This window comes from Amycolatopsis sp. cmx-4-83, from assembly GCF_046548815.1.
GTDB lineage: Bacteria > Actinomycetota > Actinomycetes > Mycobacteriales > Pseudonocardiaceae > Amycolatopsis > Amycolatopsis pretoriensis_A.
In genome coordinates this window covers 111,269-166,495 of sequence record NZ_JAEBEF010000021.1, presented here as the reverse complement: position 1 = coordinate 166,495, position 55,227 = coordinate 111,269, and the positions used below count along the sequence as shown (strand labels likewise).

The window sequence follows — 55,227 nt, the reverse complement described above, 5'->3', positions numbered from 1 at the left end:
GGGCTCGCCGGTGACGGCGAACTCGATCGACGGCGTGGCGCTGCGGAAGGTGACCTGGGTGCGGGTGGTGTCGTCGACCAGCGCGCCGACGTTCTTGGCTTCGGCGCTGGTCACGGTGCCGGTGAGGTCGGTGACCGGGTCCGGTGGCTCGGCGGGGGGCGGCGGGGTGCCCCAGCCGGTGGGTTCGGTGGTGAGGTCGAAGACCAGTTCGGCGCCGCCGGCGAGGGTGGCGTGCGCGATCGAGGTGTCCTCGTGCGGCTCGCCGTTCACCGTGAGCCCGCGGACGTAGACGGTCTCGTCGGTGTTGCCCGGCGCGTGGACGACCAGCTTCTTGCCGTCGCCCAGGTGGACGGTCGCCTTCTCGAACAACGGCGACCCGATCGCGTAGCGCGGGCTGCCGACGGCGAGCGGGTAGAAGCCGAGCGCGCTGAACAGGTACCACGCGGACATCTCGCCGTTGTCCTCGTCGCCGGGGTAGCCCTGGCCGATTTCGCTGCCGAGGTAGAGCCGCCGCAGCACCTCCCGCACGACGCGCTGGGTCTTCGCGGGCGCGCCGGCGAGGTTGTAGACGTAAGGGATGTGGTGGGAGGGCTGGTTGGAGTGCCCGTACTGGCCCATGCGGACGTCGCGGGCCTCGGTCATCTCGTGGATCAGGCCGCCGTACGCGCCGGGCCGCCGTCCGGTCTCCGGGGTGGCGAAGAACTCGTCCAGCTTGGCCTCGAGCCCGGCGTTGCCGCCGTGGAGGGCGGCCAGGCCGGGGCCGTCGTGGGGTGCGGTGAAGGCGGTGTTCCAGGCGTTGGTCTCCACGAAGTCGCCGCCCCACGCCGCCGGGTCGTAGCCGGCGGGCCCGAACTTGCGGCGCCCGTCGCGGTGGCGGCCCTGGAAGAACCCGATCTCCGGGTCGAAGTGGTGGACGTAGTGCTTCGCGCGCTCGCGGAAGTAGGCCGCGTAGTCGGCGTAACGGCGGGCCCGCTCGCCTTCGCTTTCCCGCGCGAGGGCGTCGGCGAGGTTGGCGAGGCCGAAGTCGTTGATGCAGCCTTCCAGCGCCCACGACAGTCCTTCGTGGACCGACACCGGCGTCCAGCCCAGGAAGATCGACTCCTCGAGGCCCTTCCGCCCGACCGCGCGGTGCGGCGGGGTGACGGTGGCGTTCTTCAGCCCGGCGTCGAAGGCGGCCTCGACGTCGAAGTCGCGCACGCCCTTGAGGTAGGCGTCGGCGAACGCGACGTCGGAGCTGGTCCCGGTCATCAGGTCGGCGTAGCCGGGTGAGGACCAGCGGGAGATCCAGCCGCCCTCGCGGTACTGCTGGACGAAGCCGTCGATCATCCGCCCGCACTGCTCCGGGGTGAACAGCGCGTACGCCGGCCAGGTCGTGCGGTAGGTGTCCCAGAAGCCGTTGTTGACGTACAGCTCGCCGTCGACGACCTTCGCGCCGGTGCGCCGCCGGGTGCTCGGCCACCGCCGCCGCACGACGGGGCTCGCGTGCCGGATCCCCTTCGGCGTGTTCTCGTGCGCGGCGTTCGGGTACAGGAACAGCCGGTACAGGTTCGAGTAGAGCGTGGTGGCCTGGTCGTCGGTCGCGCCTTCGACCTCGACGCGGCCGAGCTGCTCCTGCCACAGCTGCCTGGCCCGCGCCCGCACCTCCTCGAACGTCGTCCCGGCCGGGATCTCCAGTTCGAGGTTGCGCTTGGCCTGGGCGAGGCTGATCAGCGACGTCGCGATCCGCAGCGTCGCGTCGGGCCCGTCGAACTCGAAGTACCCCGACACGCGCCGCCACGGCGGGCGGCGGACCTTCGCGCCCCGCGTGGCCGGGGCGTCGGTGACGCCGTAGACGAACATCCGGCGCGCCCCGGCCGAGAGCCGGCTGCGGACCCGGGTGTACCCGCTGATCACGCCGGTGTCGGCGTTGAGCCGCAGGCGGCCGCGGTTGCGGACGTTGTCGAACAGCAGCCAGCCGTGCTTGTCCGGGAAGGTGAACCGCAGGATCGCCGCGTGCGACGTCGGGGCGAGGTCGGCGGTCATCCCGTTGGCGAACCGGACGCCGTAGTGGTGCGGTGAGTCGGTCTCGTCGGCGTGGGAGAAGGCCAGCGCGCGCTTGCGGCGCTTCGGCTCGACCGGGCCGGTGCCGGGCATGACGTGGAAGGTGTGCCGGTCGCCCATCCACGGGCTCGGCTGGTGGCTCAGCGCGAGGGCCTGCAGCGCCGGCTGGTTCTCGGCGTTGTTGTGGCGGTGGTAGGAGTAGAGCCAGTTGGTGACCCCGGCGTCGGTGACCGGGGTCCAGAAGTTGAAGCCGTGCGGCACCGCGGTGGCCGGGAAGTTGTTGCCCCGGGAGAAGTCGCCGCTGGAGTGCGTGCCCCGCGTGGTGCGGACGAAGTCGACCGGATCCCGCGGCGGCCCGGGACGTTCGGCGACGCGGACGTCGTCGATCCACCCCGTGCTGTCGTCCGGTGCGTCGGTGCGCAGGACGATCCTTCGGATCCGGCGTCCGGCGAACGCGCCCAGCGGGCGGCGGACCGGGTTCCACTGGTCCACCCAGAGCGTCTTGTCGTCGACCGGCTCGAACCCGGCGCTCGTGCCGTCGGCGAATTCGACGTCGAGGCTGACCCGGGTGGCGTGGTAGGCGGGGACGTCCCCGTCGGCGGCCGGGAACACCACATAGGACAGCTCGGTGCGCCCGGTGACGGGGACGTCGAGCTCGAACAGCACCGCGCGCGCCGGTGAGCCGTAGCGGAGGGCGCGTGCCCCGGTGAAGCCGACGCCGGTCTTGGCCGTGGGGGAGCGGTCCGGCCCGGTGTCCACGACGAGGCCGGGATCCGCGGGCTGCGGATCACCCGTTTCGAAGGAGGAGAAGAACACGGCGTCGGACATGGGGACACCGTATCCGCCGAACGGCGCAGCCGCGGTCCCGACGCGGCCGGCCCCCGAACGCGGTGAAGGCCACCTTCAGGAACGTACAGTTCCTGAAGGTGGCCTTCACCGCACTTACCGGGCTAGATCTTCGCGCACTGACCCGCGGCCGGGCCGCGGACCGTGTTCGGCAGGTCGTGGTCCGTCGGGACCGGCGAGTTCGCCGCGCACGCCAGCGGGCCGCCCACCGTGCTCGACGTCAGGACCGGGCCGTGGTTGGCGGTCAGCGCGACCGGGCCGGCGATGTCGGTCAGCTCGATCGACACCGTCCCCGTCGCCCCGGTGATCGCCACCGGGCCACCCACCTTCGTGCGGTTCAGCACGACCTGCGCGGCGCCGGTCGCCGCGAGCGGGCCCTTGATCTGGCCGCCGCGGACGATCAGCGACGCGCCGCCGCCCACCGTGACCGGGCCCGAGATCGTCGCGTCCTGCAGGCACACCGTGCCCGAGGTGACCGACAGCGGCCCGTTCGAAACACCCGTCACCGTGCGGGTGCACGCCGCGTCCGGCTTGCCCAGCAGCTCGAACTCGGCCAGCTGCGCCGGGGCGCCGGTGCTGGTCGCGGTCACTTCGAGCTTGTAGTACGCGTAGTGCGCCGGGTTGGCGACCTTGAACGCGCGGGTCTGCTGCCGCCAGCTGAACGACTGGTTCGCCTGCTGGTCGGCCACTGCCCACGTCTTGCCGTCGTAGGAGCCCTTCAGCGTCCAGCTCTTCGGGTCGCCCGCACCGGTCTGGGACGTCAGCGTGTAGTTCGTGACAGCCTCGTCGGTGCTGTCGAGCTGGTACTGCACGGCCCCGGTGACGGCGGCCTGGGTGCGTGACGTGTTGTCCACCATCGCCTTGGCGTCGGAGCCGTCCGAAGTGGACAGCGTGCCCCGGCCAGGACCGGTCTCGTCGTGCAACGGCGCCGGGACGGCGTCACCCTGGGTGATCGACTTCGGCGCGTCGTTCGGGCCGGTGCCCCACTTCGACGGGTTCGGGCCCATGTCGAAGTCGATGACCCCGCCGCGCGCGATGACGTCCTGCGACAGCGACGTCGAGGAGTACGCCTTGCCGTTGACCTTCACGCCCTGGACGTAGACGTTCTTCGCGCTGTTCTTCGGCGCGTTGATCACCAGGTCCTTGCCGCCGGCCAGGTGGATCGTCGCCTTCTTGAACAGCGGGGACCCGATCGCGTAGTTCGGGCTGCCCATCTGCAGCGGGTAGAAGCCCAGCGCGCTGAAGGTCCACCACGCCGACTGCTCGCCGTTGTCCTCGTCACCCGCGTAGCCCTGGCCGATCTCGCTGCCGGTGTAGAGCCGCGAGAGCGCCTCGCGGACCTTCTCCTGCGTCTTCGACGGCTGGCCCGCGTAGTCGTACATGTAGAGCGTGTGGTGCGAGGCCTGGTTCGAGTGACCCAGCTGCCCCATCCGGACGTCGCGGGCCTCCCGCATCTCGTGGATCACGCCACCGTAGGAGCCGGGGAAGTTCGCGGTCTCCTGGTCGGCGAAGAACGCGTCCAGCTTCTTCGCCAGCCCCGCCTTGCCGCCGTAGAGGTTCGCCAGGCCCTGACCGTCCTGCGGCACGGAGAACGCCATGCCCCAGCCGTCGGTCTCGGTGTAGTCGATGCCCCACACCCGCGGGTCGTAGTCCTGCGGCGAGCGGCTGAACTTGCCCGCCGCGTCCCGGCCCTGGAAGAACCCGACGCTCGGGTCGAACAGGTTCACGTACTGCTGCGCGCGGCTGGTGAAGTACTCGTAGTTCGACAGGTACTCCTGCTTGCGCGGGTCGCTCGCCGGGGCCTCGTCGTAGAGCTTCTTCGACAGGTTCGCGATGCCGAAGTCGTTGACGTACCCCTCGATCGACCACGAGAACCCGTGGTCGGCGGTGTTGGGCGCGTAGCCGAGGAACATGCCCTCGTCGACACCCTTGCGGCCGACCGCGTTGTTCGGCGGCGTGACCGTCGCGTCCTTCAGCGCCGCGTCGTAGAACGACTTGACGTCGAAGTTCTTCACGCCCTTGAGGTAGGCGTCGGCGAAGGCGACGTCGGCGCTGGTGCCGGTCATCAGGTCGGCGTAGCCCGGGGACGACCAGCGCGAGATCCAGCCGCCGTCGCGGTACTGCTGCACGAACCCGTCGACCATCTTCCCGGCCATGTCCGGGGTGAGCAGCGAGTACGCCGGCCACGTCGTGCGGTAGGTGTCCCAGAACCCGTTGTTGACGTAGGTCTGGCCGTCGACGACCTTCGACCCGGTCTGCGTCGGGGTGTCGGCCCCGGCCTTCGGCGAGACGAAGCTCGCGTACTTGTAGGCCGGCTTCTCGGTCGTGCCGGTGTTCTCGAACGCCGAGTTCGGGTACAGGAACAGCCGGTACAGATTCGAGTAGAGCGTCGTGATCTGGTCCTTCGACGCGCCCTCGACCTCGATCACCTTCAGCTGGTCGTCCCACGTGCGCTGCGCGGCGTCGCGGACGGAGTCGAAGGTCGCGTTCGGGGCGATCTCCTGGGCCAGGTTCTTCTTGGCCTGTTCGACGCTGAGCAGCGACGTCGCGATGCGCATGGTCACGATCTTGTCGGCGCCGGCGGCGAACCGCAGGTAGCCGGTGACGTTGTCGCGGCCCTGCCCGGTGAGCTTGCCGCCCGCGGTGACCGGCTTGTCGAAGGTGGCGTAGACGAACATCCGCCCCGCACCGGCCGACAGGCCGCTCTTGGCGTCGGTGAAGCCGGACAGCGTGCCCGTCGCCGGGTCGAGCGTCAGCCCGCCGGAGTTGTTCACGTTGTCGAAGATCAGGCTCGAGTCGGCGCCCGGGAAGCCGAACCGCATGACCGCCGCGTGGTCGGTCGGGGCGATCTCGGTCTTGATCCCGTTCTGGAACTGCACCCCGTAGTAGTGCGCCCGCGCGGTCTCGTCGCTGTGCTTGAACGCCAGCGCGCGCTTGTCGCGGTTGGCGTCGGGCACCCCAGCGGCCGCGGACGGCATCACCTGGAAGCTCTGCCGGTCACCCATCCAGGGGCTCGGCTCGTGGCTCACGCTGAACGCCTGCAGCACCGGCAGGTTGTCCGCGTTGTTCTGGGTGCTGTAGTTGTACAGCCAGCTGTCGGACCCGGCGTCGGTCACCGGCGTCCAGAAGTTGAAGCCGTGCGGCACCGCGGTCGCCGGGAAGTTGTTGCCCCGGGAGAACGTGCTGTTGGCCATCGTGCCGCGCGTGGTGAGCACGTTGTCGCTCGGGCGGGTGCTGGCCGGCGGGGTCGGCGTCGCCGAGATCTTGACGTCGTCGAGCCAGCCCTGCAGCGAACCGGGGCCGTCGGGGTTGTCGTAGCCGACCAGGATCCGGTCGATCGTCTTGCCCTTGGCGACCGTGCCGATCGCCGAGCGCACCAGGTTCCACTGGTTGGTGTAGAGGACCTTGCTCTTGCCCTGGCCCTCCGGCGTCAGCGGGAAGCCGTACTGGTCGGTCGCGCCGAGGTCGCGCAGCCGGGTGCCGTCGGTGAAGACCAGGTCGATCGCCACGTTCGTGCTCTGGTACTTCAGGTCACCGGTGATGAACTGCGGCTGCACCTTGTAGGACAGCTCGGTCGAGGCGACGACCGGGACGTCGACGTCGAAGACCTTGTTGTAGGACCAGCCGTGGCCTTCCGCGGTCTGGCTGCCGGAGTAGCGGAACGCCTTGAGCCCGGTGTAGCCGACGCGGTTCTTGTTCGTGTACCCGCTGGTCGGGCCGGAGTCGGTGAAGCTGCGCATGTTCGGCAGCGGCGGCGGCGCCGGCTCGTCGTTGGCCAGCAGCAGCTCCGAGAGCTGCAGGATGGGCCCGCCGTTGTTGCGGGTGACGTTCAGCCGGAAGAACTTGAACGCGGCGCTCGGGGCGGCCAGCGTGTAGTCCTTCTGCTGGAAGCGGGCGGTGAACGCCTGGTCGGCCTGCTTGTCGAGGTCGGTCCAGGTGAGGGCGTCGTTCGAGCCCTGCAGCGTCCAGTCCTTGGGGTCGCGGTTGTCGAAGTCGTTGGCCGAGGACAGCGCGTAGTGCGTGATCGACGTCGGCTCCGACAGCGACAGCTGCGCCCACGCGGTCGGGTCCCAGGACAGCCACTTCGTGTCGGTGGTCCCGTCGAAGAGGTTCGACACGACCTCGCCGCCGCTGGTGTTCTCGCTGCTGGCGCTGCTTTCGGTGACCTTGCCGCGGATGTCGCCGGGGATGGCGGTGCCGTTCGCGCCGTTGATCCCGGACGCGCGCGGCTTGCCTGCGGCGTCGGTGTCCACGGTGTCGGTCCAGGTCGGCTGGACGTCACCGGCTTCGAACGAGGACGAGAAATCGGCGGGCAGAGCTTCGTCGGCGGCGGCCGGGACCGCGGGGACGGCGACCAGGCCGGCGGCGACCACGGCGGCGGTCACCAGGAAAGCGACCGGTGGTCTGGCGCTTCGGGGCATCATTGCTCCCAGTGCTGGAGGGCGGGTTCATCAAGCGCCGCGCAGGCGGGGACCGGCGGCGCCCAGGAAGACAAACGCGCGGGTGACATCGATGTCAAGGCTGCCGGTCAAACCTGGCCAGAAGTGGACAACTCGACGGCACCGGCCCCGTCGACGGGCACTCGACCGGGCCACCGGACTCCCCGGTCCGGCCGCGCGCGGTAACCGGATCCCGGTCGGTTCACCCGATCGGTAAGGTCACCGCCATGACCGACCCCGCCGACCGGGTCCTCTCCCGGGCGTCCCTCGCCGCAGGCAATCCGACCGGCTGGTTCGACCAGCTCTACACCGCCGCCGAGCGCGGCGAGGCGGAAGTCCCCTGGACCCGCGGCGAACCCAACGTCGACCTCGCCGACTGGGTCGAGCCGGGTGAAGGCCGCCGCGCGCTGGTCGTCGGCAGCGCCCTCGGCGACGACGCCGAGCTGCTGGCTTCGCACGGCTGGGCGGTGACGGCGTTCGACGTCGCCCCGACCGCGGTCAAGGCCGCCCGCGCCCGCTTTCCGGACTCCGCGGTGGACTACGTGGTGGCCGACCTGCTCGCCCCGCCGGGGGAGTGGCGGCACGCGTTCGACCTGGTCGTGGAGATCATCAACGTCCAGGCGATGCCCCGCGAGTACCGCCCGAAGGCACTGTCCGCGCTGGCCGGCTTCCTCGCCCCGGACGGCACGCTGCTGGTCTCCGAGGTCGCGGAGGAGAGCACGGACACCGAGACGTGGGTCGGCCCGCCGTGGCCGTTCAACCGCGCGGAGATCGCCTCGATCGCCCAGGACGGCGTCCACCTGGTGAGCCTGGAAACCATCCGCGACGGCGGCCGCTACTGGGCCGAGTTCACGCGCTAGCCAGGAACCGGGACAGCACCCGCGTCCCGAAGTGCAGGCCTTCGACCGGGACCCGCTCGTCCACGCCGTGCGCCATCGCCCGGTAAGGGAAGCCTTTCGGCAGCCACAGCGGCGCGAACCCGTAGTTGTCGATGCCCAGCTGCGCGAACGCCTTCGCGTCCGTCCCGCCGCCCAGGCAGTACGGCACCACCACGGCCTCGGGGTCTTCCGCGCGCAGCGCGTCGGCCATCGCCGAGAACCACGGCGAGTCCACCGGGGCCTGCACCGGCGGCTGGTGCGCGACGAACTCCCGCGTCACCCCTTCGCCGAGCAGTTCGTCCAGTTTCGCGAACAACGACTCCTCGGTGCCCGGCAGCACCCGGACGTCGACCTGCGCGGTCGCCGTCGACGGGATGACGTTCACCTTGTAGCCGGCGTCCAGCATCGTCGGGGTGGTGCTGGTGCGGACCGTCGGCAGCACCAGCGAACCCGCCGGACCCAGCGCGGCCACCGTCGCGTCCACATCGGACAGGTCCACCGGGACACCCAGCGCCGCGCCGGTGCGTTCCAGGAACGCCCGCACCGCCGGGGTCAGCGACACCGGCCACTCGTGCGCCGCGATCCGGTGCAACGCGCCCACCAGCCGGGTGACGGCGTTCTCGTCGTTCGGGCGCGAACCGTGCCCGGCGCGGCCGCGGGCGGTCAGGCGCAGGTGCGCCGTGCCGCGTTCGGCCGTCCCCACCGGGTACAGGCGCACGTCACGGCCGTCGGCCGCCGGGACGTGGTAGGTGTAGCCGCCGGACTCGCTGATCGCCGCCACGCAGCCTTCGAACAGCTCGGGGTGCTCGGCGACGAGCCAGTGCGCGCCCCACTCGCCGCGGTCCTCCTCGTCGGCGACGAACGCCAGCACCAGCTCACGCCGCGGCCGCACACCGCTCGCCAGCGCGGCGAGCACCATCGCCACGAAGTCCTTCATGTCGGTCGCGCCGCGGCCCCACAGGTACCCGTCGCGCACCTCGCCCGCGAACGGCGGCACCGACCAGTCCGCCGCGTCCGCCGGGACGACGTCCAGGTGACCCTGCACCAGCAGCGCCGGCAGCGACGGGTCCGTGCCGGGTACACGCGCGATCACGCTGGCCCGCCCGGGCGCCGCTTCGAGGAGCTGAGACGGGATCCCCAGGCCGGCCAGGAACGCGGCCACGTACTCCGCGGCCGGGCGCTCGGGCTCGGCGTCGTTGCCGCCGCGGTTGGTCGTGTCGAACCGGATCAGGTCCGCGCACAGTTCGACGACGTCAGCCATAGATGCCCTGCACCGCCCCCGCCGCGATCGCCGTGACGACCTTGAACGCCTTCATCGCTTCGGTCATGTCCGGCGCGTCGAACCCGACCCGCCGGGTGCCGATCTGCTCCACCGTCGGGATCACCGCCGTCGCCTGCGCCAGGTGGCTCGCGTCGAACTCCACCTCGATCCGGTGCGCCCGGACCCGCCGCTCCTCGCGCCCGGCCCGCGCCATCGCGTCGGCCGCCGCGCCGGTCAGCAGCTCCGCCGTGCGGGCCGGCGGCAGGCAGATCGCCGCGTACCGGCTCACGCACTCCTTCACCTGGACCAGCTCCGCCTCCGGAGCGTAGTCACGGGCGTCTTCACACGTTTCGTCGTCACCCGAAACGAGCAGGACGGGGACGCCGTACTCGGCGGCCACCGCCGCGTTCAGCCTGCCCTCGCTCGCCGGGACGTCGTCCAGCCACACCCCGGTGATCTGGTTCTCCAGGTAGGTGTGGGAAAGCACCCCGTCGAACCCGGCACCGGCGTGGTAGCCGAGGAAGATGACACCGTCCACACCGGAATCGATGCCCTGCATCATCGACATCGGCTTGTGGCGCCCGGTCAGCATCCGCGCCCGCGGGTCCAGGTCCTCCAGCAGGAGGTTCCGCTGCGACGAATGCGCCTCGTTGACCAGCACGTCCCCGGCCCCGGCGTCGAACAGCCCGGCCAGCACCGCGTTGACGTCGCCGGTGAACAACCGGCGGAAGCGGTCCCACTGCGGCGATCCGGGCACGACGTCGTCGGTCCAGGTGACGCCGGTGGCGCCTTCCATGTCCGCCGAGATCATGATGCGCATGCCCGGCACTCTAGCCAGCCCGTCCCGGCCCCGGACGCGGAATCCCCGATCACGCTGCGTCGTCGAAAGCGATCGATAACGATCGGACACCTGCCGGGGCGGGAACATATTGCGCGGTTGTCCCGGTATGTGGTTACTTCTCGTCCTTGGGGAGGCTCACAAGCGAACGATGGGGTGGTTTTTGGTGCATGTGCAACGCAGACTCGGCCGGGTGGCGGCGGTGCTCGCCGTGGCGGCGCTCGTGGCGGTCCCGCTCGCGGCGCCCGCCCAGGCCCAGCAGGGCAAGGTGCTGCGCGTCGCGCTGACCACCGGCATCGACCACCTGAACCCGTTCACCGCCGTGCTCGCCGCGTCCACGCAGATCGGCCGGTTCACCTACGAGTTCCTGACCGTCCCGAACGCCGAGAAGGCCGAGGCCTCGCCCGCGCTCGCCGAGTCGTGGACGCCGTCGCCGGACAAGCTGACCTGGACGTTCAAGATCCGCACCGGCGTCAAGTGGAGCGACGGGAAGCCGGTGACGGCCAAGGACGCGGCCTACACCTTCAACCGGATGCTCACCGACGAGAACGCCCGCACCGCCAACGGCAACTACGTGGCGAACTTCGAGACGGTCACCGCGCCCGACGACACCACGCTCGTCATCAAGACCAAGACCGTGCAGGTCAACATGAACCTGCTCGACGTCCCGATCGTGCCGCAGCACATCTGGGAGCCGGTCACCGACCTCAAGGACCCGAAGACCGACGACCTGGCCATCGCCGGCGTCTCCGACGGCCCGTACCAGGTCACCGAGTACAAGCCGAACGAGTACGTCAAGTTCAAGGCCAACAAGGACTACTGGCGCGGCGCCCCGAAGGTCGACGAACTGCAGCTGCTGCAGTTCAAGGACACCGAAGCCGCGGTCAACGCGCTCAAGCAGGGTGAAGTCGACGTCATCAACCGGCTCAACCCCAACCAGTTCGCCGCGCTGCAGGGCCAGGAGGGCATCACCACCAACGCCGCCCCGGGCCGCCGCTACGACGAGCTGTCGATCAACTTCGGCGTCCAGGACAACGCCAACCACCCCATCGGTGACGGCAACCCCGTCCTGAAGGACATCAACGTCCGCAAGGCGATCACCCAGGCCGTCGACACCCAGGCGATCGTGGACAAGGTGCTCAAGGGCCTCGGCCAGGTCGGCGGCGGCGTCGTGCCCGCCGTCTACGGCGCCTACCACTGGGACCCCAGCGACAGCGAGAAGGTCAAGTTCGACCTCGCCGCCGCCAACACCACCCTGGAGCAGGCCGGCTACCAGAAGGGCCCGGACGGCATCCGCACCGCCCCCGGCGGCGCCAAGCTGGAACTGCGCCTGACCGGCCACTCCAACCGCAGCTACGACCAGGGCGTCGCCCAGTACGTCTCCGGCTGGCTCAAGGAAATCGGCATCGCCGTCAAGCAGGACCTGGTCTCCGACGACGAGCTGTCCGACCGCACCGCCACCGGCAAGTACGACCTCGCCATCGGCGGCTACGGCACCAACCCCGACCCGGACTACGCGCTCTCGCTGCACACCTGCGCCGCCCGCCCCAGCGCCGACGCCAAGGGCGGCAGCACCGACACGTTCTTCTGCGACGCCCAGTACGACGAGCTCTACAAGAAGCAGCTGACCGAGACCGACGACGCCAAGCGCGCCGACTACGTCAAGCAGGCCCAGGCGCGGCTCTACAGCCAGTACCCGACGATCGTCCTGGACTACCAGAACGCGCTCGAGGCCTACCGCTCCGACAAGTTCTCCGGCTTCACCACCCAGCCGCAGCCCAAGGGCGCGATCCTCGAGCAGACCGGCTACTGGGGCGTCTACGGCGCCACCCCGGCCGGCACCGAGAACACCGCGGACTCCGGCTCCGGCAACACCGTGCTGTGGATCGTCATCGGCGCGGTCGTCGTGGTGGTCCTGGTCGGCGGCGGGATCGTCCTGAGCCGCCGCGGCAAGACGTCGGAAGACCGCGAGTAGGCATGACCGCCCCCGTACAAGCCGCGGTGCTCGTCGACCCCGACGAGCACCGCGGCGGGACCGGCACCGCCCGGTTCGTCCTCCAGAAGGTCCTCGAAGCGGTCGTCAGCGTCGTGCTGGTGGTCGTCCTGTTCTTCTTCCTCTTCCGGATGCTCCCCGGCGACCCCGTCGCCGCGATGACCCGCGACCGCGTCACCAGCCCCCAGCAGATCGCCGAGCTGCGCGAGAAGATGGGCGTCGACAAGCCCGTCTTCGTCCAGTTCGGCCAGTACTTCTGGGACCTGCTGCACGGCGACCTCGGCGAGTCCCGGCTGCTCAACAACGGCCGCCCGGTCGCCGACATGATCGGCGAACGGCTCTGGCCGACCATCCTGCTCGTCGGCAGCGCCACCGTCCTGGCCGTGCTCATCGGGCTGTGGCTGGGCATCCGCGCCGCCTGGCGCCGCGACAGCTTCTTCGACCGCGCCCAGACCGGGATCGCCCTGACCCTCTGGTCGGTCCCGCAGTTCTGGCTCGGCCTGATGCTGCTCGTGGTCACCAACGGCCTGTTCCCCAGCCGCGGCATGCACTCCCCGGACGCCGCGCCCGACGTCCTCTCCCAGACCCTCGACGTCCTGCACCACCTCGTGCTGCCGTGCGTGACGCTGCTGGCGGTGTTCTACGCCCAGTACATGCTGATCATGCGGTCGTCGCTGCTGGGGGAGATGAACGCCGACTACCTCACCACCGCCCGCGCCAAGGGCCTGCGCGACGACCTCGTCCGCAAGCGCCACGCCGTCCCCAACGCCCTGCTGCCGACCACCACGCTGGTGTTCATGCAGTTCGGCCAGGTCGTCGCCGGCGCGGTCACCGTCGAGGCCGTGTTCAGCTGGCCCGGCCTCGGGCAGCTGACCTACGACGCCCTGCACGGCCCCGACCTGCCGGTGCTCCAAGGCGTGTTCACCGTGCTGGCGAGCGCGGTGGTGCTGATGAACCTGCTCGCGGAGCTGCTCTACCGCGTGCTCGACCCGAGGGTGCGTACCTCATGACCACCGCGGAGACACCGCGCCGGATCGCGTGGAGCCGGCGGCGCGCGTCGATCGTCCGGACCTGGCGGGAGTTCGCCGGGCAACGGGCCGCGCTCGTCGGGCTGGTCCTGCTCGGCGCCACCGTGCTCGTCGCCCTGCTGCTGCCGCTGATCAGCGACCAGAGCGGCCTCGACGTCACCAAGGCGACCGGCGAGCCGCTTTCCCCGCCCAGCGGCGAGTTCTGGCTGGGTACCGACAACTTCGGCCGGTCCGTGCTGCTGATGACCGTCTGGGGCAGCCGGATCTCCCTGCTCGTCGGGTTCTCCGCCGCGCTGCTGTCGGTCATCATCGGCACGCTCATCGGCATCGCCGCCGCGCACTTCGGCGGCTGGGTCTCGGCCGCGCTGCTGCGGTTCACCGACTTCTTCCTGGTCCTGCCTTCGCTGATCCTCGCGATCGCGCTCTCGGCGGTGCTGCCCAAAGGCGTCGGCACGATCATCGTCGCCATCGGCCTCACCGCCTGGCCCAGCACCGCCCGGCTGGTCCGGGCGCAGACGCTGACCATCGAAAGCCGCCCCTACATCGAACGCGCCCACGCCCTCGGCGGCGGCCACCTGCACGTCATCGGCAAGCACGTCCTGCCCGGCGTCATGCCGCTCGTGCTGGCCAACACCACGCTCGTGGTCGGCAACTCCGTCATCGCCGACGCGACCCTGTCGTTCCTCGGCGTCGGAGACCCCAACTCCGTCACTTGGGGCCTGGTGCTCGAAAGCGCGCTCAACAACGGCGCCATCAGCCGCGGCGCCTGGTGGAACGTGCTCCCGCCGGGCATCGCGATCGTCCTCGTCGTCCTCTTCTTCACCCTGGTCGGCCGGGGCCTGGAGACCGTGCTCAACCCGAGGTTGAAGAAGTGACCACCCCGCTGCTGCAGCTCACCGGCCTCACCGTCACCTACGCGGTGGGCGATCAGGAGGTGCCCGCCGTCCGCGGCGTCGACCTCACCCTCGACCCCGGCGGCACCCTCGGCATCGCCGGGGAGTCCGGGTCGGGCAAGTCCACCGTCGCGATGAGCGTGCTGCGGCTCCTGCCGCGCTCGGCGAAGATCACCGGCGAGATCGCCCTCGACGGCGAAGACGTCACCGCCATGAAGTGGGGCCGCCTGCGCGCGGTCCGCTGGGCCGAGGCGTCGGTGGTGTTCCAGGGCGCCATGCACGCGCTCAACCCGGTCCGCAAGATCGGCGAGCAGATCGCCGAGCCGATCCGGCTGCACCCGCCCGAAGGCGGCGCGCTCACCGACGCCGCGGTCGACGCCCGCGTCGCCGAACTTCTCACCCAGGTCGACCTGCCCCCGGGCCGCGCCGGCGCCTACCCCCACGAGCTGTCGGGCGGGCAGAAGCAGCGCGTCATGATCGCGATGGCACTGGCCTGCTCGCCGCGGCTGATCATCGCCGACGAGCCGACCACCGCCCTCGACGTCATCGTCCAGGCCCAGGTCCTCGCCCTGCTCTCGCGGCTGGTCGCCGAACAGGACATCGGGCTGATCATGATCAGCCACGACCTGTCCGTCCTCGCCTCGACCTGCGAGCGCATCGCCGTGATGTACGACGGGCAGATCGTCGAGCAAGGGCCCAGCGCCGAGGTGATGGGCTCGCCGAAACACGAGCACACCCGGGCGCTCGCCGCGGCGTTCCCGACCGTCGGCGACCCCGTGTCCCGCTTCGCGCCGGCGACCAGCACCCCGCTGCCGCCCGAACCGGCCGACCGCGTCGCCGGCGGCGAGCCGCTGCTGGCCGCGGAGAACCTGCGCGTGTCCTTCCGCGACCGCACCGGCAAGCGGATCGACGCCGTCGCCGGGGTCGACCTCACGGTGTCGCGTGACGAGATCGTCGCACTCGTCGGCCAGTCCGGCTCCGGCAAGACGACGCTCGCCCGGACGCTGCTCGGCCTGCAGAAACCCGACTCCGGCGTGGTCCGCTACGACGGCAAGCCGGTCCCGGCCTCCGGCGTCGGCCTCAAGGCCTACCGCCGGCAGGTCCAGCTGGTGCTGCAGGACCCGACCAGCGCGCTGAACCCCGCCCACACGGTGTACGAGGCCGTCGCCGAAGGCCCGCGGATCCACAAGCTCGCCGACGAGCGCGCGGTCGTCCACCGGGCACTGGAGGCCGCGGAACTGCGGCCGGCGGAGAAGTACGCCGACCGGCTCCCGCACCAGCTCTCCGGCGGCCAGCGCCAGCGCGTCGTCATCGCCGGTGCCCTCGCGCTCGAGCCGTCGATGCTGGTGGCCGACGAACCGGTCGCCTCCCTCGACGCGTCGGTCCGCGGCGAGATCCTCGGGCTGCTGCTGCGGCTGCGCCGCGAACTCGGCCTGGCCGCGCTGGTGATCACCCACGACCTCGGGCTGGCCTGGAACATCGCCGACCGCGTCGCCGTGATGTACCGCGGCGAGCTGGTCGAAACCGGGACGGTGGAACAGGTCCTGCTCGACCCGCACCACGAGTACACGAAGTCCCTGCTGGCCGCCCTGCCCGGCGGCACGGCCCAGCGCCGCACCGTGGAAACCTGACACTGCGGGAACGCCGCCCGGGCGCGGTGTGTAATCTCCGAACGGAAATGGCGACCACCACCGACCCCGCACAGACGCCCTCGGCCGGACTGGCCGAGCGGCTCCGCGTGCCCTCGCGATTCCCGTACCGCACGATCGCGATGGGCACCGTCGGGAGCACCCTGCTCATGCTCGCCGCGTTCGGCGCCGGCGGCATCCTGATCAAGGACCCCGTGCTCGGCCACGGCCCGCTCTCGTGGATCCGCTACGGCCACGGGCGCATGCTCGCCAACGCCGTCCTCTACACCGGCTTCGGCCTCGTCGTGTGGGCCTGGGTCCGCCTCGGCCGCTACGTGCTGGCCGGGCGCATCGGCAGCCGCCCGATCCTGGTCGCCGCGGGCTGCTGGATGGCGCCGCTGCTCATCTCGCCGCCGCTGTTCACCCGCGACGTCTTCTCCTACCTCGGCCAGGGCGCCCAGCTGCTCTACGGGCTCGACCCGTACGCCAACGGCCCGGCCGAGCTCGACGTGCTGCCGAACGTGGTGCAGAACGTCCACCCGCTCTGGCAGACCACCCCGGCCCCGTACGGGCCGCTGTTCCTGCTGATCTCGAAGGGCGTGGTCGCCACCACCGGCGACAACATGATCCTCGGCGTCATCCTGATGCGCGTCGTCCTGCTGGCCGGGCTCGCGGGGACGCTGTGGGCGCTCCCGCGGCTGGTCAAGCACCTCGGCGGCAAGCTCCCGGTCGCGCTGTGGCTCGCGGTGGCCAGCCCGATGATGGTGATCCACCTCTTCGGCGGCCCGCACAACGACCTGATGATGCTCGCTTTCCTCACCATCGGCGTCCTCGCCGCCCTGGAGCGCAAGCACGTCGTCGCGGTGGTCCTGGTGACGATCGGCATGCTCATCAAGCCGACGGCGGCGATCGCGCTGCCGTTCATCGTCTGGATGTGGGCCAGCCACCTGCCCGGCGAGTCCAAGGTCCGCAACTTCCTGCGCGCCGGCGCGGCCTCGGTCGGCCTGTTCCTGCCGGTGTTCGTCGCGGGCACGTGGATCTCGCTGGGCTCGCTCAACATGGGCTGGTGGTCCGGGCTCAAGGCCCCGCAGCTCATCGCGAACTGGCTCAACATCCCCACCGGCATCGGCGAGGTGTTCTACAACCTGGTCCACATCGTCGTGGACGTCCAGGTGTCGCCGTTCGTGACGGTCGCGCGAGCGGCCGGGATGCTCCTGCTGATCGCCTTCGGCGTCCGCCAGTGGTGGCTCGCCCGCGGCGGCGGCACGGAGGCGGTCTACCGCGCGGGCATCTCCCTGCTGGCGGTGGCGATCCTCATGCCGCCGACCCTGCCGTGGTACCTGACCTGGGGTTTCGTGCTCCTGTCGGCGTTCAAGTGGCAGCCGCGCCACCTGGCGCTGGTGGTCGCGGTGTCGGTGTTCGTGACGCTCGTTTACTACCCCACGGGCGAGCAGGCCCTGTACGACTGGTGGTTCATCGCCCTGGTCGTGGTGGCCAGCCTGTACTCGGCGGCGTCCCTGCTGCGGCCGGACCCGCTGGGCATCATCGACGCGTGGCGCCGCCCGGAGAAGTTCCTCCGCGACTAGGAGCCGGTCCAGCCACGCCAGGTGTTGACCTCTGTCACCACCACCGCGTGCTCCGGCGGCCTCTCGACGTACTGCTCGTACTTCGCCACCAGCCACGAAACCGGCTCGGCACCCGGCGCCAGCACCCGCGCGGTGCCGTCCGCCCGGGCCCACCACAGCCGCGACCAGTCCTCGGCGTAGCCGTCGGCCAGGAAGCACACCGCCGGGTTCTCCTCGATGTTGCGCAGCCGCCGCAACGCCACCGTCGACTTCGGCTTGTGGTCCACCGCGAACACCACCTGGTCACCCCGCACCGCGAACGTCACCGGCACCAGGTGCGGCACCCCGGCCGCCGACACCGTCGCCAGCCGCGCCACCCGCGCTGCGGAGAACCGCTCACGGGCTTGTTCGGGCGTCATGTCAGCGCGGGGGAGTCGAACGTCAACGTCCCCAGGTCCGCGTCGAGCGTCACCGGCACGCCCAGCGGCAACGTCGGCGACGACGCCACGTGCCCGAACCCGAACTCCTCGACCACCGGCACCCCCAACGGCCCCAGCCGCTCCAGCAGCAACCCGCGCACCTCCGCCGGGTCGCCGCACGCCGCCCACGAACCCAGCACGATCCCCCGGACGCCGTCGAACCAGCCGGCGCGCAGCAGCTGCGTCAGCATCCGGTCCAGCCGGTACACGCTCTCCGTCACGTCCTCCAGCAGCACCACCGCGTCCCGCGCCGAACCCTCCTCCGGCGTGCCGAGACCGCCCGCCAGCAACGACAGGTTCCCGCCCGTCAACGTCCCCGAAGCCCGGCCCGGCACCAGCGGGGCACCGCCGCGGACCACCAGGTTCCGCTCGGGCTCGAACAGCGCCCGCCGCAGGTGCTCCACCGCGAAGTCGTCGAACAGCACGCTCGCCGGCATGGGGGAGAACAAACTGGACAGTCCCAAGTGGACGTCCACCGCCCGGTGCAGCGCCGTGATGTCCGACGACCCGGCCAGCACCTTCGGGCCCGCGTCCCGCAACGCCGCCCAGTCCACCAGGTCCAGCATCCGCTGCGCCCCGTAGCCGCCGCGCGCGGCCAGCACGCAACGCACGCCCGGATCGAGCCACGCCTCGGTGAACTCCGCCGCCCGCGCCGCGTCCGAACCGGACAGGTACGGCGGCGATCCGGGCGTCGAACGCACGCACGGCCCGACGCGCACCTCGACACCCCAGCCGCTCAGCACCGGCAGCGCTTTCTCCAGCAGGTCCGCCGGCACCGGCCCGGACGGCGCCACCAGCGCCACCGTGTCACCGGCCCGCACCCGGGGCGGCCTCACCGGGACAGCTCCAGCCGCGCCACGCCCGGCGTCTCGAAGCCCAGCACCTGGCCGTAGAACGACAGCTCCGCCTCCAGCGCCGCCACGATCGTCGCCGCCTGCCGGAAGCCGTGCTGCTCACCCGGGAACCGCTGGTAGGCGTAAGCGATGCCGCGTCCGGCCAGCCCGGCCACGAACCGGTCCGCCTGCTCCGGCGGGCAGATCCGGTCCTCCAGCCCCTGCTGGAACAGCACCGGCCCGGCCAGCGACGCGGCGTTCGCCAGCGGCGACCGCTCGACGTACCGCTGCTTCGCCGACGGCAACGGCCCGACCAGCCCGTCGAGGTAGCGCGACTCGAAGTCGTGCGTGTCGCCCTCGTCGCCGGTCCACCCGGCCAGGTCCAGCACCGGGTACATCACCGTGCCCGCCCGGTACGTCTTCGTCGTGGTCAGCGACGCCGCCGCGGTGAACCCGCCCGCGCTGCCGCCGCGGATCCCCAGCCGGCCGCCGTCGGCCAGCCCGGCCGCCACCAGCGCCTCGGCCACCGCCACGCAGTCGGCCACGTCCACCACGCCCCACTGCTCGCGCAGCCGCTCCCGGTAGGCCCGGCCGAACCCGGTCGACCCGCCGTAGTTCACCGCCGCCACGCCGATGCCGCGGCTGGTGAAGTACGCGATCTCCAGGTCCAGCACCGGGAAGTGCTGCCCGGTCGGCCCGCCGTGCACCTGCACCAGCAGCGGCGGCAGCTCACCACCGGGGGCCGCGAACTCCGGGTTCGCCGGCAGGTACAGCACCACCGGGACCTCGTCGCCGCCGGCGGTCGTGATCACCCGCTCCTGCGGCACCGGCAGGTACTCGGCCGGCAGCTCCGGCTGCGGCGTCAGCTCGGTCAGCACCGACCCGGCCAGGTGCACGACCGCGGCTTCCCGCACCGGCCCCGCCGCGACCCCGGCCACCCCGCCGTCGAACGCGGCGAACCCGGTCGAGGACCACGCCGTCAGCTCCTCGCCCAGCGGCGCCACCGAGCCGTCCGCCTCGTCGAGCACGGCGAGCCGTCCCGACGCCAGCACCGCGTGCCGGCCGCCGCCCAGCGGGGCGAACCAGCGCGAACCCGCTTTCCAGAGCGGCCCGCCCAGTTCCTGTTCCACCGGCGCGAGGTTGACCACCGACCCGTCCAGGCCGACCCGGTGCAGGTTCCACCAGCCGTCCGGGTCCAGCAACGCCAGCAACGTCGAAGACGTCTCCCACTCGACCTGGCACACCGAGACCTCGGCGCCGCCGGCGAGGACTTCGTGCGGCCCGAACGAACCGTCTTCGGCCACCGGCGCGACGCACAGCTCGGTCCCGTCCCACGGCATCGCCGGGTGGTCCCAGCCGAACCAGGCCGCGTGCCGCCCGTCCGGCGACAGCTTCGCCACGGTCAGGAACCGGTGGCTCGCGGCCAGCACCCGCTCGCCGCCGGACAGCGCGATCGCCACCAGCTCCCGCCCGACGTCGGTCGGCCGCGGCCCGGTGGCGCGTTCGCGCACCGCCCACACCTCACCCGGCGCCCCGGCCCGGAGGTCGCCGTAGCGGACGCCCTGGGGCTCGGCGGGCTCCGGTGTCAGCGGCACCACACCGGTTTCGCTCAGCGCGTAAACCCGCTGATCCGACCAGTGCGTGAACACGACGGCACCGCCGGTGACCGCCCACGGCCGCCCGCCGTACTCGTGCAGCCGGTTGCGGACGTTCCACGGGGCGGGCAGCACGTCCTCGGTCCCGCCCGGCACGGCCTTCACCAGCGCGACCCGGCCCTGCTCACCGGGCCGCGCCTCGGCCCACCACACCTCGTCCCCGACGACGTCGAGCCACTGCGGGCCGCCACCGGCGGCGGCCACCTCGGCGGCGGTGATGGGCGAAGACCAGGTTCCGTACGGGGAGATCCGAGACACCCCCAGAGGCTAGCGGCCCGCGAAGGTGGGGCGGCGGATGCCGATCATGCGGCCGTGGCCTAGGGTCGACAGTGCTATGTCTCGCGTAATCCACGTCTTCCGCCAGCCGGATCGTTTCGTCGCCGGCACCGTCGGCGAGCCCGGCGATCGCACGTTCTACCTCCAGGCATCCGAGGACGTGCGCACCATCAGCGTCACCATCGAGAAGCAGCAGGTCGTCGTCCTCGCGGAGCGGCTCAGCTCGCTCCTCGAAGAGGTCGCCAGCCGCTTCGGCGCCGACGTACCCGACGACGTCCCCGAGGACCTCGTCGACGTCGACCCCCTCACCGTGCCGGTCGAGGAGGAGTTCCGCGTCGGCACGATGGGCCTCGGCTGGGACGCCGACTCCAGCGCCGTCGTCATCGAGCTGCTCGCCATCACCGAGGGCGAGGTCGACGAAACGGTCGTGCTCGACGACACCGAGGAGGGCCCGGACGCCGTCCGCGTGTTCCTCAGCCCGGCCGCCGCCCGCGCCTTCGCCGAGCGAGCCGACCGCGTCGTCAACGCCGGCCGCAAGCCGTGCCCGCTGTGCGGCGAGCCGCTCGACCCGGCCGGCCACATCTGCCCCCGGCAGAACGGCTACCGGCGCGAGACCGACGCGGACGAAGACTGACCATGGCCCCCACCCCCGATCCGGCCGACCCGGCGTCGCGCGAGCTGGTCACCCACGGCCGCATCGACGTCGAAGGCCGGCTGGTGGACGCCTCCAACGTCACGCTCTTCTGCGCCATCGAGCTCGACGGCGTCACCGGCCGGGTCGTCTACAAGCCGGTGTCGGGGGAGCGGCCGCTGTGGGACTTCCCCGACGGCACGCTGGCCGGACGCGAAGTCGCCACCGCGATCATCGCCGACGCCGCCGGCGTCGGCGCCATCCCGCCGACCGTGCTGCGCGACGGGCCGTTCGGTCCCGGCATGGTCCAGCTGTGGGTCGAGACCACCGAGGACGACCTCGTCGAGGTCCTCCCGCCCGACGACGTCCCCGACGGCTGGCGCCCGGTGCTGCACGCCCACGACCGGCTCGGCGAACCCGCGGTGCTGGCCCACGCCGACCACCCCGGGCTGCGCGACCTCGCCGTGCTCGACATCGTCGTCAACAACACCGACCGCAAGGGCGGGCACCTGCTGCCCGGCGTCGACGGCCGCGTCTACGGCGTGGACCACGGCATCTGCCTGCACACCGACCCGAAGCTGCGCACCGTGCTGTGGGGCTGGATCGGCGAGCCGGTACCGCCGGACGTCGTCGAGAAGCTGCGCAAGCTGCGTTCGGAGCTCGACGGCGGCCTCGGCGAGACCCTGGCCGAGCACATCACCGGCTTCGAGATCCGCGCGCTCGCCGACCGCACCGACGTCCTGCTCGCCGAAGGCATCTTCCCCGAGCCGGGCGACGACTGGCGCGCCATCCCGTGGCCGCTGTTCTGATCGACGCCGCGACCCGGGCCCGGCTCGTCGGCCGCTTCGGCCCCGACCTGGCCGAACCCTGGTGCGACACCTTCCCCGGCCTGGTCGCCCGCCTGAGCGCGCGGTGGGGGCTGACCGTCCGCGAGGCCAGGCCCGGCAACACCGGCCGCACCCTGCTGTGCACCGGCCCCGGCGGCGACCTGCGCGTGCTCAAGCTGACCCCGGACCCCGAGGTCGCCCGGCTCGAGGCCACCGGCCTGCGCGCCTGGGCCGGGTGCACGCGGGCGGTGCAGGTCCTCGACACCGACCTCGACGCCGGCGCGATCCTGCTCGAAGGCCTGGTCCCCGGCACCGAACTGCGCGGCCGCGAGGTCCCGTGGCCGGACCTGGGCGAGATGCTGGCCGAGCTGCACGGCGTCAAGCCCCCTGAGGACCTGCCGCCGCTCACCGACCGGGTGACGTTCATGTACGACATCACCGAGCGCACCGTCGTGGGCTCGGGCTCCGCGGCCGAGCCGTACCTGACTCCGGCAGTCCTCGCGCGGGCCCGGCACCGGGCGATGGCACTGGCCCAGGACGGGCCGCTCGCGGTCGTGCACGGCGACCTGCACCCGGGCAACGTCCTCGACGCCGGCCCCGGCCGCGGCCTGGTCGCGATCGACCCGCGACCGAGCGTCGGCGACCCGGCCTTCGACCTCGCCGACTGGCTCTACCTGCCGCTGGCCGCGGGCGGCACGCTGGACGACGGCGTCGAGGCACTCCGGCCGCACCTGCCCGGCCTCGACGCGGACCGCGCCCTCGCGTGGTGCGCCGCGCTCGCCCCGCTGGCCGCCCACGCACCGCTGCGCCGCGGCGAGCGCACTCCGTTCACCGAAGCCCTGCTGGAACTGTCCCGCTGACCGGCGTGGCACGCCCCGCCGAGGGCGCCACGGCCGCTAAGTTCCCAGGTCGTGCGCTCCCACTCCTATGACGACGTGCTCGCCGGCAAGCGCCGCAAGAAGGTGCCGGAGGTCCCCGCCGAACCCGGGCTCGTGGTCGAGGACCCGGTCAGCGGCTTCTGCGGCGCGGTGGTGAAGATCGAGTACGGCAACGTCGTGCTCGAAGACGCCAAGGGCCGCCACCGCGTCTTCCCGTTCGCCCCCGCCGGCTTCCTGCTGGAGGGCAAGCCGGTGACGCTGGTGCCGTTCAAGGCCCCGGCCAAGGCACCCGAGCGGCAGATGTCGGCGTCCGGCTCGGTCAAGGTCCAGGGCCTGCGGGCCCGCGTCGCCCGCGACTCCCGCATCTGGGTCGAAGGCAAGCACGACGCGGAGCTCGTCGAACGCGTCTGGGGCCACGACCTGCGCGTCGAAGGCGTCGTCGTCGAACCGCTGGACGGCGTCGACGTGCTCGCCGACCGCATCGCCGAGTTCGGCACCGGCCCCGGCCGCCGCCTCGGCGTACTGGTCGACCACCTCGTCCCCGGCAGCAAGGAGTCGCGGCTGGTCACGGCCGTCCGCGACGAGAACGTGCTGGTCACCGGGCACCCGTACATCGACGTCTGGGAAGCCGTGCGGCCCGCGGCGGTCGGGATCGAGGCGTGGCCGAAGATCCCGCGCGGCACCGAGTGGAAGCAGGGGATCTGCGACGCCCTCGGCTGGGGGCAACCTTTCGAAGGCTGGCAACGTGTCCTGAGCGGGGTGAGCAGTTTCCGCGACCTCGAGACCCCGCTCATCGGGGCCGTGGAGCGGCTCATCGACTTCGTCACCGAACCCGCCGAGGAGGACTGAATGTCCGATTTGTCCAAGGTCACGCGAAGGTCACGTCCCGTCACTGCGCCGGTGCGATCCGGTGCGATCTGAGAGCATGAAGCCATGTCTTGGGCACTGGTCTGGTTGATCGTCGGCATCGCCCTGATGATCGCGGAAGTCGTCTCCGGCGACTTCGTGCTGATCATGCTGGGGGTCGCCGCGCTCTTCGGTGCCGGCGCCGAGGTGCTCACCGGGAACGTCTTCATCGACGTCGCCGTGTTCGCCGTCGCCTCCGTCGGCATGCTCGTGCTGGTGCGGCCCGCGCTCAAGCGGCGCTTCCTCGCCGGCCCGACCCACCACACCGGCATCGAGGCGCTGATCGGGGCGCGCGCCGTCGTCGTGTCCACAGTGGACTACGAGGCGGGCCGGGTGAAGCTGGCCGGGGACGTCTGGTCGGCGCGCAGCATGTCCGAGCACCTCCCGCCCATCCAGCCCGGCACATCGGTCACGGTCGTCGAGATCTCCGGGGCCACCGCCGTCGTGGCGACCGAGCCGTGAGCCTCGGTCTCGTCACCGTCGGCGAAGGCCGGGCCGCGGTGATCGAACGGCTCGGGAAGTTCCGCGTCGTCCTCGGTCCCGGCCGCCACTTCGTGCTGCCCTTCGTCGACAGCGTCCGGGTGCGCGTCGACCTGGGCGAGCAGATCCTGTCCGCGCCGCCGCGGCCGATCGCCACGGGGGACGGCAAGGAGGTCGACGCCGGCTTCGAAATCGTCTTCACGATCACCGACCCGCAGCTGGCCACCTACGCGATCAGCAACCCGGCCGTCGCGATCGAACAGCTGGTGCGCACCGCGCTGCGGCAGGAAGCCGGCCGGACCACCGCCGAGCGCGCCGTCGCCGCGCCGGGGGACCTCCACCGCACGGTGTGGACGGTCCTGCGCGACACCACCGGCCGCTGGGGCGTCGCCGTGCGGAAGCTCGAGCTTTCGGTGCGGCGCCCGGCGGCACCCGAGACACCGTCAACCGCGCAAGAATGGTACTAGGTAAGGGGAAATTCTCTTGACCGGATTTGTGATCGGGCTGGTCATAGCCTTGGCCTTGCTCGTGGTCATCACGATAGCCAAGGCGGTCATGGTGGTGCCGCAGGCCCAGTCCGCCGTGATCGAACGGCTCGGCCGGTTCCGCACGGTCGCCTCACCGGGCCTGAACATCCTCGTGCCGTTCCTGGACAAGGTGCGCGCCCGGATCGACCTGCGCGAGCAGGTCGTCTCGTTCCCGCCGCAGCCGGTGATCACCGAGGACAACCTGACGGTGTCGATCGACACCGTCGTGTACTTCCAGGTCACCGACTCGCGCGCCGCGGTGTACGAGATCTCCAACTACATCGTCGGTGTCGAGCAGCTGACCACCACCACGCTCCGCAACGTCGTCGGTGGCATGAGCCTCGAGCAGACCCTGACCTCCCGCGACTCCATCAACACCCAGCTGCGCGGGGTGCTGGACGAGGCGACCGGCCGGTGGGGCATCCGCGTGAGCCGGGTCGAGCTGAAGGCGATCGACCCGCCGCCCTCCATCCAGGACTCGATGGAGAAGCAGATGCGCGCCGACCGCGAGAAGCGCGCCATGATCCTCACCGCCGAAGGTCAGCGGGAATCCGCGATCAAGACGGCGGAAGGTCAGAAGCAGAGCCAGATCCTCTCCGCCGAAGGTGCCCGCCAGGCCACCATCCTCGCCGCCGAAGCCGAGCGGCAGTCCCGGATCCTGCGGGCGCAGGGTGAGCGGGCCGCGCGGTACCTGCAGGCGCAGGGCCAGGCGAAGGCGATCGAGAAGGTGTTCGCCGCGATCAAGGCCGGCCGCCCGACCCCGGAGGTGCTGGCCTACCAGTACCTGCAGACGCTGCCGCAGATGGCGCAGGGCGACGCGAACAAGGTCTGGATGATCCCCAGCGACTACGGCAAGGCCCTCGAAGGCTTCGCCCGCGCGCTCGGTGCCCCCGGTGACGACGGCGTCTTCCGCTACGAGCCGCCGAAGGAGGACGACGTCCCGGCCAAGCCCGACCTCGAGGACGAAGAGGTCTCCAGCTGGTTCGAGACCAAGAGCGACCCGAAGGTCGCCGAGGCCGTCGCGGCCGCGGAGGCCGTGGCCCGCAAGGAGGTCCCGGCGATCGGGGCCCCGTCGGCGCCGGCCGCGCGGCCGTCGATCCCGCGCCCGTCCCAGCCGCAGCCCGCGCCGGAGCCGGACGAGGACCGCGGCATGGAGGTCACGCCGGCCCCGAAGCAGCCGCCGACCCCGCAGAGCGGCCAGCCGGCGCTGCCCCAGCCGCAGTCCCCGGCCGGGCCGCCTCCGGGTGCCCAGCAGTACCAGGGCCAGCCGGTACCGCAGTCGCCGCCCCCGGGCCAGTTCGGCGGCCCGCAGCAGCAGAACCCGGGCAGCGGGCCGTTCCCGCAGCAGCCCCCGTTCGGCGGCCCCCAGGGCGGCCCGCGCCGCTGACGCACCGAACACCGTGAAGGCCACCTCGGCTCGAGGTGGCCTTCACGGCTTTTCAGCGCTGGTACACGGAAACGTCGTCGATGTCGGCTTTCGAACGGTCCTTCAACGCGATCACGCACGCCACCGTGACCACCGCCGAGAGCACGATGTAGCCCGAGATCGAGTACGGCGTCCCGGTCGTGTGCAGCAGCCACGTCGCCAGCAGCGGCGCCGGCCCGCCCGCGAAGACCGACGCCAGCTGGTAGCCCAGCCCGGCACCGCCGTAGCGCAGGTGCGTCGGGAAGCTCTCGCCGATCAGCGCCGCCTGCGGCCCGTACTGCAGCGCGTGCGGGACGAACGACACCACCACCGCGACGAACACCAGCGCGTGGCTGCCGTGCGCCAGGATCGTGAAGTACGGGAACGCGATCACCGCGGTGAACACCGCGCCGGTCAGGTACACCTTCTTGCGCCCGAAGCGGTCCGACAGCGACGAGAACAGCGGGATCAGCGCCAGTTCGCACGCGGCCCCGACGAGGACCGCGTTGAGCACGAACGTCTTGCTGAACTCGTGGCGCGCGACGACGTAGATCAGCACGTAGCTGGTGAACAGGTAGAACGGCATCTGCTCGCTGAACCGGACGCCGGCCGAGAGCAGGATTTCCCGCCAGTGGTGCTTGATCGCGTCGAGCACCGGCGTCTTCGCGGTTTGCCGGTTTTCGACGAGCTTGGCGAACATCGGCGTTTCGAGGATCTTCAGCCGGATCACCAGGCCGACCCCGACCAGGATCAGGCTCGCGAGGAACGGCAGCCGCCAGCCCCACGAGTCGAACGCCTCGGGCGAGAGCGTCGCCGACAGCAGCGTCATGCCCCCGGTGCCGAGCACCAGCCCGACCGGGACGCCGATCTGCGCGAAACTGCCGAGCAGGCCGCGTTTCTTCTGGTCGCCCCACTCCATCGCGAGCAGCACCGAGCCGCTCCACTCGCCGCCGATGGCGATGCCCTGCACCAGCCGCAGCAGCACCAGGATCAGCGGCGCGGCGAACCCGATCGCCGACGTCCCGGGCAGCATCCCGACCACGCCGGAGGAGATGCCCATCAGCAGCAGGGTGACGATCAGCGTCGCCTTCCGCCCGATCCGGTCACCCCAGTGCCCGAAGATCGCGGCCCCGACCGGGCGCGCGGCGAACCCGACCGCGTAGGTGGCGAAGGACTGCATGGCTCCCGCGTACGCGCTCGACGCGGGGAAGAACAGGTGCGGGAAGACCAGTGCCGCCGCGGTGTTGTAGAGGAAGAAGTCGTACCACTCGATCGTCGTGCCGATCGCGCTCGCCAGCGCGGCCCGCCGGACCTGCACCTTGCCGGACTTGCTGTCCGCCTCCACCTTGTGAGTGACGCCGTTGTCGCCCAGGACCATCTCGCAACACCTCCGGTGACCGATGTCGCACAACAGTGTGACGCTCGTCGACGCTTTCGGCGATCGATGACCGGATTCTCGTCCAGTCGGTGACCAACTAAGTGCAGATTCGGAAACTTTGCAGATTCGGCAAGTAGGGCTATGGTGGGTACATGGACACCCAGAGCCTGCGTGAGCGCAAGAAGCACGAGACGCGCATCGCGCTGAGCTGGGCGGCCATCCGGCTGACCGTCGAACGCGGCTTCGACAACGTCCGGATCGAAGACATCGCCGCCGAAGCCGGGGTCTCCACGCGGACCTTCAGCAACTACTTCGGCAGCAAGGGCGAAGCCATCGTCGCCCGGCACCACGACCGGGCGCGGGCGATCGCCGCCGCGCTGCGGGAGCGGCCCGCCGGCGAACCGATCTGGGAGGCCGTCACTCAGGCGGCGCTCGAAGGGTTCGCGCTCGGCCTGCCCGTCCCGGACGGGCAGGCCGCCGACCAGTCGTGGATCGAAGGACTGCGGCTGATGGTCGCGGAACCCGCACTGCAGGGCGAGTTCCAGAAGGCAGGCGCGGCGGCCGAGGCCGAGTTCGCCACCGCCGTCGGCGAACGCACCGGCACCGACCCGGCCCGGGACGTCTACCCGCGGCTGGTCGCGGGGGTCGTCGGGGCCGCGCTCACCGTCGTCACCCAGCAGTGGCTCGTCACCGAGCCCGCACCACCGCTCGAAACGCTCCTGCGCGACGTGTTCGGCCGGCTCGCCGCCGGCCTGCCCGAACCGCGCTGACCCGGCCCCATCCGAGAAATGCCCGCTCGACGGGCCATTTCGTGCTGCCTCAAGGAGTTTCGCCATGGAAGACGTCGTCATCGCCGGAGCCGGCCCCAACGGCCTCATGCTCGCCTGCGAGCTCGCCCTCGCCGGAGTCCGGCCGCTGGTCCTGGAACGGCTACCCGAGCCGACCACCGAGAACCGCGCCAACGGGCTCGTCGGCCAGGTCGTGCGCCTCCTCGACCGCCGCGGGCTGCACGAGCGGCTGGCCGGTCCGCTCGGCCCGCCCGCACCCGCGTTCGTCTTCGGCGCGATGCGCCTGGACCTCACCCTGGCCGAACCCAACCCCCTGACGATCCTCGGTGTGCCGCAACGGCGCATCGAGGCGATGCTCGGCGAACGCGCCGCGGAACTCGGCGTCGAAGTCCGCCGCGGCCACGAGCTCACCGGCCTCACCCAGGACGCCGACGCGGTCACCCTCGACGTCGCCGGTCCCGGCGGCCCGACCCGGATCAGCACCCGCTACCTCGTCGGCGCCGACGGCGGCCGCAGCGCCACCCGCAAGCTCGCCGGCATCGGCTTCCCCGGCGTCACCGAAGACCGCACCGTCTCCCACACCGCGAACGCGACCGTGCCGGCGGAATTCGCCGACCCGCGGTCCGGCGGCCTGCGCGTTCCCGGGCACGGCGTCATCCCGCCGTTCTTCCACTACCGCACCGAAACCGGGTTGTTCGTCTACGCGCCGTTCCCGGCCGGCACGCTCGTCACCACGATGGAGTGGACCGACGAGGAGGAAACCGGCGACGAGCCGCCGGCGACCCTCGAGGAGCAGCGCGCGAGCATCCGCCGGGTCCTCGGGTTCGACCTGCCGCTGGGCCCACCCGAAGGCGACGGCCCGCACCTGCTGCGGCGGCTGCGCGGGCGCAACACCCGGCTGGCCGACAAGTTCCGCGAGGGGCGCGTCCTGCTGGTCGGCGACGCGGCGCACATCCACTCCGCGATCGGCGGCCCCGGGCTCAACCTCGGTCTGCAGGACGCGGTCGGCCTCGGCTGGAAGCTCGCGGCGGTCGTGCGCGGCCGGGTCCCGGCGGGGCTGCTCGACACCTACGAGGGCGAACGCCGTCCGGTCGCCGAGCGCGTCGTCATGCACACCCAGGCCCAGTCCGCGCTGATCTCCCCGGGGCGCGACGTCACCGCGCTGCGCGAGCTGTTCGGCGAGCTGCTGCGGCTGCCGAGCACCGTGCAGCACATCGCCGACCTGATGTCCGGCGCCGACGTCCGGTACGAGCCGGCCACCGACCACCCGCTCGACGGCCGCTGGGCCCCGGACCTCGTGCTGGCCGACGGCACCCGGCTCGCCGAGCTGACCACCACGGCCCGGCCACTGCTGCTGGACTTCACCGGCTCGCTCGGCGACGAGCTGCGCGGCTGGACCGACCGGGTCGACCTCGTGCCCGGCCAGGCGCCGGGCGAGGTGACGGCGCTGCTCATCCGTCCCGACGGCTACGTCGCCTGGGCGTCCGGCTCCGCGGAACCCGGTGACACCGAACGGAAAGCACTGCGGACGGCGCTGGAGCGGTGGTTCGGCACCCCGGTTGACGTGTAGGAGATATCCTACGTATGGTCGGCGGCATGACGATCACGCACGTGCAGTTCCTGACCCTGCCCGTCGCCGACCACGCCTGCGCGCGGGACTTCTACGTCGGCAAGCTCGGCTTCGAGGCGCTCGTCGACCGCCGCACGCCCGAAGGGGGCCGGTTCGTGCTGGTCGCGCCGAAGGGGGCGAAGACCGGGGTCGTGCTGACCGACCAGCAGGTCACCGGGATCGAGCCGGGGCCGCGCCACTTCCAGCTGCAGACCACCGACCTCGACACCGACGTCGCCGCGCTGCGGGCCGCCGGGGTCGAGCCGGAAGAGCGGCCGTGGGGGCGGGCGACGTCGTTCAAGGACCTCGACGGCCACACCCTCGGCCTGCTGCAGCCGTCGGACTTCGGCACCGTGCCGAACTGATGCCGGTCAACGACGACGTCTTCGCCGCGCTGGCCAGCCCGGCCCGGCGTGAGGTCCTGCGGCTGCTGCTGGACGGGCCGATGGCGGCCGGCTCGATCGCGGAACGGTTCGAGATGGCCCGGCCGAGCCTCTCGGAACACCTCCGGGTGCTCCGGGAGGCCGGCCTGGTCGCCGAGCAGCGGCAGGGCCGCAACCGCGTCTACCGCCTCGACGCGGCGCCGCTGGAGGAAGTCGCGGACTGGCTCACGCCGTACGAACGCTTCTGGCGGAGCAAGCTCACCACCCTGCGAGACCTGCTCGACGAAGAGGACGACCTGTGACCGACGACGATCCGACCGCGATCCACGTCGACCAGTTCCTCGCCCACCCGGCCCGCAAGGTGTGGCGCGCGCTGACCGAGCCGGACCTGCTCGAGCGGTGGATGAACATGCCCAACGACATCAAACCCGTGGTGGGACACCGGTTCCAGCTGCTGGCCGAGCCGGTGCCCGCGGCCGGGTTCGCCGGTGGCCCGGTGGCGTGCGAGGTGCTGGAGGTCGAGCCCGAACGCAAGCTCAGCATCCGCTGGGGTCCGCAGTGGACGGTCACCTGGCGGCTGGTGCCCGAAGGCACCGGCACCCGGCTGTTCCTCAGCCACGAAGGCTTCGACCCGGACGACGTGTTCCAGCGCGTCTCCCGGCGGATCATGGGCGGCGGCTGGCGCTCCCACGTGCCGAAGGCGCTGGCCCGGTTGCTGGACGCGCTGCCGGACGCGGCCCGGTTACGATCGGGTGGTGAGCCCCGCGACCGCTGATCCCGCCGCGTCCAAACCGCTGCGCGCCGACGCCCGCCGCAACCGCGCGCGGGTGCTGGAGGCCGCCGAGAGCGTGTTCGCCGCCAAGGGGACCGGGGCGCCCACGGAAGAAGTCGCCCGCGCGGCCGGCGTCGGCATCGGCACGGTGTTCCGGCACTTCCCGACGAAGGAAGCGCTGCTCGAAGCGGTGCTCTTCGCTCGGTTGCGCCGCTTCGTGGACGAGGCCGAAGCCGCCGTCGCGGCGGACTCGGCGGATCCGGGCGGCGCGTTCTTCACGTTTCTGACCAGCTGGATCGAGATGTCGAGCGCGAAAAACACCTACTTCGAGGCGCTCACCGCGGCCGGGGTCACCGTGCCGGTGTCGAAGTCCGACATCGGTGCCCGCCTGATGGAGTCCCTCGGCGTGCTGCTTTCCCGCGCGCAGGGTGCGGGCGCGGTGCGCGAGGACCTCGTCGTCGGCGAGCTGATCACGGTGATCATCGGGGTCGCGCGCGCCGCCGAGTACGCCGGCCCGGACGCGCGCCTGCGCGACCGGGCCGTGACGATCCTCTTCGACGGCCTTCGCCCGTCAGCGGGGGAGCGGCGCTGAGGCGACCGGCTCGAGCGCCGGGCGCTTCGCGGTGAGCGTGTCCCCGGAGGACTCGCCCCGCAGCCGGCGACGCACCCACGGCAGCGCGTGCTCCTGCGCCCACCGCAGGTTCTCGCTGCGCCGGACAGCGGCGCTCGGCACCTCGCGCGGCCCCAGCTCCGCGGCGGTCAGCGGGTGTTCGGCGCCGAGAGCCGCCAGCACCGCGATGGCGACCTCGGTGTGGCCGTGGGCGTTGAGGTGCAGGCGGTCCGGGGCCCACCGCCGCCGGTCGCGCAGCTGCCGCATCGCCCACATGTCCACCAGCAGCGCACCGTGCTTCGTCGCGATGGCGCGCACGAACTCGTTGTAGATCGCGACCCGCCCGCGCATCTTGCGGAAAAGCGCGTCCTCGACCCCGTCGACCCCGGTGAACAGCACCAGCCGCGCCCCGGTCGCCCGGATCCGCGCGACGGCGGCCTCGTAGTCGACCATCAGCGCGTCGATGTCGACCTTGGGCCGCATGAGATCGTTGCCGCCGGCGTAGAGGGTGACGAGATCGGGCGCCATGGCCAGCGCGGGCTCGAGCTGCTCGCCGAGGATCTGCGGCATCAGCTTCCCCCGGATGGCGAGGTTGGCGTACCGGAACCCGGGCTCCCGCGCGGCGAGCTGTTCGGCGACCCGGTCGGCCCAGCCACGCACACCGTTCGGGTAGGCGGGATCGTCGTCACCGACACCTTCGGTGAACGAATCCCCCAGGGCCACTAAGCGCTTGCTCATGTCGTCAGTCTAAGCAAACCCGCCGCGGCCATCGCCGGGCACCCGAGCCGGCCCTCGTCAGGCGTTGACCTGCCGCGCCCGGTGGTCGGCCACGTGCACCCGCGTCGCGCACCGGGTCGAGCAGAACCGCCGGCGACCATTGCGGGACGTGTCGACGTACGCCACCTCGCAGCCTTCGCGGCCGCAGATACCCAGGCGGTCCGGGGCCTCGCACACCAGGTGCGCCAGCCCGCCCGCGGTGTACGCGCGGACCCGGCCGACCGGCCCGGCGTCCTCCGCCGAGTAGTGCAGGTGGGGCGGCTTGCCGTCGTGGCTGGTGATGTACGGGCGGCACGCCGCTTCCGCGAGCAGCGTGTTGACCAGCTCCGGGCGGTTTTCAGGGCGCGCGGCGAACACCGGCCTCAGGTGGTGGGCCCAGTCGGCGATGCGGGTGGCTTCGTCGTCGGTCAGCGCCTGGATCGCCATGCCGTTGCCGACCATGCCGTCCAGGAGCTCGCTCGCCGACCCGGCGTTCACCAGGTCCGCGGCCACGAGCGCCGCCGGGCCGCCGTAAGGGTTGAAGTGCACAAAGTCATTACAGCACGATCGGGGGTATGGACGTCAACCGTTGCCCCCGCTGCGGCTGGCCGCTCGCCGAACTGCCGGCGACCGCGGCCCAGCGCGCCTCCCACCGGCTCGACTACGTGCGCTGCGTCTGCGGCAGCTGGCTCGCCCGCCTCGACGGCGAAGTCGTCGGCGCCACCCGGCCGGCCCGGTGACTCAGAGGTCGAGCGCGCCCGCGGCGTTGTCGTTCCACTGGTCGACCCGGCGGATGTACTCGTAGAGCGCGCGGCTGCCGCGCACCCAGCGGCCCTGGTCGGCGATGGCGAGGTCGTCCGCGCCGGCCCGGCGCGCCTCGGTCGCGAACCCGGACCGCAGCGAGTGCCCCGTCACCGGGTACGGCAGGCCTGCCCGGCCCCCGGCCCGGGTCAGGATCTGGTTGACGCCGGTGGTGCTCAACGCGGGTTCGCCGACGTTGCCGTGCCGGTCCACCCGGCGGAACGCGGGGCCCTCGCTGATCCCGGCGCCGGAGCGCCACGCGTGCCACGCCCGCACCGGGTCCGTTTCCGGGCTTTCGCGGCGCGGCACGACCATGTCGCCGGTGCTCTTGCCGTGCCGCACGGTCACCGCCAGCCCCCGGTCGTCGACCGGCTCGACGTCGGTGACCAGCAGGTTCGCCAGGTCCGAGCAGCGCGCGGCGATCGGGAACCCGATCAGCAGCATCGCCCGGTCGCGGGCGCCGGCGAGGGTGTCCGGGCAGGCGCGCGACATCGCCCGCAGGTCGGCGAGGGTCACCATGGTGGCCTTGCCGCGCCCGCGCTGGACGCCCTCCCGGGCGAGCCGCTGCCGGTACCCCTTCAACGCGCGCCAGGCGGCGCGGCTCGCTTCGGGGTCGACGACGACCTTGTGGTGCCGCAGCCCGGCGAGCGCCCCGGTGAGCCGCCGCTCGATCGTCGACGGCGCCGCCGGCGCGGCCCGCTCGGGCACTTCGGGCACGGCGCGTTCGTCCGGGCGCAGCGTGCGCCCGCGTTCGAGCCACACGACGAACCCGGTCAGCGCCCCGATCGTCGCCGACAGCGGCGGGATCCCGGCCTCGGCGGTGTAGTCCTGCCACACCTGCCAGTCCTGGGCGTAGGCCTTGAGCGTGTTGGGCGGCCGCTGCCCGTCGACGTGCCGCGCAGCGGCTTCGTCCAGCAGCGCGAGCCGGTCCTGCGGGCCGGCGGCGGCGAGGGCGACGTCGGTCACCGGTTCCAGGTCGGGCACGCGCCGAGGTTACGGGATGTCGATCTCCGCGGGCAGGAACCGGTCCAGGGCGTCGGCCACCTCATCGGGGCGTTCGAGCGGCTGGATGTGCGGGGCGCCGGGAACGACTTCCAGCTTCGCGCCGCCGCCGATCCGCGAGGCGACGGCGGCCATGCCGTCGATGGTGATCGACGCGTCAGCCTCACCGGCGAGCGCCAGTGCCGGCGCCGGGAAGCCGCGCAACCGCCGGAAGACGTCGAGACCGCCGTAGCCGCGCCAGATCGATGCCCACGTGACCGGGTCGAACGAGGCGAGGCACTCGCGGGCGTAGCGCACGCCTTCGGTGTCCGCTGCGAGCCCGGCCGCGGTGAACCACCGTTCGAGCGTCGGCCCGACCAGTGCGGCCATGCCCTCGGTTTCGGCGATCCGCGCGCGGTCCTCGAACGCCGCCGGGACCGGCCGGTCCGGGGCGCCCAGCAAGGTCAGCGAGGCGAAGCGGCCGGGTGCGGCGACGGCGGCGGTCTGCGCGATCGCCCCGCCCAGCGACAACCCGGCGACGTGGGCGATGCCGAGCTCGAGCGCGTCCAGCACCGCGACGAGGTCGGCACCGGTGGCGGCCATGGTGAACGGCAGGGGCGCGCCGGCGGCGGAACCGTGCCCACGCACGTCGTAGGCGAACACCCGCCGGCCGGTGGCGAGCCGGTCGAGCACCGGGTCCCACATCCGGCGGTCCAGGCCGAGCGAATGGACGAGCACCACGGCGGGGCCGCGGGTGCCGCGGGCGGTCACGGTGGTCTCGTGGTCGGACGCACGGATCTGCACACCTTGATCTTGCCGGTCGTGTCCACGGAAAATGCGCCGGACGCTGTCGATCCGGCCGGTCTCCGTTCGTATCAGCGGTGAAGGCACCGAGGAGGACGACGTGAAGCAGTACCTGCTCAGCATCTACCAGCCCGACGGCCCCACCCCGCCCGCGGACGTGCTCGACGGGATCGTCAAGGAGCTCGACGCCCTGAACGCCGATCTCAAGGCGGCCGGGGCGTGGGTGTTCGCCGGGGGCCTGCACCCGCCCTCGACCGCCACCGTGCTGCGGGCCCGGGACGGCGACACCCTCGTCACCGACGGTCCCTACGCCGAGGGCAAGGAACACCTCGGCGGATTCACGATCATCACCGCGCCCGACCTCGACGCCGCCCTGGTCTGGGGCGGGCGGCTCGCCGACGCGGTGGCACCGCTGCCGGTCGAGGTGCGACCGTTCAGCGGATGAGGGTCGAGGACGTCTACGCCGCCGAGTACGGGCGTGCGGTGTCGGTGCTGGTCCGGGTCTTCGGGGACATCGACGTCGCCGAAGAGGCGGTGCAGGACGCGTTCGCCGAGGCCGTCCGCCGGTGGCCGGCCACCGGGTTCCCGCCGAGCCCGGCGGGCTGGATCATCACGACCGCCCGCAACCGCGCGGTCGACCGCCTGCGCAGGGAGGCCGCGCGGGCGGACAAGTACGCCCAGGCGGCCCTCGTGCACGCCGAAGCCGAGCCCGTGGAGGAGGGCGCCGTGCCCGACGACCGGCTCCGGCTGATCTTCACCTGCTGCCACCCCGCGCTGGCCCGCGCCACCCAGGTCGCGCTGACGCTCCGGCTGCTGGGCGGCCTCAGCACGACGGAGATCGCGGGCGCGTTCCTGATCCCCGAACCGACGATGGCCCAGCGGATCGTCCGCGCGAAGAACAAGATCCGCGACGCCGGCATCCCGTACCGCGTCCCCCAGGACGCCGACCTGCCCGCGCGGCTGTCCGGGGTGCTGAGCGTGCTGTACCTGATCTTCAACGAGGGCTACGCGGCGAGCACGGGGGAGCACCTGGTCCGCGACGACCTGTGCGAGGAAGCGATCCGGCTCGCCCGCGCCCTCGCCGGGTTGATGCCCGACGAGCCGGAGGTCTGGGGCCTGCTCGCGTTGCTGCTGCTCAGCCACTCACGACGAGCCGCCCGCACCACCCCGGACGGCGACCTGGTGCTCTTGGGCGACCAGGACCGGTCCCGATGGGACACGGCGTTGATCGCCGAGGGCCAGGACATCGTCCGCCGTTGCCTGCGGCGCAACCAGCCCGGCCCGTACCAGATCCAGGCGGCGATCCAGGCCGTCCACAGCGACGCGCCGACCGACTGGACGCAGGTCAAGGCGCTGTACGACCAGCTGCTGGCGGTCACGCCGACGCCGGTGGTGGCGGTGAACCGCGCGGTCGCGGTCGCCGAGGTCGACGGTCCGGCGGCGGGTCTGGCGTTGGTCGAGGGGCTCGATCTGCCGCGCTTCGGGCTGTACCACGCGATCCGGGCGGATCTGCTGGACCGGCTGGGTCGCGCGGGGGAGGCCGCCGAGGCGTACGCGGCGGCGATCGAGCTGACGGGCAACACCGCCGAGCGGGCGCTTCTGGAGCGCAAACTCGGCGTCTCCGGGCGTCGCGGGTAGCCCACCCAGTTTTCGAGGGGCCGATTCGGCCTCCAGAGGGTTCTGAGTTGGGATATGTAACCTTATCCAAACTCAGCCACGCGTTTAGATATCTTCTGATTTTGAACAGTTGCTTTTAGTTCTGATCAGAAGCTTTGGTAGGGTCCTGATCATGACGGAAGACGCTGGTCAGATCCGGGTTTGCGAGTACCGGCGGTGCGGGGCGCCGCTGCCGCCCGCGGTGGGGCGGGGAAGCCGGGCTCGGTTCTGCCAGGACGGGAAGACCTGGGGGCGGCGGAACCTCAACTGCCGGGACGCCGAAGCCGTGCTGGCCGACGCCGAGTCGCTGCGGGAGAGCGACACCGAACTCGACGACACCGCCGTCACCGCGCTCGCCGGGCAGGTCGACCGGGTGCTCGAACCCGCTCGCGGGCTCGTGGAGACACTCACGACGCTGCGCCACCAGCTCGAGGCGACGACCGCCGCCGCCCTCTCCGAACGGGATGCGGCGCTGGCCGAGGCCGACGAACACCGCCTGCAGCGCGGCCGCGCCGAAGCCGCCGCCGCTCAAGACCGGGACGAGGCCGAAGCGGCCGTCGAAGCGGCGGCCGCGGCCGAGAAGGAAAAGGCCGCCGCGCTGCGGGAGCGGGACGAGGAGCGGGCAGCCCGGCGCGCCGCCGTGCAGGAGCAGCAGCGGGCCGAAGGGCAGCTGGCCGCGGTCCGGGACGAACTCGCCCGGGTCGCCGATCGTGCCGACGCCTCCGCGGCACTGGCCGGCGAGCGTGCAGCCGCGATCGCCGCGCTGACCGCCGAACTGGCCGCCGCCCGGACCACCGTCGACGAGGAACGGGTTCGCAGCCAGGCCGCCGAGGCGCGGACCGAAGCAGCCGAAAGCCGCGCGGACGCCGTTCAGGCACGCCTCGACGCCGTGCGCGAAGACCACGTCAAGGCGGTCGCCGCGCAGGAGGAGCGGGCCCGCGTCGACGCCGAGCGCCTGCGGGCCGGGTTCGACCAGCGGCTCGCCGAGGCGCAGGCCGCGCACGAGCAGACCGTCCGGTCGATGCACGAGACCACCACGAACCTCGGCGCCGAACTGCGCACCGCGCTGACCCGGGGTGACGCGGCCGAGCGTGAACTGGCCCGGGTGCTCGCCGTCGTCCGAGAGACGCCAGAGCTCCCCGAAACACTTAAGCGGTTACTTGACCAATCGGCCGAGCGAGCCTAACTTAAGTAGATGCTTAACCATGAGGAGTCGCTGGACCTGGTGTTCCGCGCCCTGGGCGACCGGACGCGGCGGGCGCTGGTGGAGCGGCTCGTGCGCGGGCCGGCGTCGGTCAGCGAGCTGGCCGAGCCGCTGACCATGTCGCTGCCCGCGGTGGTGCAGCACCTCCAGGTGCTGGAAACCGCCGGGATCGTGCGGTCGGAGAAGGTCGGCCGCGTGCGCACCTGCCGGATCGAACCGGAGGTGCTGCGCGCCGGCGAGCACTGGCTGGGACGGCAGCGCACCACGTGGGAGGGCAGGCTCGACCGGCTCGGCGACTTCCTCGCCGGGCCGGGGACCTCGGAAGGGAGCACGTCATGACCGTCAAGCACGCCACCTTCACCCTCGAACGCAGCTACCCCGTGCCGCCGGAGCGGGTGTTCGCCGCGTGGGCGGACCCGGCCGCGAAGGCCCGCTGGTTCGTCCCCGCCGGCACGCACACCCTGGACTTCCGGGTCGGCGGTACGGAAACCGTCGGCGCGACGGGGCCGGACGACACCAAGCTGAGCGTCACCTCGACGTACCACGACATCGTGCCGGACCGGCGGATCGTCTACGCCACGACGCTGAGCGGCGACGAGGTGCTCGCCACGGTCTCGATCACCACGGTCGAGCTCGAAGCCGACGGCGGCGGCACCCGGCTGGTCCTGACCGAGCAAGGCACCTTCCTCGACGGCGCCGAGGAGCCGCAGTGGCGCGAGCAGGGCACGGGCGACTGGCTGGACCGCCTCGGCGAGGCGCTGAAGTGACCGCCGCGCTGATCGAAGCCCGGGTCGCGGCCGTGGCGGCGAAGGACGTCGAGGCCCTCGTCGCGCAGTACGCCGAGGACGTCACGCTGTTCGACGCGGTCGGTGCGTTGCGGGACCGGGGGCGCGACGCCGAGCGGGCCCGGCTGGCGCGGTGGTTCGGCGCCTACCGCACGGAAATCGGGATGAAGATCCGGGACCTCGAGGTGGTCACCGGCGGCGATGTCGGGTTCGCGCACTACCTCTACCAGGTGGAGGGCACCATGACCGACGGCACCGAGGTGTCGATGTGGGTGCGCTCCACCGTCGGCTTCCGGCGGGATGACGACGGCTGGAAGATCGTGCACGAGCACAGTTCGGTGCCGTTCGACGCCGCCACCGGAGCCGCGCTCACGACGCTGGTTCCCGCGTCCGGTACTGCTGCGGGCTGACCCCGAACTCGCGCTTGAAGGCCGTGCTGAGGGCGAACGCGCTGCCGTACCCCACCTGGCGGGCGACCGAGCCGATCGTGGTTTCCCGGTGCTGGCGCAGCAGGTCCGCGGCCAGCGCGAGGCGCCAGCCGGTCAAGTAGGCCATCGGGGTCTCGCCGACCGCCACGGCGAAGCGGCGGGCCAGTGCCGCGCGGGAAATGCCGGTGGCCGAGGCGAGTTCGGCGACCGTCCACGGCTCGGCGGGCTGGTGCTGCAGCAGCCGCAGCGCCTGGCCGACGACCGGGTCGTCCTGGGCGCGGTACCAGGCCGGTGCCGCGGTGTCCGGCCGGTCGAACCAGGCTCGCAGCGCCGCGATCAGCAGCAGGTCGAGCAGCCGGTCGAGGACGGCTTCCTGGCCCGGTACGTCCCGCCCGATCTCCGCGGCGAGCAGCGCCACCAGCGGGGTCGGCCAGTCGGCCGCGCGCAGCACGATCAGGGCGGGCAGTGCCGCCAGGAGCCGTTTGCTCAGCTCGCCTTCCATCGTGTACGTCCCGGTGAGCAGCACGACCGGGCCGTCGGTGCTGTGGCCCCAGGTGCGGACGCCGAGGCCGGTGAGCTCGGTGAGGTGCCCGCCGTCGGGGGTGCGGCACTCCTGGCCGGGCAGGATGATCGCCTGCGGCGGGGTGCCGAGGTGGTCGGCGACCAGGTACGGGTCGGGGCCACGGGCGATCGCGACGTCGCCTTCGCCCAGCGAGACCGCTTCGCCGGCGTCGGGCACGATCCACGCTTCGCCACGGACCACGGCCACGACGGTCAGCGGTGCCCGGTCTTCGATGCGCAGCGCCCACGGCGGGGTCATGACCGAGCGCAGCAGGAACGCGCCGTGGGCGCGGGGGCCGTCGAGGAGGGCGGCGAGCGGGTCCATGATCGTGAGTGTAGACGCTGGAACATGCGATCGAGGCTCTGAGCTATGGAGAGTCTCACCGCGGGCCGGTTGACTCACGGCCATGACAACGAACTACTTGGTGGTGGGCGGGACCGGCAAGACCGGGCGCCGCGTGGCGGACCGGCTGCGGGAGCGCGACCTGCCGGTGCGGATCACCTCGCGCCGCGGTGCGCCGCCGTTCGATTGGAGTGACCGCGAGACCTGGAAGCCGGTGCTGGACGGCGTCGACGCCGTCTACCTGACCTACTACCCGGACCTCGTGGTGCCGGAGGCGGCCGGTGACATCCACGCGTTCGCCGAGCTGGCCGTGGCGAGCGGCGTGCGGCACCTGGTGCTGCTCTCCGGCCGCGGCGAGGAAGAAGCCGAAGCGTGCGAGCAGATCGTGCGGGACGCCGGCACCGGCTGGACGGTTCTGCGGTGCAGCTGGTTCGCGCAGAACTTCAGCGAGCACTTCCTCCTGGACGCGGTGCGCGGCGGCGAGATCGCGCTGCCGGCGGGCTCGGTGACCGAGCCGTTCGTCGACGTCCGCGACATCGCCGACGTCGCCGTGCGGGTGCTCACCGAGTCCGGGCACACCGGGCGGCGGTACGAGCTGACCGGTCCGCGGCTGCTGAGCTTCGCCGACGCCGCCGCGGATATCTCGGCCGCCTCGGGGCGAGATGTCCGCTATGTTCCGGTTTCCACGGCGGAGTTCGCCGCTGGCGCGGCCGCCCAGGGGGTGCCGGAGGAGGAAGCCGGTGCGTTGGTCGAGCTGTTCGGCCGGGTGCTCGACGGCCGCAACTCGACGCTGACGACCGACGTCGAGCGGGTGCTGGGCCGCCCGGCGACCGACTTCGCGACCTACGCCGAAGATGCCGCGGCGACTGGGGTCTGGGTCCGGTGAAGGAGAAGGGGAAACCGATGTCCACTGTGGTGCTGGTGGCCGCGCTGGTCGCGGCCGGGCTGATCGCCGGGCTGTTCTACGCCTACGCCTGCTCGGTGCTGCCCGGTTTGGCGCGGGGCGACGACAAGACGTTCGTCGAGGGCATGCGGGGGATCAACGTCGCGATCGTGAACCCGGTGTTCCTGCTGACGTTCCTGGGCGCGCCCGTGCTGGCGGGCGTGGCGGTGTTCCTCGACACCGGCGCGCGGCCGTGGGTGATCGCCGGGTTCGTGTTCCTGGTGGCGATGCTGGTGATCACCGGGGTGGTGAACGTCCCGCTCAACAACGCGCTGGACGCCGGCGGTGACGACTACGCGGTGGTACGGGCGCAGTTCGAGGCGGTGTGGGTGCGCTGGAACGTGGTGCGCGCGGTGGTGAGCACGGCCGGCTTCGGCTGCCTGGTCGCGGCCGTGCTCACCCGGCGCTGATCAGTCCGCGACGCGGAAGAGCAGGTCGGTCACCCACTGCGCGGGGTCCGGCACTTCGAGGGGGTTGCTGCGCAGCACTTCCAGGCGGCAGCCCCACTCTTCGCCGCCGGCCGCTTCCCGGCGGTCCCATTCGATGCCCTCGGTGGCGCCCCACTCCAGGACCGACGCCGTCGCGGCGGCCAGGCCGTCCGGCGCGCCGACGTAGGTGTCGAGGACGTACCGGCCCGCCGGGAGCTCGTCGGGGAAGGCCGGGTCGTCCACCTCGACCTCGCCATCGACGGGCACGCCGGCTTCCACGGTGAACCGCATCCCGGGGTGCAGTACGCGGTAGCGGAAGAACGGCGCTCCCGCCAGGGCGACGCCGCGGGCGGCGAGGCCGCCGATCAGCGGCGGCAGCCGGTCGGCGATGCGCGGGAACTCCGGGATGGCGACGGTGGCGCGCTCGGCGACGTAGCGCTGGGCCGGACGCTGGACGATCGTGGGCATCAGGCGAAGTCCGCCGGTCCGAGCATCGGGCGGACCTCGATGCTGCCGTAGGTGGCGGCGGGGTGCTCGGCCGCGATTTCGAGGGCTTCGTCGAGGTCGTCGCACTCGATGACGACGAAGCCGCCGATCTGTTCCTTGGCCTCGGCGAACGGCCCGTCGGTGAGCAGGACTTCGCCGTCGCGGACCCGGATCGTCGTGGCTTCCGACGGCGGGCGCAGGCCACCGCCACCGTGGATCTTGCCGCGGCGTTCGAGGTCCTCACCCCAGCCGCCGCAGCCGTCGTCCTGGTGCTCCTCGGCGCTCTCGTCGCCGGCGATCATCAGCAGGTACCGCATGTCAGCATCCTTCCAGCACGGCGCGCAGGCGCGCGGCGAAGGCGGCCGGCTCGGCTTCGAAGCCGCCGTGGTCGCCGGGGAACGGTTCGGCGGTCAGCCCGAGGTCGGCGGCCAGGCCCAGGCCCGCTTCGTGGGCGGGCAGGCCGGCGGACTTCTCCCCGACGCCGACGACCAGCCGCGCGGACGTCGCCCGCAGCGCGTCGAGGTCGGGCTCGTAGGCGCCGATGGCGGCCATCAGGTGCCCGAAGAAGTAGGCGAAGTTGCCTTCCATCACCTTCATGCGGGCGAGTTCTCCGGGTGTGGGGTCGGTGGGCGGGGCGATGTCGAACCCGGCCATCTCCATGAACGCGGCGATGGCGGCGCCGATGCCGTGCTCGCGGTAGATCGCCGGGATGTCCGGGCCGTCGAGGACGTCGGGGCCGAGGTACCGCGTGACCGGCGGTTCGTGCAGCACGACGGTACGGACCTGGCCGGGGTGGCCCACGACGTGCTCGAGCAGCGTGATGGCGCCGCCGCTGCTGGCGAAGACGTCTGCCGGGCCGAGTTCGGTCAGCAGGCGGTGCACGTCGTCGGCGTGTTCGCGGATGGTGTCGGGCCCCGGCTCGCCGTGCAGCGGGCTGCGGGAGATGCCGCGGGGGTCGTAGGTGACGACGGTGTGGTCCTCGGCCAGGAGCGGCCGGATCGGGGCGAACATGGTGGAGTCGGCCGCGCCGCCGGGCACGAGCAGCAGGACGGGGCCGCTGCCGGTGACGTCGTAGGTGAGGGTGGCGCCAGGAACGTCGAGGGTGGTCATGGGGTCTCCTCCGGTCGGGGTTCGTCCTCCCGACGAACGGGATCGCCCCGGATGGACAGCGTCTCCGAAATTCTTCGCGTGAGGTACGCCCGCTCGGCGTCGGTGGGCGCCAGCTCGCGGGCGGCGGTGTAACTCCGCACGGCTTCTTCGCGGCGGCCGAGCCGGCGCAAGAAGTCGGCGCGGGTGGCGGGCAGCAGGTGGTAGCCGCTCAGGTCCAGTTCGTCGAGCAGGGCGAGGCCGGCCGCGGGGCCCTCGGCCATGCCGACCGCGATGGCCCGGTTGAGCTCGACGACGGCGCTGGGGACGAACTTGCGCAGCTCGCCGTAGAGGCCGGCGATCTGGGGCCAGTCGGTGTCGGCGGCGCGGGCGGCGGTGGCATGGCAGGCGGCGATGGCGGCCTGCACCTGGTACGGCCCGGGCCGGCGGCGGCGCAGCGCGGTCTCGAGGAGCTGCGTGCCTTCGGTGATCGCCTCGGTGTCCCAGCGGGTGCGGTCCTGCTCTTCGAGGGGGACGAGCTCGCCGCCGGTGCCGACGCGGGTGGCGCGGCGGGCGTGCTGGAGCAGCAGCAGTGCGAGCAGGCCGAGGGCTTCGGGTTCGTCGGGCATCAGCCCGGCGAGGACGCGGGCGAGCCGGACGGCTTCGGCGGCGAGGTCGGGGCGTTGCAGGTCGGGTCCGGCGCTGGCGGAGTAGCCCTCGTTGAACGTCAGGTACAGCACGCCGAGCACGGCGTTGGTGCGTTCGGGCAGCAGGTGCGCGGGCGGGACGCGGTAGGGGATGCGGGCGTGGCGGATCTTGCGCTTCACCCGCACGAGCCGTTGCGACATGGTCGCTTCCGGGACGAGGAAGGCGCGGGCGATCTCGGCGGTGGACAGGCCGGCGAGGGTGCGCAGCGCGAGCGCGACCTGCGCTTCGGTGGCCAGCGCGGGGTGGCAGCAGGTGAAGATGAGCCGCAGCCGGTCGTCGGTGACGCCGCTGTCGTCGTCGGGGGCTGCGGTGTTTTCGGGGACGTGCACGCGGCCGGCCTCCTCGAGCTTGGCGGCGCCCACGGCGTCGCGGCGGAGCCGGTCGGTGGCGCGGTTGCGGGCGGCGGTGGTCAGCCAGGCGCCGGGCCGCTTCGGGACGCCGTCGCGGGGCCAGGTGCGCAGGGCGAGGGCGAACGCCTCCTGGGCGCACTCCTCGGCCAGGTCCCAGTCGCCGGTGACGCGGATGAGCGTGGCCACGACCTGGCCCCACTCTTCGCGGAACGCTGCGGCGACCGCGGTCTCGACGTCCACTTCTGCTCCTCCCGCCGGTTCACCTGCCCGACGAACGGGCCGGCCCGGGACCGACAGCGGCCGCGTGGCAGGCGCCGAACCCTTCGGCGCGGGCGACGATCCGGCCGCCTTCGACGCGGACGGCCGCTTCGGTGGCGTCGCTGACCGCGGTGACGCCGGCGGCCGCCGCCAGGGCCCCGCTCGCGTCGCAGACGAGCCGCAGCCGGGGACGGGCGGGCGGGCTGATCGCCTGGTCGAGGCAGCCGCGCAGGTCGGCGACGGCGAGGCGGGCCAGTGCCGCGAGTTCGCCGGGGTCGCTGGTGACGAGCACGGCGGTGACGTCGGCGCCGGTGCGGACGGCTTCTTCGAAGGCCGCGGCGCGGTGCAGGCCGAGGACGGTGACGACGCCGTCGCCGGGCTGGCTCGCCTCCCCGGTGAGGAGGTCCACGGCCGGCGGCGGCTGCCAGGGGTCGTCGGCGGCGCGGGCCTGGGTGGTGATCGGCGGTTCCGCCGGCCAGTCGTCGCGCAGGCCGAGGTCGAGCAGCGCGGCGCAGGCGGTGACGATGTGGAACGGCTCGCCGAAGCCGGGTGCGGCGGCCGCGAGCTGGCTCGCGCCGTGCAACGTCGTGAGGGCGGCTTCGGCGACCCGGACGAGCCGCCGTCCCGGGCAGGCGCGTTCGAGGGCGAGCCCGAGCAGGATGGCGTTCACGCGCATGAGCTGCGCGAACGGCCGCCGGGTGTGCTCGTCGGCGAGGACTTCGGGCAGCAGGTCGCGGGCGAGGCGGGCGTCTTCGCCCTCGCTGTCGGTGGCCAGGGGCAGGCGGGCGACCCAGGCGCGGGCGAACGCGGCCAGGACGTCGGGTGCGCTCGGGTCCGCGGGCGGGGTGGCGGGGCGGGGTGCGCGTTCGGCGAGGTCGGCCAGGACGGCGAAGTACAGGGCGCGCTTGCCGGGGAAGTTGGAGTAGACCGCGCCGCGGGTGAGCTCGGCGCGGTCGGCGATGACGTCGATCTTGGCGTCGCGGAAGCCGCGGTGGGCGAACTCGTCCCGGGCGGCGGTCAGCACCCTGGCGCGGTTGCGTTCCTGGGTTTCCGCCCTGCTGAGCCTGACCATCGTCCTCCTTGCCGCGGCGTCGCGGATCAAGATACCGTGACCACTGAGATGATAATAACATCTGTTGTGAACATCTGGAGTGGTGGATGACCCCCGAAATCGATCTCACGGACCTCGCGGTCCTCACCGACCCGTTCACCGCCTACGACCAGGCGCGCGAGGTGAGCGCGGTGGCCAAGCTGGTCATCCCCGGGTTCGGCCCGTTCTGGGCGCTGACCCGCTACGCCGAAGCCCGCGCGATGCTGGCCGATCCGCGCTTCGAGGTCCGGGCCGAAAGCTTCCTGCGCCCGCCCGGCATCCCCGACCACTGCCTCGCGTACCTGAAGACCATGGCCGAGCAGGACGGGCCCGAGCACCTGCGGCTGCGGCGGCTGGTCGCCCCGGCGTTCACCCCGAAACGCGCCGCCCAGCTGCGGCCGCGCCTGGCCGCCGTCACCGAGGGGCTGCTCGACGTCCTGCCCGCGCACGCCGAGGACGGCGTCGTGGACCTGGTCGCGCACTTCGCGCGACCGCTGCCGATGGACGTCATCTGCGAGCTGACCGGCATCCCGGAGGCCGACCGCCCACGCTGGCGCGAGTACGGCGCCGCGGTCGCGAGCGGAGTCGGACCGGACTTCGCCGCGGCCATCCCGGCGATCATCGAAGGCGCGAAGGAAGCCGTGGCGCGCAGCCGGGCTCAGCCGGGCGACGACCTCATCGGCGATCTCGTGCGCGCCCAGGACGACGACCGGCTCACCGACACCGAGCTGGTCACCCTGGTCTGGCACCTGGTGCTGGCCGGGCAGACCCCGGTGAACCTGATCGCCAACGCCGTCGAGGCGCTGCTGCGGCACCAGGATCAGCTGGACCTGCTGCGCGCGGAGCCCGGACGGTGGCCGGGGGCGGTCGAGGAGCTGATGCGTTTCTGCAGCCCGCAGCTGCTGACCACGCCGAGGTTCGCGCGTGAGGACGTCGAGATCGACGGCGAGCTCATCCGCGCGGGTGAGCGGGTGACCGCGGCGATGGTGGCCGCCGACCGCGATCCGCGGGCCTTCGACGGCGCCGATCGCCTGGACGTCACCCGCACCGGGCCGGCCCAGCTGGGGTTCTCGCACGGCCCGCACTTCTGCCTGGGCGCGTCGATCGCGCGGGTGGAGACCGAGGTGGCGCTGTCGCTGCTCTTCGCGCGCTTCCCGGACCTGGCCCTGGCCGGTGACGTGCCGCGCGCGCCCGACGGCGGGACCTGGCGGCCCGCGCGGCTACTGCTGGCGCTTTGAGACGAGCACTTCGATGCCGTCCAGGAGGCGGGCGAGGCCGAAGCGGAAGGTGTAGCCCGGGTTCTCCGCGGCGTTGTGGGCCTCGCCCGCAGCCGTGCCGACCCGGGAGGAGATCGGGTGGTGCGCCGCGCCGGCGGCCGGGATGCCGGCCAGCACCGGCGCGGCGCGCTCCCACCACTGCGCGTCGGTCAGGCCGGTCGTGCGGACCAGCCGGGCGTTGTCGACCGAGCTGCGCGCGGTGGTCCGGACGAGCCCGGTGATCAGGCCGACCACGGCGTCCATCTCGACGTCGTCGAGGCCGATGCCCTCGACCGCGCGCAGCTCGTTTTCGTACTTGGCGAAGCTGTGCGGGCCGAGTGGCGAGCGGCTGGTGGTGACCTGGAGCAGCCACGGGTGGCGGTGGAAGAGGTGCCACTGCGCTTCGGCGACGGCGGTCAGCGCCGCACGCCAGTCCAGGCCCGGCTCGGGGGCGCGGAGCTCGCCGTGGACGTGGTCGATCATCAGGTCGACCAGCTCGGCGCGGCCGGGTACGTAGGTGTAGAGCGACATGGCGGAGACGCCCAGGAGCTCGGCGACGCGGCGGATGGTGACCGCCTCGATGTCGTCGGCGTCGGCCAGCGACACGGCCGCGCGGACGACATCGAGGGTCGTCAGCTTCGGTTTCGGGCCGCGGCGCGGGCGCTCCGAGACGCCCCAGAGCAGCTCGATCGCCCTGCGCGGGTCGCCTTCGTCGGTGTCCTCCGTGCTCATGCCGGTCATTGTGCCCACCCGTTCTTCGTACTTTGTACGGAGTTGTGCTAACCTCGATCTTCGTACAACGTACAGAGTAAGAGGGGGAGAATGACTTCGCAGATCCACGCCGAGGGGCTCCGCAAGCGCTACGGCGACGCGTACGCCCTCGACGGGTTCGATCTGTCCGTTCCGGCGGGCACCCTGTGCGGCCTGCTGGGGCCGAACGGCGCGGGCAAGACGACAGCGGTGCGCGTGCTGTCCACGCTGCTGCGCCACGACGGCGGCGTCGCCCGGATCGCCGGCTTCGACGTCGCCACCGAACCGGCGAAGGTGCGGTCGATGATCGGGCTGGTCGGCCAGCAGGCCGCGGTCGACGAGATCCTGTCCGGCCGGCAGAACCTCGTGCTGTTCGGCCGGCTGCACCACCTGGGCCGCCGCGAAGCCGCCCGCCGGGCCGACGACCTGCTGGAGCGCTTCGGTCTCGCCGAGACCGGGCCGAAGCCGGTGTCGGCCTACTCGGGCGGGATGCGCCGCCGTCTCGACCTGGCCGCTTCGCTGCTGGCGGCACCGCGGGTGCTGTTCCTCGACGAGCCGACGACCGGGCTGGACCCGCGCAGCCGCCTCGAGGTCTGGCGGGCGGTGCGCTCGCTGGTCGCCGACGGCACGACCGTGCTGCTCACGACCCAGTACCTGGAGGAGGCCGACCAGCTGGCCGACCGGATCTCGCTGGTCGAACACGGGCGCGTCGTCGCCGAAGGGACACCGGCGGAGCTGAAGGGCTCGCTGGGGGCGACGCGGATCGAGCTGGCGGTGACCGATCCGGCCGCGCTCGGCCCGGCGGCGGCGCTGCTGGCCCGGGTCACCGGCGCCGAGCCGGTCACCGAGGAGCTTCGGGTGAGCGCGCCGGCCGAGCCGTCGATGCTGACCGGCGTCGTGCGTGAGCTGGCGGCGTCGGAGCTGGCGTTCGCCGACGTGGCGCTGCGGCACCCGACGCTCGACGAGGTGTTCTTGGAGCTGACGGGGGTGGCGCGATGAGGTGGGCACTGGCCGACGGCTGGACGCTGACCCAGCGCTACCTGGCGCAGCTGGCGCGGCGCCCGGCCCGGCTGGCCACCGTGGTGGCGTTCCCGATCCTGATGGTGCTGATCTTCGCCTACCTGCTCGGCGGCGGGATGAGCGTGCCCGGCGGCGGCTCCTACCGGGAGTTCCTGATGCCGGGGATGTTCGCGATGACGATGGCCTTCGGGTTGTCCGGGACGATGATCGCGGTCCTGGACGACGCGGCCAAGGGGGTCACCGATCGGTTCCGGTCGTTGCCGATGTCGCCGTCGGCGGTGCTCACCGGGCGGGTGGCCGCGGACCTGGCGAACGCGGTGCTGGCGCTGGTGGTACTGCTGGGCTGCGGGTTCGCCGTGGGCTGGCGCCCGCACGGCTCGCTCGGCGAGACGCTGGCCGCGGTCGGATTGCTGCTCCTGCTGCGGACGGCGCTGGTGTGGGCGGGGATCTACCTGGGGCTGCTGACGTCGGACCCGTCGATGGTGACGCTCGCGCAGACCCTGGAGTTTCCGTTCGGGTTCCTCTCCAGCGCGTTCGTGGCGACGGCGACGATGCCGGCGTGGCTGGGAACCGTGGCGGAGTGGAACCCGTTGTCCTCGACGGTGACCGCCGCGCGGGTGCTGTTCGGCAACCCCGGCGCGGCCGGGACGTCCTGGGTGAGCGCGCACCCGGTGCTGATGGCGGTCGGCTGGCCGCTGGTGCTGCTCGCGGTCTTCGTGCCGCTGTCCGTGCGCCGATACGAGAGGCTGGGGAACTGAACGTCGACTTCACACCGGGGGAACCACCGCGGGCCGGACGGCTCGTCCTGGACGGCCGTGAGCTGTCGGTGGTGGACGGACTCGGGGAACTGCTGGGCGAGCCGGGCGGGTTCTGGGCGACCGCGGCGACGGCGGCGCTGCGGCTGGTCGCCGCGGGACGGCTGCTGCCGGGGGTGACCGCGGGCGGGTACGACGCCTGGCGCGTCGGCCCGCTGGAACCGGCCGAAGCCGCGTGGCTGCGCGACCTCGCGGCCGCGATGCCGCCGGACGAACGCGCTCCGGAGCCGCTGCTGCGGGCCTTCCTCGACGCCGTCGCCGACACGCTGCCCCGCACGCCCTCCGCGGCGAAGGCGGCCGGGACGAGGTTGTTCGCCGCGGTCACGCCGCAGCGGGCCGAGCCGCTGCGCGACTGGGCCGACGAGCTGGCCGCGGGCCTGGACTCCGGCATCCGCGTCTCGCTGCGGATCGAGGCGCCCGGCGGGTTCGACGCCGGGCGCTACCGCGCGGTGGTGCAGGTGCACAGCCTGGCCGAGCCGGGGCAGCTCGCCGACGCGGCGGAACTGTGGGAGACCGGCCGGTTCGGGCCGCGGGCGCGCATCGACGCCGTGCTGGCGTTGCGGCGGGGTGCGCAGGTCTGGCCGGCGCTGAGCCCGCTGCTGACCTCGGCGGTGCCGGACGAGCTGGCGCTGGGCGAAGACGAGGTGACCGAGCTGGTCGCGGCCGCGGCCCCGCGGCTGGCGGCCGCCGGCATCGAGGTGCACTGGCCGGCCGAGCTCGCCGGAGCGCTGACCGCGCGAGCCGTGGTCCGCTCCGGCGACGTACCGGGCGACCTGCCGTCGTTCTTCGGCGGCGGGCGCGCGCTGGAGTTCGACTGGCAGCTCGCGTTGGGCGGGGAGGTGCTGACCGAGGCGGAGCTGGACGAGCTCGCCGAGGCGCGCCGGGCGGTGGTGCGGCTGCGCGACCGGTGGGTGCTGGTCGACCCGGCGCTGGCGGCGAAGGCGCGGGAGCGGGTGCTGAAGCCGCTGACCCCGGTCGACGCGCTCGGTGCGGTGCTGACCGGGACCACCGAGTTGGACGGCGAAGCGGTCGAGGTCGTCACCGAAGGCTGGCTGGGGCAGCTGCGGGAACGGCTGTCCGCACCGCCGGAACCCGAGGTACCGCCGGCCGGGCTCGCTGCCCAGCTGCGGGACTACCAGCTGCGGGGGCTGCAGTGGCTGGCCACCGTCACGGGGCTGGGTCTCGGCGGGTGCCTGGCCGACGACATGGGCCTGGGCAAGACGGTCACGCTGATCGCGCTGCACCTGCACCGCGCTTCGGGGCCGACGCTGGTGGTGTGCCCGGCGTCGCTGCTGGGCAACTGGGAACGCGAAATCCGCCGGTTCGCGCCCGGGGTGCCGGTGCGGCGCTTCCACGGCAGCACCCGCTCGCTCGAGGAGCTCGACGGGTTCGTGCTGACGACCTACGGCACGCTGCGCACCGATCCGGCGCCGCTGGCCGGGGTGCGGTGGGGGCTGCTGGTCGCCGACGAGGCCCAGCACGTGAAGAACCACCGTTCGGGCACGGCGAAGGCGTTGCGGCTGGTGCCGGCGGCGGCGCGGGTGGCGCTGACCGGCACCCCGGTGGAGAACACGCTCTCGGAGCTGTGGGCGATCCTGGACTGGTCGGCACCGGGGCTGCTGGGGTCGCTGGCGGAGTTCCGGGAGCGCTGGGCGAAGCCGATCGAGGCCGGGGACCCGGCGGCGGCCGAGCGGCTTTCGCGGCTGCTGCGGCCGTTCCTGCTGCGGCGGCGCAAGTCCGATCCCGGGATCGCGCCGGAGCTGCCGCCGAAGACCGAGACCGACCGGCCGGTGGCGCTGAGCCCCGACCAGGTGGCGCTGTACGAGGCGGTCGTGCGGGAGCTGATGGCCGACATCGCCGCCAGCGACGGGATGGCGCGGCGCGGGCGGATCGTGAAGCTGCTGACCGCGCTCAAGCAGATCTGCAACCACCCGGCGCAGTACCTCAAGGAGCCGGGCGGCCGCTCGGGCAAGGTGGAGCTGCTCGACGAGCTGCTGGACACGATCCTCGCCGAAGGGGGCGCGGTGCTGGTGTTCACCCAGTACGTCGCCATGGCGCGGCTGCTGGAGAAGCACCTGGCCGGGCGCGGGATCGCGACGCAGCTGCTGCACGGCGGCACGCCGGTGCCCCGGCGCGAGGAGCTGGTGGCGCGGTTCCAGGAGGGTGCGGTGCCGGTGTTCCTGCTGTCGCTGAAGGCGGCCGGGACGGGGCTGAACCTGACCCGCGCCGACCACGTCGTGCACTTCGACCGCTGGTGGAACCCGGCGGTGGAGGACCAGGCGACCGACCGCGCGTACCGGATCGGGCAGACGAAACCGGTGCAGGTGCACCGGCTCGTCGCCGAGGGCACGGTCGAGGACCGGATCGCGGCGATGCTGCGGGAGAAGCGGGCACTGGCGGACGCGGTGCTGGCCGGTGGCGAGGCGGCGTTGACGGAACTGTCGGACACCGAGCTCGCGGAGCTCGTCGAACTGAGGAGCCGCGGATGACCGACGACCGGGTGCGCGGGTTCCCCGCGTTCGGGGCGGCCGGGCACCTCGCCCGTTCGTGGTGGGGACGGGCGTGGGTGCGCGCGATGGAGGACACCGCGCTGGACCTGCGGCAGCTGAAGAAGGGCCGCCGGTACGCCGCGGCCGGGCTGGTCGGGCCGATCACGGTGAGCCCGGGCCGGATCGCGGCGGTGGTCGACGACGCCGACGGCGGCCCGTACCGCACGGAGCTGCGGCTGGCCGAGCTGTCCGACGTCGACTGGACGCGGTTCTTCGACCGCGTCGCCTCGCGAGCGGGGCACCTGGCGGCGCTGCTGGACCGGGACATGCCGCACGACCTGGTCGAGGCGGCCGACGACGCCGGCGTGCACCTGCTGCCGGTGATCGGCGACCTCGACCCGGAGTGCGACTGCCCGGGCTGGGAACTGCCGTGCCGGCACGCGGCGGCGTTGTCGTTCCAGGCGTCGTGGCTGCTGGACGCGGACCCGTTCGTGCTGCTGCTGATGCGCGGGCGGGGTGAGCGGGAGATCCGGGAGGAGCTGGAGAGCCGGCTGGCGCCGGTGGTGTCCGCGGTCGCCGCGGCGGACCGGACACCGGGGCCGCTGCCGGAGCTGGACGCGTTCCGGCCCTCGGGGTCGCCGTCGATCCCGGCGGCGCCGGGGGTGCCCGCGGAGGTGTTCGCGCTGCTGGCGGCCAACGCTTCGGCGCAGGCCCGGGCGGTACTGGCGGGCGAGCCGTGGCCGGGACGGCGCCCCGACGCGGTGCGGCTGGCGGCGGAGTTCCCCGCCGTGGCGGAGCGGCTGGGCACGGGTGAAGAGTTCGACCGGGCGGTCGCGGCGTGGACCTTCGGCGGCCGGGACGGACTGGAGGTCCTGGACTCGGCGTGGACCCCGCCGAAGCCGGTGCTGGCGGCCGCGCGGGCCGCACTCGCCGACGAAGACCCGGTGTTCGAGCGCAACCACTGCACGATCGGCGCGCTCCAGCTGCGGCTGGACCGCCGCGGCCGGTGGCACCCGTACCGCCTCGACGGCGACACCTGGTGGCCCTCGGGCCCGCCGGAGCCGGATCCGGGATTGCTCACGGGCTGAAATCCACGAAATTCGCGGTATCCAGCGCACGGCCAGCTGCCTCCTGTCCGGCAACGGCGGCGTACCGCCGGGCCACTGGGGGTGCGGGCGCGCGGGCTCCTCCCCGCGCGCCCGCCCGTGCTTCCTCGGGTGCCGCGGCCGACGTCGAGCACCACCGTCAGCCCACCGGGGCGGCCTCGTAGTCCTTGACCGGCATCGAGTCGTGCATCCGCACACCGCCGGTGTTGAGCTTCGCGACCGCGCGGCTCACCCCGGCCGGCAGGGCCGAGATCAGCCGGCCGCCGGTGGTCAGCGCCCAGACCCCCGCCCGCGACGCCGGGATCAGGCTCCGGGCCGCCCCGACGGCGAAGGCGCGGCTCTTGCGGACCAGCTCGCCCATCTCCTGTTCGTAGGCGGCGAACGCGCGTTCGTGGTCGCCGCCCGCCGCGGCCAGCTCGCCGGCCAGGACGTACGCGCCGAGCACCGCCAGGCTCGTGCTGCCGCCGACCGCCGGGCCGGGGCAGTAGCCCGCGTCACCGACGAGGGTGACGCGGCCGCGTGACCAGGTGTCCAGCTGCAGCTGGGTGATCGAGTCGAAGTAGAACGGGCCCGGCCCGTCCAGTCCGGCGAGCCACTCGTCGACCTGCGGGTGCATCCCGGCGTACGCCTCGCGCAGCAGTTCTTTCTGCCGCGGGACGTCGCGGTGGTGGTAGTCGAGCTCCTCGTCGCGGCGGAACAGGAACACCGCGCGGGCGTCGTCGAGGTGGCGGGCGCTGTAGATGCCCGCGGTGCGGCCGGCGCCGAGGTGCATCACCGTCTCGCCGTCGAGGCCGAGGGTGTCCGGCAGGGACAGCACCGCCAGGTAGGCCCCGATGAACCGGGTCAGCCCGGCTTCCTCGCCGAAGACTAGGCGGCGGATGTTCGAGTGCAGTCCGTCGGCGCCGACGACGATGTCGAAGCGGCGGGGCGCGGCGTGCTCGAACGTGACGTCGCCGTCGGGGGAGAGGGCGGTGACGGAGTCGCCGAAGAGGTACTCGACGTCGTCGCGGCCGGCGTCGTAGTAGATCTCGCCGAGGTCGTCGCGCATGATCTCGACGTGCCGGTCGGAGGTGGCCTGGAAGATCTTCGACAGGTCCACCCGCGCCGGCCGGCGGACGCCTTCGCGGTGCAGGGTCATCCGGGTGGTGCCGGTCTTGAGCGCTTCCACGCGGGGCAGCACGCCCATCTTCTCGGTGATGTCCATGGCGGGCCGGAACAGGTCGACCGCGTGGCCGCCGGTCTTGCGCAGCGCCGGGGCGCGTTCGACGACGGTGACGTCGAAGCCGTGACGGCTGAGCCAATACGCCAGCACGGGGCCGGCGATGCTCGCGCCGGAGACGAGGATCCGCATGAGTACCTCCCTGACTTAACGGTAGGTAAGTTGTACCACGTTTCCTTACCTATCGTTAAGTCAGTTATGCTGGGCGGGTGCCGAAACCCTCCGACACCAAGCAGCGCATCCTGGACGTCGCCCGCGACCTGTTCACCAGCCAGGGCGTCCAGCGCACCAGCCTCCAGGACATCGCCGGCCGGCTCGGCATCACCAAACCCGCGCTCTACTACCACTTCCCGTCCCGCGACGACCTCGTGCTCAGCATCGTCCAGCCGATGCTCGACGACGGCGAAGCGTTCCTCCGCACCCAGGAAGCCCGCGGCGACGCGCCGGTGCGGGAGCTGATCGAGGGGTTCTTCGACTTCAACTACCGCCACCGCGCGGACGTGATCATGCTGCTGGCCGAGATGCCGACCCTGGCCGAGCTCGGCCTGATCGACAAGGTGCTGGGCTGGCGCACCCGGCTCACCGAACTGATCTGCGGCCCGTCCCCGACGCTCGCGCGCCAGGCCCGCGCGATCCTGGCCCTCGGCGGCCTCCAGGACGTCTGCATGCAGTTCCCCGACGCCCCCGTCGAGGAGCTCAAAGCCGCCGCGGTCGCCGGCGCCCTCGACGCGCTCGGCGGCTGATGTCGAAAACCCGGTGACGGCTCCGTCCCAGGGGCAGCAGCGGCCACCACCGGCCGCCCCGGAGACGGAGGACACCGTGGAGCAGAACGAGATCACCGAGGTGCTGAACCGGCCCTACAGCAAGGAACTGCTGGCCCGCGACATCACCCGCCTGGCCTACGTCGCCCAGGACGGCACCCCGCGGTCGGTCCCGATGGCGTTCACCTGGAACGGCGCGGAGATCGTCATGTGCACCGCGAAGAACATGCCGAAGCTGCGCTCCCTGCGGGCGAACCCGGCCGTCGCCATGACGATCGACACCGAGTCCCACCCGCC

The 55,227-nt window shown here is 72.5% G+C and carries 55 protein-coding genes (2 of these 55 only partly in view); 35 read left to right on the top strand and 20 right to left on the bottom strand.

Features of this window, described 5'->3' with window-relative positions:
- Window positions 1-2,868: the 5' portion of a GH92 family glycosyl hydrolase gene (locus tag ACLJQM_RS45620; protein WP_410636355.1), read on the bottom strand. 255 nt of this gene lie to the left of the window's left edge; only the first 2,868 of its 3,123 coding nucleotides appear in the window; it begins with the start codon at window positions 2,866-2,868; its stop codon lies beyond the left edge, outside the window.
- A gap of 122 nt (window positions 2,869-2,990) precedes the next feature.
- Window positions 2,991-7,307 carry a GH92 family glycosyl hydrolase gene (locus ACLJQM_RS45615; protein ID WP_410636354.1) on the bottom strand — a complete coding sequence of 1,439 codons (4,317 nt, stop codon included), beginning with the start codon at window positions 7,305-7,307 and terminating at the stop codon, window positions 2,991-2,993.
- Between the two features lie 245 nt (window positions 7,308-7,552).
- Between ACLJQM_RS45615 and ACLJQM_RS45610 the strand changes: the two genes are divergently transcribed.
- Complete coding sequence (locus ACLJQM_RS45610) at window positions 7,553-8,185, top strand: class I SAM-dependent methyltransferase (protein WP_410636353.1); 633 nt, start codon at window positions 7,553-7,555, stop codon at window positions 8,183-8,185.
- Here ACLJQM_RS45610 and ACLJQM_RS45605 read toward each other — a convergent pair.
- Together ACLJQM_RS45605 and ACLJQM_RS45600 are read right to left on the bottom strand one after the other, a co-directional pair.
- Entirely contained in the window at window positions 8,175-9,464 is a 1,290-nt protein-coding gene (locus tag ACLJQM_RS45605) for a M20/M25/M40 family metallo-hydrolase (RefSeq protein WP_410636352.1), read from the bottom strand. The two genes, ACLJQM_RS45610 and ACLJQM_RS45605, sit on opposite strands and share 11 nt — an antisense overlap.
- On the bottom strand, window positions 9,457-10,284 hold the full coding sequence (locus tag ACLJQM_RS45600; RefSeq protein WP_410636351.1) for a M55 family metallopeptidase: 828 nt from the start codon (window positions 10,282-10,284) through the stop codon (window positions 9,457-9,459). The genes ACLJQM_RS45605 and ACLJQM_RS45600 overlap by 8 nt, the downstream gene beginning before the upstream one ends.
- A 169-nt stretch (window positions 10,285-10,453) precedes the next feature.
- On the opposite strand from ACLJQM_RS45600, the gene ACLJQM_RS45595 reads away from it, so the two are divergent.
- The 5 genes from ACLJQM_RS45595 to mptB are packed head-to-tail and all read left to right on the top strand — an operon-like array spanning window position 10,454 to window position 17,430.
- Window positions 10,454-12,277: an ABC transporter substrate-binding protein gene (locus tag ACLJQM_RS45595; RefSeq protein WP_410636350.1), complete on the top strand. Its 1,824-nt coding sequence runs from the start codon at window positions 10,454-10,456 to the stop codon at window positions 12,275-12,277.
- A 2-nt stretch (window positions 12,278-12,279) separates the two neighbouring features.
- Entirely contained in the window at window positions 12,280-13,305 is a 1,026-nt protein-coding gene (locus ACLJQM_RS45590) for an ABC transporter permease (RefSeq protein WP_410636349.1), read from the top strand.
- On the top strand, window positions 13,302-14,198 hold the full coding sequence (locus tag ACLJQM_RS45585) for an ABC transporter permease (protein ID WP_247023376.1): 897 nt from the start codon (window positions 13,302-13,304) through the stop codon (window positions 14,196-14,198). The genes ACLJQM_RS45590 and ACLJQM_RS45585 overlap by 4 nt, the downstream gene beginning before the upstream one ends.
- Window positions 14,195-15,847, top strand: coding sequence for a nickel ABC transporter ATP-binding protein NikE (gene nikE / locus ACLJQM_RS45580; protein WP_410636348.1), 1,653 nt, complete (start codon window positions 14,195-14,197; stop codon window positions 15,845-15,847). Before ACLJQM_RS45585 ends, nikE begins: the two co-directional genes overlap by 4 nt.
- A gap of 47 nt (window positions 15,848-15,894) precedes the next feature.
- Window positions 15,895-17,430, top strand: coding sequence for a polyprenol phosphomannose-dependent alpha 1,6 mannosyltransferase MptB (mptB, locus tag ACLJQM_RS45575; RefSeq protein WP_360782448.1), 1,536 nt, complete (start codon window positions 15,895-15,897; stop codon window positions 17,428-17,430).
- Here the strand turns inward: mptB and ACLJQM_RS45570 are convergent.
- Genes ACLJQM_RS45570 through ACLJQM_RS45560 form a run of 3 tightly spaced genes read right to left on the bottom strand, consistent with a single transcriptional unit; the run spans window position 17,427 to window position 20,634 of the window.
- Window positions 17,427-17,828 (bottom strand): TIGR03668 family PPOX class F420-dependent oxidoreductase, encoded by a 402-nt coding sequence (locus ACLJQM_RS45570; protein ID WP_410636347.1) that lies wholly within the window; start codon window positions 17,826-17,828, stop codon window positions 17,427-17,429. The two genes, mptB and ACLJQM_RS45570, sit on opposite strands and share 4 nt — an antisense overlap.
- On the bottom strand, window positions 17,825-18,724 hold the full coding sequence (locus tag ACLJQM_RS45565) for an LD-carboxypeptidase (RefSeq protein WP_410636346.1): 900 nt from the start codon (window positions 18,722-18,724) through the stop codon (window positions 17,825-17,827). The genes ACLJQM_RS45570 and ACLJQM_RS45565 overlap by 4 nt, the downstream gene beginning before the upstream one ends.
- Complete coding sequence (locus tag ACLJQM_RS45560; protein ID WP_410636345.1) at window positions 18,721-20,634, bottom strand: prolyl oligopeptidase family serine peptidase; 1,914 nt, start codon at window positions 20,632-20,634, stop codon at window positions 18,721-18,723. The genes ACLJQM_RS45565 and ACLJQM_RS45560 overlap by 4 nt, the downstream gene beginning before the upstream one ends.
- A 76-nt stretch (window positions 20,635-20,710) precedes the next feature.
- Here ACLJQM_RS45560 and ACLJQM_RS45555 point away from each other — a divergent pair, with 76 nt between their 5' ends.
- From ACLJQM_RS45555 to ACLJQM_RS45525, 7 genes are all read left to right on the top strand, one after another.
- Entirely contained in the window at window positions 20,711-21,286 is a 576-nt protein-coding gene (locus tag ACLJQM_RS45555) for a DUF3090 domain-containing protein (RefSeq protein ID WP_247023370.1), read from the top strand.
- Window positions 21,287-21,288: 2 nt separating this feature from the next.
- The gene (locus ACLJQM_RS45550) at window positions 21,289-22,092 is read left to right on the top strand and encodes an SCO1664 family protein (protein WP_247023369.1); all 804 of its coding nucleotides are present in this window, start codon (window positions 21,289-21,291) and stop codon (window positions 22,090-22,092) included.
- On the top strand, window positions 22,077-22,970 hold the full coding sequence (locus ACLJQM_RS45545) for an aminoglycoside phosphotransferase family protein (protein ID WP_410636344.1): 894 nt from the start codon (window positions 22,077-22,079) through the stop codon (window positions 22,968-22,970). The genes ACLJQM_RS45550 and ACLJQM_RS45545 overlap by 16 nt, the downstream gene beginning before the upstream one ends.
- Window positions 22,971-23,021: 51 nt before the next feature.
- Window positions 23,022-23,837, top strand: a complete 816-nt coding sequence (locus ACLJQM_RS45540) for a DUF3097 domain-containing protein (RefSeq protein ID WP_410636343.1) — start codon at window positions 23,022-23,024, stop codon at window positions 23,835-23,837.
- Between the two features lie 84 nt (window positions 23,838-23,921).
- Window positions 23,922-24,356: an NfeD family protein gene (locus ACLJQM_RS45535; protein ID WP_360782467.1), complete on the top strand. Its 435-nt coding sequence runs from the start codon at window positions 23,922-23,924 to the stop codon at window positions 24,354-24,356.
- Window positions 24,353-24,841 carry an SPFH domain-containing protein gene (locus tag ACLJQM_RS45530; protein WP_410636342.1) on the top strand — a complete coding sequence of 163 codons (489 nt, stop codon included), beginning with the start codon at window positions 24,353-24,355 and terminating at the stop codon, window positions 24,839-24,841. Before ACLJQM_RS45535 ends, ACLJQM_RS45530 begins: the two co-directional genes overlap by 4 nt.
- A gap of 16 nt (window positions 24,842-24,857) precedes the next feature.
- On the top strand, window positions 24,858-26,288 hold the full coding sequence (locus ACLJQM_RS45525) for an SPFH domain-containing protein (protein WP_410636341.1): 1,431 nt from the start codon (window positions 24,858-24,860) through the stop codon (window positions 26,286-26,288).
- 52 nt (window positions 26,289-26,340) lie between these two features.
- Here the strand turns inward: ACLJQM_RS45525 and ACLJQM_RS45520 are convergent, their stop codons facing one another.
- Window positions 26,341-27,684: an MFS transporter gene (locus ACLJQM_RS45520; RefSeq protein ID WP_360782474.1), complete on the bottom strand. Its 1,344-nt coding sequence runs from the start codon at window positions 27,682-27,684 to the stop codon at window positions 26,341-26,343.
- Window positions 27,685-27,836: 152 nt separating this feature from the next.
- On the opposite strand from ACLJQM_RS45520, the gene ACLJQM_RS45515 reads away from it, so the two are divergent.
- The 6 genes from ACLJQM_RS45515 (at window position 27,837) to ACLJQM_RS45490 (ending at window position 31,828) form a co-directional block, all read left to right on the top strand.
- A complete protein-coding gene (locus ACLJQM_RS45515; protein ID WP_410636340.1) occupies window positions 27,837-28,454 on the top strand; it encodes a TetR family transcriptional regulator in 618 nt (205 codons plus the stop codon).
- Window positions 28,455-28,518: 64 nt separating this feature from the next.
- Window positions 28,519-30,042 carry an FAD-dependent monooxygenase gene (locus ACLJQM_RS45510; RefSeq protein ID WP_410636339.1) on the top strand — a complete coding sequence of 508 codons (1,524 nt, stop codon included), beginning with the start codon at window positions 28,519-28,521 and terminating at the stop codon, window positions 30,040-30,042.
- A gap of 26 nt (window positions 30,043-30,068) precedes the next feature.
- A complete protein-coding gene (locus ACLJQM_RS45505; RefSeq protein ID WP_410636338.1) occupies window positions 30,069-30,446 on the top strand; it encodes a VOC family protein in 378 nt (125 codons plus the stop codon).
- Window positions 30,446-30,766, top strand: a complete 321-nt coding sequence (locus ACLJQM_RS45500) for a metalloregulator ArsR/SmtB family transcription factor (protein WP_247023359.1) — start codon at window positions 30,446-30,448, stop codon at window positions 30,764-30,766. Before ACLJQM_RS45505 ends, ACLJQM_RS45500 begins: the two co-directional genes overlap by 1 nt.
- On the top strand, window positions 30,763-31,239 hold the full coding sequence (locus tag ACLJQM_RS45495) for an SRPBCC family protein (RefSeq protein WP_410636337.1): 477 nt from the start codon (window positions 30,763-30,765) through the stop codon (window positions 31,237-31,239). The genes ACLJQM_RS45500 and ACLJQM_RS45495 overlap by 4 nt, the downstream gene beginning before the upstream one ends.
- Entirely contained in the window at window positions 31,220-31,828 is a 609-nt protein-coding gene (locus ACLJQM_RS45490) for a TetR/AcrR family transcriptional regulator (RefSeq protein WP_410636336.1), read from the top strand. Before ACLJQM_RS45495 ends, ACLJQM_RS45490 begins: the two co-directional genes overlap by 20 nt.
- Here the strand turns inward: ACLJQM_RS45490 and ACLJQM_RS45485 are convergent.
- Window positions 31,808-32,584, bottom strand: coding sequence for an SGNH/GDSL hydrolase family protein (locus ACLJQM_RS45485; RefSeq protein ID WP_360782489.1), 777 nt, complete (start codon window positions 32,582-32,584; stop codon window positions 31,808-31,810). The genes ACLJQM_RS45490 and ACLJQM_RS45485 overlap by 21 nt on opposite strands.
- Before the next feature lie 57 nt (window positions 32,585-32,641).
- Window positions 32,642-33,151: a CGNR zinc finger domain-containing protein gene (locus ACLJQM_RS45480; RefSeq protein ID WP_410636335.1), complete on the bottom strand. Its 510-nt coding sequence runs from the start codon at window positions 33,149-33,151 to the stop codon at window positions 32,642-32,644.
- A 26-nt stretch (window positions 33,152-33,177) separates the two neighbouring features.
- Between ACLJQM_RS45480 and ACLJQM_RS45475 the strand changes: the two genes are divergently transcribed.
- Window positions 33,178-33,342 carry a hypothetical protein gene (locus tag ACLJQM_RS45475; protein ID WP_166640695.1) on the top strand — a complete coding sequence of 55 codons (165 nt, stop codon included), beginning with the start codon at window positions 33,178-33,180 and terminating at the stop codon, window positions 33,340-33,342.
- Window position 33,343: 1 nt separating this feature from the next.
- Here the strand turns inward: ACLJQM_RS45475 and ACLJQM_RS45470 are convergent, their stop codons facing one another.
- Both ACLJQM_RS45470 and ACLJQM_RS45465 read right to left on the bottom strand, forming a co-directional pair.
- The gene (locus ACLJQM_RS45470) at window positions 33,344-34,387 is read right to left on the bottom strand and encodes a site-specific integrase (protein WP_410636334.1); all 1,044 of its coding nucleotides are present in this window, start codon (window positions 34,385-34,387) and stop codon (window positions 33,344-33,346) included.
- A gap of 9 nt (window positions 34,388-34,396) precedes the next feature.
- Entirely contained in the window at window positions 34,397-35,188 is a 792-nt protein-coding gene (locus ACLJQM_RS45465; RefSeq protein WP_247023353.1) for an alpha/beta fold hydrolase, read from the bottom strand.
- A gap of 100 nt (window positions 35,189-35,288) precedes the next feature.
- On the opposite strand from ACLJQM_RS45465, the gene ACLJQM_RS45460 reads away from it, so the two are divergent.
- From ACLJQM_RS45460 to ACLJQM_RS45435, 6 genes are all read left to right on the top strand, one after another.
- Window positions 35,289-35,633, top strand: a complete 345-nt coding sequence (locus ACLJQM_RS45460) for a YciI family protein (protein ID WP_410636333.1) — start codon at window positions 35,289-35,291, stop codon at window positions 35,631-35,633.
- Complete coding sequence (locus tag ACLJQM_RS45455) at window positions 35,630-36,826, top strand: RNA polymerase sigma factor (RefSeq protein ID WP_410636332.1); 1,197 nt, start codon at window positions 35,630-35,632, stop codon at window positions 36,824-36,826. The genes ACLJQM_RS45460 and ACLJQM_RS45455 overlap by 4 nt, the downstream gene beginning before the upstream one ends.
- A 151-nt stretch (window positions 36,827-36,977) precedes the next feature.
- Entirely contained in the window at window positions 36,978-38,030 is a 1,053-nt protein-coding gene (locus ACLJQM_RS45450) for a hypothetical protein (protein WP_410636331.1), read from the top strand.
- 9 nt (window positions 38,031-38,039) lie between these two features.
- Complete coding sequence (locus tag ACLJQM_RS45445; RefSeq protein ID WP_360782511.1) at window positions 38,040-38,387, top strand: ArsR/SmtB family transcription factor; 348 nt, start codon at window positions 38,040-38,042, stop codon at window positions 38,385-38,387.
- The gene (locus tag ACLJQM_RS45440; protein ID WP_410636330.1) at window positions 38,384-38,815 is read left to right on the top strand and encodes an SRPBCC domain-containing protein; all 432 of its coding nucleotides are present in this window, start codon (window positions 38,384-38,386) and stop codon (window positions 38,813-38,815) included. The genes ACLJQM_RS45445 and ACLJQM_RS45440 overlap by 4 nt, the downstream gene beginning before the upstream one ends.
- The gene (locus tag ACLJQM_RS45435; RefSeq protein WP_410636329.1) at window positions 38,812-39,243 is read left to right on the top strand and encodes a YybH family protein; all 432 of its coding nucleotides are present in this window, start codon (window positions 38,812-38,814) and stop codon (window positions 39,241-39,243) included. The genes ACLJQM_RS45440 and ACLJQM_RS45435 overlap by 4 nt, the downstream gene beginning before the upstream one ends.
- Here ACLJQM_RS45435 and ACLJQM_RS45430 read toward each other — a convergent pair.
- Window positions 39,203-40,147 carry an AraC family transcriptional regulator gene (locus ACLJQM_RS45430; protein ID WP_410636328.1) on the bottom strand — a complete coding sequence of 315 codons (945 nt, stop codon included), beginning with the start codon at window positions 40,145-40,147 and terminating at the stop codon, window positions 39,203-39,205. The genes ACLJQM_RS45435 and ACLJQM_RS45430 overlap by 41 nt on opposite strands.
- Before the next feature lie 82 nt (window positions 40,148-40,229).
- On the opposite strand from ACLJQM_RS45430, the gene ACLJQM_RS45425 reads away from it, so the two are divergent.
- Both ACLJQM_RS45425 and ACLJQM_RS45420 read left to right on the top strand, forming a co-directional pair.
- Entirely contained in the window at window positions 40,230-41,051 is an 822-nt protein-coding gene (locus ACLJQM_RS45425) for an NmrA family transcriptional regulator (RefSeq protein ID WP_410636327.1), read from the top strand.
- A 17-nt stretch (window positions 41,052-41,068) separates the two neighbouring features.
- Window positions 41,069-41,518, top strand: coding sequence for a DUF1772 domain-containing protein (locus ACLJQM_RS45420; RefSeq protein ID WP_410636326.1), 450 nt, complete (start codon window positions 41,069-41,071; stop codon window positions 41,516-41,518).
- Here ACLJQM_RS45420 and ACLJQM_RS45415 read toward each other — a convergent pair whose 3' ends face one another.
- From ACLJQM_RS45415 to ACLJQM_RS45395, 5 genes are read right to left on the bottom strand one after another with little or no spacing between them, the layout of a single operon-like run.
- On the bottom strand, window positions 41,519-42,004 hold the full coding sequence (locus tag ACLJQM_RS45415; protein ID WP_410636325.1) for an AraC family transcriptional regulator: 486 nt from the start codon (window positions 42,002-42,004) through the stop codon (window positions 41,519-41,521).
- Window positions 42,004-42,339, bottom strand: coding sequence for a YciI family protein (locus tag ACLJQM_RS45410; protein ID WP_410636324.1), 336 nt, complete (start codon window positions 42,337-42,339; stop codon window positions 42,004-42,006). Before ACLJQM_RS45410 ends, ACLJQM_RS45415 begins: the two co-directional genes overlap by 1 nt.
- Window position 42,340: 1 nt before the next feature.
- Entirely contained in the window at window positions 42,341-43,132 is a 792-nt protein-coding gene (locus tag ACLJQM_RS45405) for an alpha/beta fold hydrolase (RefSeq protein WP_410636323.1), read from the bottom strand.
- Window positions 43,129-44,406: an RNA polymerase sigma factor gene (locus ACLJQM_RS45400; protein WP_410636322.1), complete on the bottom strand. Its 1,278-nt coding sequence runs from the start codon at window positions 44,404-44,406 to the stop codon at window positions 43,129-43,131. The genes ACLJQM_RS45405 and ACLJQM_RS45400 overlap by 4 nt, the downstream gene beginning before the upstream one ends.
- Window positions 44,407-44,425: 19 nt before the next feature.
- Window positions 44,426-45,496: a TetR/AcrR family transcriptional regulator gene (locus ACLJQM_RS45395; RefSeq protein ID WP_410636321.1), complete on the bottom strand. Its 1,071-nt coding sequence runs from the start codon at window positions 45,494-45,496 to the stop codon at window positions 44,426-44,428.
- Window positions 45,497-45,582: 86 nt separating this feature from the next.
- On the opposite strand from ACLJQM_RS45395, the gene ACLJQM_RS45390 reads away from it, so the two are divergent.
- Window positions 45,583-46,752 carry a cytochrome P450 family protein gene (locus ACLJQM_RS45390; RefSeq protein ID WP_410636320.1) on the top strand — a complete coding sequence of 390 codons (1,170 nt, stop codon included), beginning with the start codon at window positions 45,583-45,585 and terminating at the stop codon, window positions 46,750-46,752.
- Here the strand turns inward: ACLJQM_RS45390 and ACLJQM_RS45385 are convergent.
- The gene (locus tag ACLJQM_RS45385) at window positions 46,735-47,502 is read right to left on the bottom strand and encodes a TetR/AcrR family transcriptional regulator (RefSeq protein ID WP_410636319.1); all 768 of its coding nucleotides are present in this window, start codon (window positions 47,500-47,502) and stop codon (window positions 46,735-46,737) included. The two genes, ACLJQM_RS45390 and ACLJQM_RS45385, sit on opposite strands and share 18 nt — an antisense overlap.
- Before the next feature lie 90 nt (window positions 47,503-47,592).
- Between ACLJQM_RS45385 and ACLJQM_RS45380 the strand changes: the two genes are divergently transcribed.
- The 4 genes from ACLJQM_RS45380 (at window position 47,593) to ACLJQM_RS45365 (ending at window position 52,932) form a co-directional block, all read left to right on the top strand.
- Window positions 47,593-48,519, top strand: a complete 927-nt coding sequence (locus ACLJQM_RS45380) for an ATP-binding cassette domain-containing protein (protein WP_247023336.1) — start codon at window positions 47,593-47,595, stop codon at window positions 48,517-48,519.
- Window positions 48,516-49,298, top strand: coding sequence for an ABC transporter permease (locus tag ACLJQM_RS45375; RefSeq protein ID WP_410636318.1), 783 nt, complete (start codon window positions 48,516-48,518; stop codon window positions 49,296-49,298). The genes ACLJQM_RS45380 and ACLJQM_RS45375 overlap by 4 nt, the downstream gene beginning before the upstream one ends.
- A 71-nt stretch (window positions 49,299-49,369) precedes the next feature.
- Entirely contained in the window at window positions 49,370-51,844 is a 2,475-nt protein-coding gene (locus ACLJQM_RS45370) for a DEAD/DEAH box helicase (RefSeq protein WP_410636317.1), read from the top strand.
- Window positions 51,841-52,932: an SWIM zinc finger family protein gene (locus tag ACLJQM_RS45365; protein WP_410636316.1), complete on the top strand. Its 1,092-nt coding sequence runs from the start codon at window positions 51,841-51,843 to the stop codon at window positions 52,930-52,932. Before ACLJQM_RS45370 ends, ACLJQM_RS45365 begins: the two co-directional genes overlap by 4 nt.
- 157 nt (window positions 52,933-53,089) lie before the next feature.
- Here ACLJQM_RS45365 and ACLJQM_RS45360 read toward each other — a convergent pair whose 3' ends face one another.
- Window positions 53,090-54,301, bottom strand: coding sequence for an FAD-dependent monooxygenase (locus tag ACLJQM_RS45360; protein ID WP_360782016.1), 1,212 nt, complete (start codon window positions 54,299-54,301; stop codon window positions 53,090-53,092).
- Window positions 54,302-54,378: 77 nt separating this feature from the next.
- On the opposite strand from ACLJQM_RS45360, the gene ACLJQM_RS45355 reads away from it, so the two are divergent.
- Both ACLJQM_RS45355 and ACLJQM_RS45350 read left to right on the top strand, forming a co-directional pair.
- The gene (locus ACLJQM_RS45355) at window positions 54,379-54,912 is read left to right on the top strand and encodes a TetR/AcrR family transcriptional regulator (protein WP_247023331.1); all 534 of its coding nucleotides are present in this window, start codon (window positions 54,379-54,381) and stop codon (window positions 54,910-54,912) included.
- Between the two features lie 76 nt (window positions 54,913-54,988).
- Window positions 54,989-55,227, top strand: the start of a protein-coding gene (locus ACLJQM_RS45350) for a pyridoxamine 5'-phosphate oxidase family protein (protein WP_410636362.1). It continues 253 nt past the right edge of the window; only the first 239 of its 492 coding nucleotides appear in the window; its start codon is at window positions 54,989-54,991; its stop codon lies off the right edge, out of view.

Bases quoted from the DNA above. Each gene is read 5' to 3' on its own strand.
- ACLJQM_RS45615 (WP_410636354.1), bottom strand. From the start codon at position 7,307: ATGCCCCGAAGCGCCAGACCACCGGTCGCTTTCCTGGTGACCGCCGCC.
- ACLJQM_RS45610 (WP_410636353.1), top strand. From the start codon at position 7,553: ATGACCGACCCCGCCGACCGGGTCCTCTCCCGGGCGTCCCTCGCCGCA.
- ACLJQM_RS45605 (WP_410636352.1), bottom strand. From the start codon at position 9,464: ATGGCTGACGTCGTCGAACTGTGCGCGGACCTGATCCGGTTCGACACG.
- ACLJQM_RS45600 (WP_410636351.1), bottom strand. From the start codon at position 10,284: ATGCGCATCATGATCTCGGCGGACATGGAAGGCGCCACCGGCGTCACC.
- ACLJQM_RS45595 (WP_410636350.1), top strand. From the start codon at position 10,454: ATGGGGTGGTTTTTGGTGCATGTGCAACGCAGACTCGGCCGGGTGGCG.
- ACLJQM_RS45590 (WP_410636349.1), top strand. From the start codon at position 12,280: ATGACCGCCCCCGTACAAGCCGCGGTGCTCGTCGACCCCGACGAGCAC.
- ACLJQM_RS45585 (WP_247023376.1), top strand. From the start codon at position 13,302: ATGACCACCGCGGAGACACCGCGCCGGATCGCGTGGAGCCGGCGGCGC.
- mptB (WP_360782448.1), top strand. From the start codon at position 15,895: ATGGCGACCACCACCGACCCCGCACAGACGCCCTCGGCCGGACTGGCC.
- ACLJQM_RS45570 (WP_410636347.1), bottom strand. From the start codon at position 17,828: ATGACGCCCGAACAAGCCCGTGAGCGGTTCTCCGCAGCGCGGGTGGCG.
- ACLJQM_RS45555 (WP_247023370.1), top strand. From the start codon at position 20,711: ATGTCTCGCGTAATCCACGTCTTCCGCCAGCCGGATCGTTTCGTCGCC.
- ACLJQM_RS45550 (WP_247023369.1), top strand. From the start codon at position 21,289: ATGGCCCCCACCCCCGATCCGGCCGACCCGGCGTCGCGCGAGCTGGTC.
- ACLJQM_RS45535 (WP_360782467.1), top strand. From the start codon at position 23,922: ATGTCTTGGGCACTGGTCTGGTTGATCGTCGGCATCGCCCTGATGATC.
- ACLJQM_RS45520 (WP_360782474.1), bottom strand. From the start codon at position 27,684: ATGGTCCTGGGCGACAACGGCGTCACTCACAAGGTGGAGGCGGACAGC.
- ACLJQM_RS45515 (WP_410636340.1), top strand. From the start codon at position 27,837: ATGGACACCCAGAGCCTGCGTGAGCGCAAGAAGCACGAGACGCGCATC.
- ACLJQM_RS45510 (WP_410636339.1), top strand. From the start codon at position 28,519: ATGGAAGACGTCGTCATCGCCGGAGCCGGCCCCAACGGCCTCATGCTC.
- ACLJQM_RS45505 (WP_410636338.1), top strand. From the start codon at position 30,069: ATGACGATCACGCACGTGCAGTTCCTGACCCTGCCCGTCGCCGACCAC.
- ACLJQM_RS45500 (WP_247023359.1), top strand. From the start codon at position 30,446: ATGCCGGTCAACGACGACGTCTTCGCCGCGCTGGCCAGCCCGGCCCGG.
- ACLJQM_RS45485 (WP_360782489.1), bottom strand. From the start codon at position 32,584: ATGAGCAAGCGCTTAGTGGCCCTGGGGGATTCGTTCACCGAAGGTGTC.
- ACLJQM_RS45475 (WP_166640695.1), top strand. From the start codon at position 33,178: ATGGACGTCAACCGTTGCCCCCGCTGCGGCTGGCCGCTCGCCGAACTG.
- ACLJQM_RS45455 (WP_410636332.1), top strand. From the start codon at position 35,630: ATGAGGGTCGAGGACGTCTACGCCGCCGAGTACGGGCGTGCGGTGTCG.
- ACLJQM_RS45450 (WP_410636331.1), top strand. From the start codon at position 36,978: ATGACGGAAGACGCTGGTCAGATCCGGGTTTGCGAGTACCGGCGGTGC.
- ACLJQM_RS45445 (WP_360782511.1), top strand. From the start codon at position 38,040: ATGCTTAACCATGAGGAGTCGCTGGACCTGGTGTTCCGCGCCCTGGGC.
- ACLJQM_RS45440 (WP_410636330.1), top strand. From the start codon at position 38,384: ATGACCGTCAAGCACGCCACCTTCACCCTCGAACGCAGCTACCCCGTG.
- ACLJQM_RS45430 (WP_410636328.1), bottom strand. From the start codon at position 40,147: ATGGACCCGCTCGCCGCCCTCCTCGACGGCCCCCGCGCCCACGGCGCG.
- ACLJQM_RS45425 (WP_410636327.1), top strand. From the start codon at position 40,230: ATGACAACGAACTACTTGGTGGTGGGCGGGACCGGCAAGACCGGGCGC.
- ACLJQM_RS45420 (WP_410636326.1), top strand. From the start codon at position 41,069: ATGTCCACTGTGGTGCTGGTGGCCGCGCTGGTCGCGGCCGGGCTGATC.
- ACLJQM_RS45415 (WP_410636325.1), bottom strand. From the start codon at position 42,004: ATGCCCACGATCGTCCAGCGTCCGGCCCAGCGCTACGTCGCCGAGCGC.
- ACLJQM_RS45410 (WP_410636324.1), bottom strand. From the start codon at position 42,339: ATGCGGTACCTGCTGATGATCGCCGGCGACGAGAGCGCCGAGGAGCAC.
- ACLJQM_RS45405 (WP_410636323.1), bottom strand. From the start codon at position 43,132: ATGACCACCCTCGACGTTCCTGGCGCCACCCTCACCTACGACGTCACC.
- ACLJQM_RS45395 (WP_410636321.1), bottom strand. From the start codon at position 45,496: ATGGTCAGGCTCAGCAGGGCGGAAACCCAGGAACGCAACCGCGCCAGG.
- ACLJQM_RS45390 (WP_410636320.1), top strand. From the start codon at position 45,583: ATGACCCCCGAAATCGATCTCACGGACCTCGCGGTCCTCACCGACCCG.
- ACLJQM_RS45385 (WP_410636319.1), bottom strand. From the start codon at position 47,502: ATGAGCACGGAGGACACCGACGAAGGCGACCCGCGCAGGGCGATCGAG.
- ACLJQM_RS45380 (WP_247023336.1), top strand. From the start codon at position 47,593: ATGACTTCGCAGATCCACGCCGAGGGGCTCCGCAAGCGCTACGGCGAC.
- ACLJQM_RS45375 (WP_410636318.1), top strand. From the start codon at position 48,516: ATGAGGTGGGCACTGGCCGACGGCTGGACGCTGACCCAGCGCTACCTG.
- ACLJQM_RS45365 (WP_410636316.1), top strand. From the start codon at position 51,841: ATGACCGACGACCGGGTGCGCGGGTTCCCCGCGTTCGGGGCGGCCGGG.
- ACLJQM_RS45360 (WP_360782016.1), bottom strand. From the start codon at position 54,301: ATGCGGATCCTCGTCTCCGGCGCGAGCATCGCCGGCCCCGTGCTGGCG.